Origin of the sequence: Saccharothrix sp. NRRL B-16348 (assembly GCF_001280085.1) — a bacterium.
Classification (GTDB): domain Bacteria; phylum Actinomycetota; class Actinomycetes; order Mycobacteriales; family Pseudonocardiaceae; genus Actinosynnema.
Map to the genome: position 1 here is coordinate 1 of NZ_LGED01000208.1, position 57,671 is coordinate 57,671.

51 protein-coding genes (1 of these 51 running past the window's edge) are annotated in these 57,671 nt (G+C 71.7%); 28 read left to right on the plus strand and 23 right to left on the minus strand.

Features of this window, described 5'->3' with window-relative positions:
• Positions 1–219: ArsR/SmtB family transcription factor (locus tag ADK67_RS25215; RefSeq protein ID WP_157620817.1), on the minus strand; the 219-nt coding region annotated here is incomplete at its 3' end.
• Positions 220–318: 99 nt separating this feature from the next.
• On the opposite strand from ADK67_RS25215, the gene ADK67_RS25220 reads away from it, so the two are divergent.
• The 4 genes from ADK67_RS25220 to ADK67_RS25235 all read left to right on the plus strand — a co-directional run bounded on the left by ADK67_RS25220 (position 319) and on the right by ADK67_RS25235 (position 3,603).
• Positions 319–1,683 carry an FAD-dependent oxidoreductase gene (locus tag ADK67_RS25220; RefSeq protein ID WP_053718983.1) on the plus strand — a complete coding sequence of 455 codons (1,365 nt, stop codon included), beginning with the start codon at positions 319–321 and terminating at the stop codon, positions 1,681–1,683.
• A 109-nt stretch (positions 1,684–1,792) separates the two neighbouring features.
• Positions 1,793–2,482, plus strand: coding sequence for an arsenate reductase/protein-tyrosine-phosphatase family protein (locus ADK67_RS25225; RefSeq protein WP_053718984.1), 690 nt, complete (start codon positions 1,793–1,795; stop codon positions 2,480–2,482).
• The gene (locus ADK67_RS25230; protein ID WP_053718985.1) at positions 2,483–3,193 is read left to right on the plus strand and encodes an MIP/aquaporin family protein; all 711 of its coding nucleotides are present in this window, start codon (positions 2,483–2,485) and stop codon (positions 3,191–3,193) included. It abuts the gene before it with no gap.
• Positions 3,190–3,603: an arsenate-mycothiol transferase ArsC gene (locus ADK67_RS25235; protein ID WP_082403747.1), complete on the plus strand. Its 414-nt coding sequence runs from the start codon at positions 3,190–3,192 to the stop codon at positions 3,601–3,603. Before ADK67_RS25230 ends, ADK67_RS25235 begins: the two co-directional genes overlap by 4 nt.
• Positions 3,604–3,650: 47 nt before the next feature.
• On the opposite strand, the gene ADK67_RS25240 is transcribed toward ADK67_RS25235, so the two are convergent.
• Both ADK67_RS25240 and ADK67_RS25245 read right to left on the minus strand, forming a co-directional pair.
• Positions 3,651–4,496, minus strand: a complete 846-nt coding sequence (locus tag ADK67_RS25240) for an SDR family oxidoreductase (RefSeq protein ID WP_053718986.1) — start codon at positions 4,494–4,496, stop codon at positions 3,651–3,653.
• Between the two features lie 159 nt (positions 4,497–4,655).
• Positions 4,656–5,243 carry a TetR/AcrR family transcriptional regulator gene (locus tag ADK67_RS25245; protein WP_053718987.1) on the minus strand — a complete coding sequence of 196 codons (588 nt, stop codon included), beginning with the start codon at positions 5,241–5,243 and terminating at the stop codon, positions 4,656–4,658.
• 103 nt (positions 5,244–5,346) lie between these two features.
• Between ADK67_RS25245 and ADK67_RS25250 the strand changes: the two genes are divergently transcribed.
• A complete protein-coding gene (locus tag ADK67_RS25250; protein ID WP_053718988.1) occupies positions 5,347–6,771 on the plus strand; it encodes an FAD-dependent monooxygenase in 1,425 nt (474 codons plus the stop codon).
• A 23-nt stretch (positions 6,772–6,794) separates the two neighbouring features.
• On the opposite strand, the gene ADK67_RS25255 is transcribed toward ADK67_RS25250, so the two are convergent.
• Positions 6,795–7,958, minus strand: a complete 1,164-nt coding sequence (locus ADK67_RS25255) for an acyl-CoA dehydrogenase family protein (RefSeq protein ID WP_053718989.1) — start codon at positions 7,956–7,958, stop codon at positions 6,795–6,797.
• Positions 7,959–8,104: 146 nt separating this feature from the next.
• Entirely contained in the window at positions 8,105–8,902 is a 798-nt protein-coding gene (locus ADK67_RS25260; RefSeq protein WP_053719118.1) for an SDR family oxidoreductase, read from the minus strand.
• A gap of 120 nt (positions 8,903–9,022) precedes the next feature.
• On the opposite strand from ADK67_RS25260, the gene ADK67_RS25265 reads away from it, so the two are divergent.
• Positions 9,023–9,988, plus strand: a complete 966-nt coding sequence (locus ADK67_RS25265; RefSeq protein ID WP_053718990.1) for a tripartite tricarboxylate transporter substrate-binding protein — start codon at positions 9,023–9,025, stop codon at positions 9,986–9,988.
• Positions 9,989–10,021: 33 nt separating this feature from the next.
• Here ADK67_RS25265 and ADK67_RS25270 read toward each other — a convergent pair whose 3' ends face one another.
• Positions 10,022–11,206 (minus strand): hypothetical protein, encoded by a 1,185-nt coding sequence (locus ADK67_RS25270; RefSeq protein ID WP_053718991.1) that lies wholly within the window; start codon positions 11,204–11,206, stop codon positions 10,022–10,024.
• Positions 11,207–11,417: 211 nt separating this feature from the next.
• Between ADK67_RS25270 and ADK67_RS25275 the strand changes: the two genes are divergently transcribed.
• The 4 genes from ADK67_RS25275 (at position 11,418) to ADK67_RS25290 (ending at position 15,675) form a co-directional block, all read left to right on the plus strand.
• Positions 11,418–11,918 carry a sigma-70 family RNA polymerase sigma factor gene (locus ADK67_RS25275; RefSeq protein ID WP_063797721.1) on the plus strand — a complete coding sequence of 167 codons (501 nt, stop codon included), beginning with the start codon at positions 11,418–11,420 and terminating at the stop codon, positions 11,916–11,918.
• Positions 11,918–12,823: a hypothetical protein gene (locus tag ADK67_RS25280; RefSeq protein ID WP_053718992.1), complete on the plus strand. Its 906-nt coding sequence runs from the start codon at positions 11,918–11,920 to the stop codon at positions 12,821–12,823. The genes ADK67_RS25275 and ADK67_RS25280 overlap by 1 nt, the downstream gene beginning before the upstream one ends.
• A gap of 116 nt (positions 12,824–12,939) precedes the next feature.
• Positions 12,940–14,370, plus strand: coding sequence for an FAD-dependent monooxygenase (locus ADK67_RS25285; RefSeq protein ID WP_053718993.1), 1,431 nt, complete (start codon positions 12,940–12,942; stop codon positions 14,368–14,370).
• A 48-nt stretch (positions 14,371–14,418) separates the two neighbouring features.
• Positions 14,419–15,675, plus strand: coding sequence for an SGNH/GDSL hydrolase family protein (locus ADK67_RS25290; RefSeq protein ID WP_063797722.1), 1,257 nt, complete (start codon positions 14,419–14,421; stop codon positions 15,673–15,675).
• Between the two features lie 3 nt (positions 15,676–15,678).
• Here the strand turns inward: ADK67_RS25290 and ADK67_RS25295 are convergent, their stop codons facing one another.
• From ADK67_RS25295 to ADK67_RS25310, 4 genes are all read right to left on the minus strand, one after another.
• Positions 15,679–18,879 (minus strand): BTAD domain-containing putative transcriptional regulator, encoded by a 3,201-nt coding sequence (locus tag ADK67_RS25295; protein ID WP_231648352.1) that lies wholly within the window; start codon positions 18,877–18,879, stop codon positions 15,679–15,681.
• A 62-nt stretch (positions 18,880–18,941) separates the two neighbouring features.
• Positions 18,942–20,111: a pentapeptide repeat-containing protein gene (locus ADK67_RS25300; protein WP_053718995.1), complete on the minus strand. Its 1,170-nt coding sequence runs from the start codon at positions 20,109–20,111 to the stop codon at positions 18,942–18,944.
• 68 nt (positions 20,112–20,179) lie between these two features.
• On the minus strand, positions 20,180–22,321 hold the full coding sequence (locus ADK67_RS25305; RefSeq protein ID WP_053718996.1) for a DEAD/DEAH box helicase: 2,142 nt from the start codon (positions 22,319–22,321) through the stop codon (positions 20,180–20,182).
• A gap of 161 nt (positions 22,322–22,482) precedes the next feature.
• The gene (locus ADK67_RS25310; protein ID WP_053718997.1) at positions 22,483–23,430 is read right to left on the minus strand and encodes a helix-turn-helix transcriptional regulator; all 948 of its coding nucleotides are present in this window, start codon (positions 23,428–23,430) and stop codon (positions 22,483–22,485) included.
• A 60-nt stretch (positions 23,431–23,490) separates the two neighbouring features.
• Between ADK67_RS25310 and ADK67_RS25315 the strand changes: the two genes are divergently transcribed.
• Positions 23,491–24,624, plus strand: a complete 1,134-nt coding sequence (locus ADK67_RS25315) for an epoxide hydrolase family protein (RefSeq protein ID WP_053718998.1) — start codon at positions 23,491–23,493, stop codon at positions 24,622–24,624.
• Between the two features lie 86 nt (positions 24,625–24,710).
• On the opposite strand, the gene ADK67_RS25320 is transcribed toward ADK67_RS25315, so the two are convergent.
• Positions 24,711–25,676 (minus strand): ketopantoate reductase family protein, encoded by a 966-nt coding sequence (locus tag ADK67_RS25320; RefSeq protein ID WP_053718999.1) that lies wholly within the window; start codon positions 25,674–25,676, stop codon positions 24,711–24,713.
• 89 nt (positions 25,677–25,765) lie between these two features.
• On the opposite strand from ADK67_RS25320, the gene ADK67_RS25325 reads away from it, so the two are divergent.
• A complete protein-coding gene (locus tag ADK67_RS25325) occupies positions 25,766–26,344 on the plus strand; it encodes a TetR/AcrR family transcriptional regulator (RefSeq protein WP_053719000.1) in 579 nt (192 codons plus the stop codon).
• A 65-nt stretch (positions 26,345–26,409) separates the two neighbouring features.
• Here the strand turns inward: ADK67_RS25325 and ADK67_RS25330 are convergent, their stop codons facing one another.
• Complete coding sequence (locus ADK67_RS25330; RefSeq protein ID WP_053719001.1) at positions 26,410–27,348, minus strand: SDR family NAD(P)-dependent oxidoreductase; 939 nt, start codon at positions 27,346–27,348, stop codon at positions 26,410–26,412.
• A 102-nt stretch (positions 27,349–27,450) separates the two neighbouring features.
• Here ADK67_RS25330 and ADK67_RS25335 point away from each other — a divergent pair, with 102 nt between their 5' ends.
• Positions 27,451–28,296, plus strand: coding sequence for a helix-turn-helix transcriptional regulator (locus ADK67_RS25335; protein ID WP_053719002.1), 846 nt, complete (start codon positions 27,451–27,453; stop codon positions 28,294–28,296).
• A 62-nt stretch (positions 28,297–28,358) separates the two neighbouring features.
• Here ADK67_RS25335 and ADK67_RS25340 read toward each other — a convergent pair whose 3' ends face one another.
• The gene (locus ADK67_RS25340; RefSeq protein ID WP_053719003.1) at positions 28,359–28,934 is read right to left on the minus strand and encodes a TetR family transcriptional regulator; all 576 of its coding nucleotides are present in this window, start codon (positions 28,932–28,934) and stop codon (positions 28,359–28,361) included.
• A 125-nt stretch (positions 28,935–29,059) separates the two neighbouring features.
• Here ADK67_RS25340 and ADK67_RS25345 point away from each other — a divergent pair, with 125 nt between their 5' ends.
• A complete protein-coding gene (locus ADK67_RS25345) occupies positions 29,060–30,028 on the plus strand; it encodes an SDR family oxidoreductase (RefSeq protein ID WP_053719004.1) in 969 nt (322 codons plus the stop codon).
• Between the two features lie 43 nt (positions 30,029–30,071).
• On the opposite strand, the gene ADK67_RS25350 is transcribed toward ADK67_RS25345, so the two are convergent.
• Both ADK67_RS25350 and ADK67_RS25355 read right to left on the minus strand, forming a co-directional pair.
• Positions 30,072–30,608, minus strand: coding sequence for an AAA family ATPase (locus ADK67_RS25350; RefSeq protein WP_053719005.1), 537 nt, complete (start codon positions 30,606–30,608; stop codon positions 30,072–30,074).
• A 46-nt stretch (positions 30,609–30,654) separates the two neighbouring features.
• On the minus strand, positions 30,655–31,014 hold the full coding sequence (locus ADK67_RS25355; RefSeq protein WP_197289602.1) for a hypothetical protein: 360 nt from the start codon (positions 31,012–31,014) through the stop codon (positions 30,655–30,657).
• Between the two features lie 215 nt (positions 31,015–31,229).
• Here ADK67_RS25355 and ADK67_RS49305 point away from each other — a divergent pair, with 215 nt between their 5' ends.
• The 4 genes from ADK67_RS49305 to ADK67_RS25370 all read left to right on the plus strand — a co-directional run bounded on the left by ADK67_RS49305 (position 31,230) and on the right by ADK67_RS25370 (position 34,498).
• Positions 31,230–31,382 (plus strand): CHAT domain-containing protein, encoded by a 153-nt coding sequence (locus tag ADK67_RS49305; protein ID WP_157620818.1) that lies wholly within the window; start codon positions 31,230–31,232, stop codon positions 31,380–31,382.
• A gap of 169 nt (positions 31,383–31,551) precedes the next feature.
• Positions 31,552–32,154 carry a hypothetical protein gene (locus ADK67_RS51165; protein ID WP_157620819.1) on the plus strand — a complete coding sequence of 201 codons (603 nt, stop codon included), beginning with the start codon at positions 31,552–31,554 and terminating at the stop codon, positions 32,152–32,154.
• Positions 32,155–32,256: 102 nt separating this feature from the next.
• Positions 32,257–33,369: a sensor histidine kinase gene (locus ADK67_RS25365; protein ID WP_053719007.1), complete on the plus strand. Its 1,113-nt coding sequence runs from the start codon at positions 32,257–32,259 to the stop codon at positions 33,367–33,369.
• Positions 33,362–34,498: a hypothetical protein gene (locus tag ADK67_RS25370; RefSeq protein ID WP_053719008.1), complete on the plus strand. Its 1,137-nt coding sequence runs from the start codon at positions 33,362–33,364 to the stop codon at positions 34,496–34,498. The genes ADK67_RS25365 and ADK67_RS25370 overlap by 8 nt, the downstream gene beginning before the upstream one ends.
• On the opposite strand, the gene ADK67_RS25375 is transcribed toward ADK67_RS25370, so the two are convergent.
• Complete coding sequence (locus tag ADK67_RS25375) at positions 34,476–35,129, minus strand: response regulator transcription factor (RefSeq protein WP_053719122.1); 654 nt, start codon at positions 35,127–35,129, stop codon at positions 34,476–34,478. The genes ADK67_RS25370 and ADK67_RS25375 overlap by 23 nt on opposite strands.
• A gap of 130 nt (positions 35,130–35,259) precedes the next feature.
• Here ADK67_RS25375 and ADK67_RS25380 point away from each other — a divergent pair, with 130 nt between their 5' ends.
• From ADK67_RS25380 to ADK67_RS25400, 5 genes are all read left to right on the plus strand, one after another.
• A complete protein-coding gene (locus ADK67_RS25380; RefSeq protein WP_053719009.1) occupies positions 35,260–35,547 on the plus strand; it encodes a DUF732 domain-containing protein in 288 nt (95 codons plus the stop codon).
• A 78-nt stretch (positions 35,548–35,625) separates the two neighbouring features.
• On the plus strand, positions 35,626–35,949 hold the full coding sequence (locus tag ADK67_RS25385; RefSeq protein WP_157620820.1) for a hypothetical protein: 324 nt from the start codon (positions 35,626–35,628) through the stop codon (positions 35,947–35,949).
• Positions 35,950–35,961: 12 nt separating this feature from the next.
• The gene (locus ADK67_RS25390; RefSeq protein WP_157620821.1) at positions 35,962–36,822 is read left to right on the plus strand and encodes a hypothetical protein; all 861 of its coding nucleotides are present in this window, start codon (positions 35,962–35,964) and stop codon (positions 36,820–36,822) included.
• Between the two features lie 60 nt (positions 36,823–36,882).
• Entirely contained in the window at positions 36,883–37,995 is a 1,113-nt protein-coding gene (locus ADK67_RS25395; RefSeq protein ID WP_157620822.1) for a cytochrome P450, read from the plus strand.
• A gap of 156 nt (positions 37,996–38,151) precedes the next feature.
• Positions 38,152–39,399: a cytochrome P450 gene (locus ADK67_RS25400; RefSeq protein WP_053719012.1), complete on the plus strand. Its 1,248-nt coding sequence runs from the start codon at positions 38,152–38,154 to the stop codon at positions 39,397–39,399.
• 45 nt (positions 39,400–39,444) lie between these two features.
• On the opposite strand, the gene ADK67_RS49310 is transcribed toward ADK67_RS25400, so the two are convergent.
• From ADK67_RS49310 to ADK67_RS25420, 4 genes are all read right to left on the minus strand, one after another.
• Complete coding sequence (locus tag ADK67_RS49310; RefSeq protein WP_197289603.1) at positions 39,445–42,324, minus strand: putative bifunctional diguanylate cyclase/phosphodiesterase; 2,880 nt, start codon at positions 42,322–42,324, stop codon at positions 39,445–39,447.
• Between the two features lie 50 nt (positions 42,325–42,374).
• Positions 42,375–45,542: a CHAT domain-containing protein gene (locus ADK67_RS25410; protein WP_197289604.1), complete on the minus strand. Its 3,168-nt coding sequence runs from the start codon at positions 45,540–45,542 to the stop codon at positions 42,375–42,377.
• 151 nt (positions 45,543–45,693) lie between these two features.
• On the minus strand, positions 45,694–46,065 hold the full coding sequence (locus tag ADK67_RS25415; protein WP_157620823.1) for a hypothetical protein: 372 nt from the start codon (positions 46,063–46,065) through the stop codon (positions 45,694–45,696).
• A gap of 179 nt (positions 46,066–46,244) precedes the next feature.
• Entirely contained in the window at positions 46,245–46,691 is a 447-nt protein-coding gene (locus ADK67_RS25420; RefSeq protein WP_053719015.1) for a MarR family winged helix-turn-helix transcriptional regulator, read from the minus strand.
• Positions 46,692–46,753: 62 nt separating this feature from the next.
• Between ADK67_RS25420 and ADK67_RS25425 the strand changes: the two genes are divergently transcribed.
• The gene (locus ADK67_RS25425; protein WP_053719016.1) at positions 46,754–47,128 is read left to right on the plus strand and encodes a VOC family protein; all 375 of its coding nucleotides are present in this window, start codon (positions 46,754–46,756) and stop codon (positions 47,126–47,128) included.
• Between the two features lie 57 nt (positions 47,129–47,185).
• Here the strand turns inward: ADK67_RS25425 and ADK67_RS25430 are convergent, their stop codons facing one another.
• Positions 47,186–47,995, minus strand: coding sequence for a phosphotransferase family protein (locus ADK67_RS25430; protein WP_053719017.1), 810 nt, complete (start codon positions 47,993–47,995; stop codon positions 47,186–47,188).
• 57 nt (positions 47,996–48,052) lie between these two features.
• The gene (locus ADK67_RS25435) at positions 48,053–48,832 is read right to left on the minus strand and encodes an NAD(P)H-dependent oxidoreductase (protein WP_053719018.1); all 780 of its coding nucleotides are present in this window, start codon (positions 48,830–48,832) and stop codon (positions 48,053–48,055) included.
• 137 nt (positions 48,833–48,969) lie between these two features.
• Between ADK67_RS25435 and ADK67_RS25440 the strand changes: the two genes are divergently transcribed.
• Both ADK67_RS25440 and ADK67_RS25445 read left to right on the plus strand, forming a co-directional pair.
• Positions 48,970–49,776, plus strand: coding sequence for a helix-turn-helix transcriptional regulator (locus tag ADK67_RS25440; RefSeq protein ID WP_053719019.1), 807 nt, complete (start codon positions 48,970–48,972; stop codon positions 49,774–49,776).
• Between the two features lie 103 nt (positions 49,777–49,879).
• Positions 49,880–50,353, plus strand: coding sequence for a hypothetical protein (locus tag ADK67_RS25445; RefSeq protein WP_157620824.1), 474 nt, complete (start codon positions 49,880–49,882; stop codon positions 50,351–50,353).
• 34 nt (positions 50,354–50,387) lie between these two features.
• Here ADK67_RS25445 and ADK67_RS25450 read toward each other — a convergent pair whose 3' ends face one another.
• A complete protein-coding gene (locus tag ADK67_RS25450) occupies positions 50,388–51,167 on the minus strand; it encodes a methyltransferase domain-containing protein (protein ID WP_157620825.1) in 780 nt (259 codons plus the stop codon).
• A gap of 188 nt (positions 51,168–51,355) precedes the next feature.
• On the opposite strand from ADK67_RS25450, the gene ADK67_RS25455 reads away from it, so the two are divergent.
• Together ADK67_RS25455 and ADK67_RS25460 are read left to right on the plus strand one after the other, a co-directional pair.
• Entirely contained in the window at positions 51,356–54,151 is a 2,796-nt protein-coding gene (locus ADK67_RS25455; RefSeq protein WP_331459338.1) for an AfsR/SARP family transcriptional regulator, read from the plus strand.
• Between the two features lie 476 nt (positions 54,152–54,627).
• Positions 54,628–57,671 carry the 5' portion of a tetratricopeptide repeat protein gene (locus tag ADK67_RS25460; protein WP_157620826.1) on the plus strand. 679 nt of this gene lie beyond the right edge of the window, so the window shows 3,044 of its 3,723 coding nt (coding positions 1–3,044); the start codon lies at positions 54,628–54,630; the stop codon falls past the right edge of the window.

Genomic DNA, 57,671 nt, shown 5'->3' on the forward strand with positions numbered 1-57,671 from the left:
GACGAAGCCCACGTCGGCGAGTTTGCGCAGGTGGTGCGAGCAGGTGGACTGGCTGACCCCGACGGCCTCGGTCAACGCGCCGACGGTGATCTCGCCGGGATGGGTGGCGACGGTGTGCAGCAGGCGCACGCGGGTCGGGTCGGCCAGGCAGGCGAACCACTCGGCGTAGGTCGAGGCGTCCTCGGGCGCGAGGCCCACCACGGGCAGCGTCGTCGTCATGCGAGCAGTCTATCGATTCAAGTCGATGGTTGCATCCATCGAGAAACTCGATACATTCCGCCCTGTTCGATCGAAGGATGACGATGAAAGGGGTGGCCCGTGAGCGAGCTTCCTGTGGTCGTGGTGGGGGCGGGACCGGTCGGCTTGGCGGCGGCGGCCCACTTGCTGGAACGTGGGCTGCGGCCGTTGGTGCTGGAAGCGGGCCCGCAGGCCGGCGCGGCGGTGGCCCAGTGGCACCACGTGCGGCTGTTCTCGCAGTGGTCCGAGCTCGTCGACCCGGCCGCGCGCCGACTGCTGGAGCCCACCGGCTGGACCGCGCCCCACGGCCAGGGCTACCCCACCGGAGCCGAGTGGGCGGCCCGGTACCTGGTGCCGCTGGCCGAGGCGTTGGGCGACCACGTCCGACTGAACGCCCGCGTGGTCGGCGTCGCCCGCCGCGGCCGGGACCGCGTCGTGGACTCCGGCCGCGACACCGAACCACTGACCGTCCACCTCGACAACGGCGAACGGATCACCGCGCAAGCCGTCATCGACGCCTCGGGCACCTGGGGTTCACCCAACCCGCTCGGCGGCGACGGGCTGCCGGCCGCCGGAGAGCGGGAGGCGGCCGACCGGATCACCTACCACGTGCCCGACCTGAACAACGAGGCCAAGCGGTACGCGGGCAAGAGGATCGCCGTGGCCGGTAGCGGGCACTCCGCGCTCACCGCCCTGATCGCACTGACGGACCTGGCGGACAAGCACCCCGGCACCCACGTGACCTGGCTGCTCCGCCGCGGCGCGGTCGGCAACGTGTTCGGCGGCGGCGACGCCGACCAGCTCCCCGCGCGGGGTGCGCTCGGGCTCAAGGCCAAGGAGGCCGCACGCGCCGGGCACGTGGAGGTCGTGACCGGCTTCCGCACCGCGTCCGTCGAGCGTGACGGCGAACGGCTGGTGCTGGAGTCGCAGGACGGCCACCGGTTGCGGCCGGTGGACGAGGTCGTGGTGCTGACCGGGTTCCGGCCCGACCACTCGTGGCTGTCGGAGGTGCGGCTGGACTTGGACCCCGTGCTGCAGGCGCCGGCGAGGCTCGCACCGCTGATCGACCCGAACGTGCACTCGTGCGGCTCGGTCGACCCGCACGGCGCGAACGTGCTGCGCCAGCCCGAGCCCGGCGTCTACCTGGCCGGCATGAAGAGCTACGGCCGTGCGCCGACGTTCCTCGCGCTGACCGGCTACGAGCAGGTCCGCAGCGTCGCCGCCGAGATCGCCGGCGACCACGAGTCCGCCGCCAAGGTCGAACTGACGCTGCCGAAGACCGGCGTGTGCGGCGGGTCCGGCGTGTTCGACGTCGAGCAGCCGGCGTCCTCCGGCGGGTGCTGCGGCCCGACGCAGGTCGTGGAGCAGCCGGTGGCCGCGGTCAGCTGCTGCGGCGGTCCGCAGGTGGCGGACCTGACCCTGACGGCACCGGGCACGCGCGTCTGAGCTTCACCGCGGCCCGGCACGATCGAGGGGCGTGCCGGGCCGCGTCGCGGAAGTCGACCCGTGCCGCCCGGGTTGACTCCGGTTCATCCGCTCAAGCATCATTGAGTCAATGACTACTGACTGGCCTTCGGACGTGACGGCGCGGGCGCGTGTGCACGCGGCTCTGGGCGAACCCGCCCGGCTCGCCGTGGTGGACCTGCTCGTGCTCGGCGACGCCTCACCGAGCGAGGTCGGCCGGCGACTGGGGCTGCCCAGCAACCTGCTCGCCCACCACGTGAAGCTGCTCGAACAGGCCGGGATCGTGGAGCGGTCGCGGTCGGAGGGCGACCATCGGCGCACTTACCTGCGGCTGCGCACCGCCGCGCTCACCGACCTCGTGCCCACCGGGCTGCGGCAGGCGCCACGGGTGGTGTTCGTGTGCAGCCACAACTCCGCCCGCTCCCAGCTGGCCGCCGCGCTGTGGAAGAAGCACAGCCCGGTGCCCACGGCGAGTGCGGGCACCCGACCGGCCGAGCGTGTGCACCCGCTGGCCGTCGCCACCGCCCGCACGCACGGACTGTCGCTGACCCGAGCCCGGCCCCATCACCTGGTGGACGTGCTGCGGCCCGACGACCTCGTGGTCGCGGTGTGCGACAACGCGCACGAAGAACTCACCGACCACGACGACCGGCTGCACTGGTCGGTGCCCGATCCGGCCGCGGTGGGCACGCCGGCCGCGTTCGACGCCGCCTACCGCGACCTCGCCGATCGGATCGACCGCCTCGTGCCCGCCGTCCGCCCCGCCCCCGAGGACTCCTGAATGCCCCGCCCGCTCCCCCACCGGCTGCTGGCCGAATTCCTCGGCAGCCTGCTGCTCGCCGCCCTGGTGATCGGCTCCGGCATCGCCGCCCAACGCCTCTCCCCCGGCGACGTCGGCCTGCAACTGCTGGAGAACGCCGCCGCCACCGCCGTCGGTCTCTACGCCGTCATCCTGATCTTCGGACCCGTCAGCGGCGGCCACTTCAACCCCGCCGTGTCGATCACCGATGCCGTGTTCGGCGGCTTGGCGTGGCGTGACGTGCCGTCGTACGCGCTCGCCCAAGTCCTCGGGTGTGTCACCGGAGCGGTGCTCGCCAACGTGATGTTCGAGGCGGCGCCGGTCAGCATCAGCACCACCGAACGCGCCACGGTCGCGCACGGCGTGTCGGAGATCGTGGCCACGGCCGGCCTGCTGCTGGTGATCTTCTCGCTGGTCCGGTCCGGGCGGGCCGCCCTCGCACCGTCCGCCGTCGGCGCCTACATCGGCGCGGCGTACTTCTTCACCAGCTCCACCAGCTTCGCCAACCCCGCCATCACGGTGGGCCGGGTGTTCAGCGACAGCTTCGCCGGCATCACGCCCCTTTCCGTGCCGGTCTACGTGCTGGCCCAACTCATCGGTGTCGCCGTGGCCATCCCGCTGCTGCACCTCCTGTACCCCACCCGGACCACCGCCGAGAACGCCGCACCCGTCACCGAAGGGCAAGTCCGTTGACCCGCACCAAGCCCGAAGTCCTGTTCGTCTGCGTCCACAACGCCGGCCGCTCCCAGATGGCCGCCGCGCTCCTCCAGCACTACGCGATGGGCCGCGTCACGGTCCGCTCCGCCGGCTCCGCCCCCGCCGACAAGGTCAACCCGGCCGCCGCCGAGGCGTTGGCCGAGCTGGGCCTGGACATCACCGCCGAAGTGCCGTCCAAGCTCACCACCGAGGACGTCGAAGCCTCCGACGTCGTCATCACCATGGGCTGCGGCGACACCTGCCCCGTCTTCCCCGGCAAGCGCTACCTCGACTGGGAGCTCGAAGACCCCGCCGGCCAAGGAGTCGACGCCGTCCGCCCCATCCGCGACGACATCGACCGCCGCGTCCGAGGACTGCTCGCCGAACTCCTCGACCCAGCCTCGTAGCCGCTCCGCCGCGTGCGAGTGCGAGTGCGAGTGCGAGTGCGATCAGATCACTGGAACACGAAGCTGTTGCGCTTCGCCCACTCCGCGTAGCTGAAAGGTGCACGCCCGAGGACCTTCTCCACGTCGGGGCTGACCGCGAGTTCTTCGTCGGTCGGCGTGCCCAGGATGTCGAGCGTGCCCTCGGCGACGGGTTCGGGCATGAACTCCAGCATCGTGCCGAGCGCCTGCTCGCGGGTGAGTTCGACGAACTTCAACTCCGCGCCGATGGCCTCACCGATCGCGGCCGCCTGCTCCCGCGGCGAGATCCGGGCGGGCCCGGTCAGCACGTAGGTGTTGCCCGCGTGGCTGGAATCCCGGAGCGCGACCGACGCGACCTCCGCGATGTCCGCCGGATCGATCAGCGGAAGGCCGACGTCGCCGAAAGGCGCGAAAACGGTCCGATCGGATTTGACGGTCGGCACGTACGCGTACGTGTTGGAGGCGAAACCTCCCGGGCGGAGAATCGTCGTGCTGACCCCGGATCCGATCAGCACGTTCTCGAATTCCCGCAACCGCGCGTGTGACATCGCCTGCGGCCTCGTCTGGGAAGCTTGCGACGACAGCAGCACGATCCGCTCGACACCGGCCGACTGCGCCGTCTTGACCAGGGCTTCCGGACTGCCGGCCGAGACCAGGAGCTCGCCGGAGGGGCACAGGAACAACGTGTCCGCGCCTTCGAGGACCGGGCGGAGGCTTTCCGCGTCGGCCAAGTCGACCGGGAAATGCCGCACACCTTCGGGCAGCCCGTATTCCGGAGACCGGCGGGAAACCGCCCTGACCTCTTCCCCGGCACCGGTGAGCGACTGCACCAGCGGTCGACCCACGTTACCGGTGGCTCCGGTTACCACGATCATGAATTCCCCCTCGTTGGTCCGGCTTGTCGTGTTCACAAGCACCTGATCGGAAACCTAACAGCGGCTTCCAATACGTACCTAGGGGAAAGTGGCTTTCGCGGCGCACACCTGGCACGAGAACTCCGCCCGGTTTGCTTGGGCGCGGCGAAGACCGCGCGGCTACTCCGCGCGTTCGCCGGCCAGGTAGCGCTGGATCGTCGGACCGAGCCACGCCACGACCGCCGCCCGGTCCAGTGCGACGACCGGCGGCAGGCACAGCACGTACCTGGTCAGCGCGAAACCCAGAGCCTGCGTGGCGATCAGCCCGGCCCGGACCGGCGCCTCGGCCGGGTCCGCGACCAGCGCCGTGACCACGGGCCCGAGCTGGGCCGCGAACAGCCGGCGCATGCGCTCGGCCGCGGCCTGGTTGGTGACCGCCGCCCGCAGCAGCGCCATGAGCGTGTCGTCGTGCTCCCAGCGGTCGACGAGGTGACCGGTCAGCCGGGCCCCGATCTCGTCGCGCGGCACCCCGGTCAGGTCCGGTAGGCGCAGGTCGAACTCCGCGGCGGCGGCGAACAGCTTCTCCTTGTTGCCGTAGTAGCGCATGACCATCGACGGGTCGATGTTCGCGTCGGCGGCGATGGCCCGGATCGTGGCCCGCTCGTAGCCGTCCGCCGCGAAGCGTTCCCGCGCGGCCGTGAGGATCGCCGCCCTGGTCGCGTCGGAGCGGCGCGCCTTGGCGGCCTCCGTGCTGCTCGCCTCCGTCATGCCAACAACTGTAGGCCAACACCTGTTGACATGTCGAATCGGGTCGGCCTACTGTTTTGCCAACAGGCGTTGGCAAACAAGTGTTGACCTGAAGGAGGCGGACATGTCCGAGGTGATCGTGGTCGGGGCGGGCCCCACCGGACTGCTACTGGCGGGCGACCTCGCCGAGGCCGGTGTCACGGTGACCGTGCTGGAGAAGCGGGACGGCGAGGTGTCGAACCTGTCGCGGGCGTTCGCCGTGCACGCCCGCACCCTGCAGGTGCTCGACGCCCGAGGGCTGGTCGAGGAGTTGGACCGCACCGGGGTCGGGCGCGTCACCGACATCCGGCTGTTCGACCGGGTGCACGTCGACCTCGGCAAGCTGCCGAGCCGGTTCCCGTACATGCTGGTCACCCCGCAGTACAACGTGGAACGGGTGCTGCTGGCGCGGGCGGTCAAGGCCGGGGTGGAGATCGTGCACGACGCGGCGGTGACCGCCGTGCGCCAGGACGCCACCTGCGCGGAGGTCGACACGACCGGCGGCACGTACCGCGCGGACTACGTGGTCGGCGCGGACGGCTTCCACAGCGCGGTGCGCCACGCGCTCGGCCAGCCGTTCCCGGGCAAGTCGGTGCTGAAGTCGATCATGCTGGCGGACGTGCGGCTGCGCGAGACGCCGCCGGACACGTTGACCGTCAACGGTTCCGGCTCGGAGTTCACGTTCATCGCCCCGTTCGGCGACGGCTGGTGGCGGGTCTTCGCGTGGGACCGGCGCGGCGACGTCACCGACGACACCCCGCTGGAGCTGGACGAGGTCCGCGCGATCACCAAGCGGGCGCTGGGCACCGACTTCGGCATGCACGAGGCCCGCTGGCTGTCCCGCTTCCACAGCGACGAACGGCAGGCGCCGCACTACCGCGTCGGCCGCGTGTTCCTGGCCGGCGACGCCGCGCACGTCCACTCCCCCGCCGGCGGCATGGGCATGAACACCGGCCTGCAGGACGCGGCGAACCTGGGCTGGAAGCTGGCGGCGGTGCTCCGCGGCGCCCCGGACGCGCTGCTCGACACCTACCAGGCGGAACGCCACCCGGTCGGCGAGGAGGTCCTGCGGATCAGCGGCACGATGATCCGGCTGGCGATGGCGCGGTCCCCCTTCGCCCGTGCGCTCCGCGGCCTGGTCGGCGGCACCGCGCTGCGCGTCCCGGCGATCCACCGCAGGCTCACCGGCCGCCTGTCCGCACTGGGTTTCCGCTACCCCGCCCCCGACGGCGAGCACCGGCTGACCGGCACCCGGATGCCCGACGTGGCCCTCGCCGACGGCACCCGGCTGTACGAGGCCTTGCGCGGCGGCCGTTTCGTGCTCGTGGGCACGGGCGACGTCACCGGCTGGGAAGACCGCGTGCGAGCCGCGGCCCCCGCCGAACCTGGTGCCGACGCGGTTCTCATCCGCCCCGACGGCTACGTGGCGAAGGTCTTCACCGGAACGCCCGACCCGACCACGCTGCGGAACGCCCTCGCGGCACTGGCGGGCACGTCAGTCGCCAAGTAGGCGCCACTCCGAGGACGCACGGGTCAGAGGATCGGCGTCCCCGCGTCCAAACCGACGAGCACGCGGCCGTGCACCTCCAGGTTCGTGGTCAGCAGGAGCAAGCCGTGCAAGGAGAAGGCGCGCAGGTCGCGTTGGAACCGCTGCAGCGGGACGGTGCGCCCGATCACCGAGGCGCCGCTGGCGTCGTACAGCTGTTCCACGGCTTCCTTGGCCAGCTGGACGGCGTACGCCCCGTGCGCGCGGGCCTCGGCCTTCTCCGCCGGGGTGAGCGGGCGGTTCGCGTCGGCCGCGTCCTGGATGCGCCGCGCCCACGTGTCGACCAACGCCTGCGCCGCGGCGATGCGTGCGTCCGCGCCGGCGACCTGGATCTGGGTCAACGGGGTCTCGCCCTGCTCGGACCACCGCGTGTAGACGATGCCCCGGCCCGGCAGCCGGTCCAGGTACAGCTCGAACGCGCCCTTGGCCATGCCGACCGCCGCCGCCGCGCACTGCGTGACGGCGAGGCTGATCAGGCCGTAGTCGCGGCCCGGCGCGTCTTCGCGGCCGGGCACCGCCGTGGTCAGCGCGTCCCCGAACCCGATCACGCGGTGGGCGGGCACGAACACGTCGTCGGCCACCGTCGAGCAGCTCCCGGTGCCGGCCGCCGCCGTGGTGTCCCAGTCGTCCATGATCGTCAGGTCGGTCAGCGGCACGGCCGCGACCAGCACGTCCGCCGTGCCGTCGAGCATCGCGACCACGACGTTCCAGTGCGCGGCGCGGCAACCGGAGTTGAACCGCCACCGGCCGGTCAGCCGGTAGCCGCCGTCGGTGGGGGTCAGCGTGCCGGTCGGCGAGTACACGCCGGTCACCCGCACGGAACCGCTGGTGAAGATCTCCTGCTGCACCCGCTCCGGGAACAGCGTGGCCGCGAAGGTGTTCGACAGGTACACCATCGAGGTCCAGCCGGTGGACGGGCACGCCCGCGACACCTCGGTGATGACCCGGCACTGGTCGGGCGCGGACAGGTCCAGCCCGCCGAAGCGGCCCGGCACGCTCACGCCGAACACGCCCGCCTTCTCCATCAGCTCGATGCTCTCGTCCGGCAGCCACCCGCGCTGCTCGGCCTCCAGCCCGTTCTCCCGCAGCCGCGGCGAGAACTCGCGGAGCGCGTCGAGCACCGGGTCCACCGCGCTCACGTTCGTTGGCATCCATCCCCCTCAGCGGCACCTTGCGGGGCCCAGCCTTCCGCGTGTCCGACACCCACTGGTCACTCCGCCGACCGAACGGCGCGTTACCCGCCGATTACCAACGGCCGGTTACCTTTCAAGGTGTTCGTCCGGGCCGACGCACTCGGCTACGCGAGACCGCCGTTGCTCTTGAGCAGCTGGCCGTTGATCCATCCGCCTTCCGCCGAGCAGAGGAACGTCACCAGGTTCGCGCAGTCCTGCGGCACACCGAGCCGTCCCAGGGGCGTGAAGGCGGTCCCGTCCGCCCTGTTCTCGTCGGTCATCCAGCCGGTGTCGATCGGCCCGGGGTTGATCACGTTGCAGCTCACTCCCAGCTGGGCCAGCTCACGGGCGGCGGCCAGCGTGATCCGGTCCATCGCACCCTTGCTCGCCCCGTAGGGCAGGTTCCCGGCGGTGTGATCGCTGGTCAGGCTGACGATCCGGCCGCTGCCGTGCCGGCCGCGGAACCGAAGCCCGTACTCCCGGATCAGCAGCCACGTCGCCCGCGTGTTGACCGCGAAGTGCCGGTCGAAGCTCTCCACCGTGGTGTCCAGCAGACCGGAGGCGACCGACTCGCAATGGCAGACCACCAGCGCGGTGACGTTCCCCAGTTCGCCCTCGACGCGTTCGAACAGCCGGGCAGGCGCGGCCGGGTCGCTCAGGTCCGCCTCGACCGCAAGTGCTCGTGCTCCAAGGGACGTCACCTTCTGCCGCAACTCCCCAGGCGCCCCCTCCTCCACGCCCCACGCCTTCCGCGCGTCATAAGGGGTCCAGTACGTGAAGGCCACGTCCCAGCCGGCCCGGGCCAGGTCCAGTACCACGGACGCCGCGATCCCCGTCGAACGTCCCGCCCCCGTGACCAAGGCGAGCGGGCGACCCGCCTCTTCCACGTCCTGCAGACTTCCCGCACGCGCCTCGCCGCTCATGATCCTCATCATGGTGGCCCGTTCCTCGCACAGCACGCGATTTCCCGGCAGCCCCGTAGACTGGCGGCCGGTCCGGGCCGATGGGGGAATCGCGTGAGGCTTCGACGGCTGGTGCTTGTGATGAGTGCGGTCGCCCTGACCGCGGGCTGCGGTCAAACGCCGGACAGCCGGCCGTACCCCGACGGTGACATCACCCTGATCGTGCCCGCCGAGGCCGGCGAGACCACGGACACGGTCGCCCGCGCCGTCGCGCCCTGCCTGGCCGGGAAGCTCGGGGGCACCGTGGCCGTGCGGAACCAGCCAGGCCAGGACGGCGTCCTCGGCAACCGCGCCCTCCTCGACGCGGAGCCGGACGGGCGCACGCTCATGATCAGCTCGGTCGGCTCCACGGTGGTGACGCCGTTGCTGCCTCCCAAGAAGGACTACGGCTACGACGACTTCCGGTTCCTCGGTGTCGTCCACTCCGCACCCGTGGTCCTGTTCACCGCGGCGAACAGCCCCGTCGACTCCGCCGGGACACTGCTGAGGACGGCGAAGGCCGACGGTCCACCGGTCACCGTCGCCAACCGCGGGGACAAGACGGTCGAGGGATTCACGTTGTGGCACCTCAACTCGCTGGCGAAGACCCGGCTCGAACCCGCACCGGTCGACTCGGACGCGGAGATCCTCCGCACTGTCGTCGCCGGCAGCCACACGGCCGGCCTGGCCACCCTCACCCCGGAACTCCTGGCCGCCATCACCTCCGGGCAGGTCCGGCTGCTCGCCTCCGGAGGCCACCGGCGGCCGGAGTACCTGCCGGAGGTGCCGACCCTCTACGAAGCCGTCGGCCGGAAGTTCTCCGACGCCGTGCCGGACCTCGTCGTCGACACCGCCTTCAGCGCGCGGAGCGACATCGGTGACGCCAAGTCCTCGACGCTGTCGTCCACGCTCTCGCAGTGCTTGAGCACCGACGACGTCAAGCGCGGTATCGGCGCCGAGTTCGTGCCGGCAGGCCAGGGCGAACCGTCGACGCAGCGAGAGCGCTACCGCAAGCTCCAGAGCGCCGTCCTGCTGGGACTGGACATGGCCGAGATCGAAGGCCGCTGACCGGGCTCTTAAGGGCAGCCGCTGTTCCTGCTCTCACTTGCGGTGGCGGCGGAGCGGGGACGTGTCCCGGGTGGCTTCGTCGGCGACTTGTCGGCGTTCCCGCGCGCGGTAGCCGTAGGTCGCCTCGCGGACGGCGAGGTCGTCCTCCAGGCCGGACCCGACCGCGCCGGCGATCGTGCCGAGCACGGTGGCCATCAGCGCGATGGCCAGGTAGTCCGGCACGCCGACCGGATGCCCGAGCGTGGTCGCCAGGTAGTGCGGCGGGATGACCAGCGCGACCGCGGCGAGTGCGACGACGAACATCGCCAGGAAGAACGCGACGGTGCCCGCGGCGACCGTCACGACCGTGCTGGCGTTGCGCAGGCGGACGTCGGGATCGGGACTGCCACCGGTCCGCGGCCGGCGTTCCCACAGCTCGTGGTCCACGATGATCCAGACGGTCATCGCGGTGACGGCGGCCACGGTCACCCCGGCCAGGCGCAGTGGGCTGAGCGCGGTCCCGAGGGTCCAGATGCTGGAGTACAGCACGCCGAACGCGATGCCGGTCATCGCACCGGCCAGGGCCGTGGACAACCCGCGGAGCAGCCGCCACGGCCGGTTGACCCGCACCATGCCGACCAGCAGGTACGGCAGCGCTCGTCGGCGGGGGCGGATGACGTGCAGGTTGGGCGAGCCGGACTCCTCCGGCTCCAGCACGCGGGTGGTCCGGGCCGGCAGCCGGCGCCGCAACTCGGTGAGCGCGACCGCCTGCCGCGGTTCGTCGGACCGGGTGACGAGGCAGGCGACGATCGCCACCACGACGGCGTCCAGCCGGTGGCCCAGGCGCCAGCCGCCCAGGGCGGGCAGGGACACCACCGCGACCCGGTCGGCCGTGTGGATGTCGGCCAGGAAGACCCCCGACCCATCCTGCATCGGCTGGTCGGTGATGCAGACGACCAGGTCCCACACGGTGCCGCGGACGTGCTCGCGCGCCTTCTCCACCAGCGGTTCGCCGTCCGGGTACATCGCCTCGAACGGGTCGTGCACGGTGTCGACCGTCCAGGTGACCTCGTCGCTCACGCCGGCGCGGAGGCGCTCGGGCAGCGCCTCGCCGAGCCGGTCGGCGAGGATCGCGGGCAGACCGGGGTCGGCCAGCAGACCGACCGCGACCTCGTGCGGCGGCACGTCACCGGGTCTCCGGCCGTCGTCGGGCCCGGTGTGGTGGTCAGGGTCGGTCATCGGTCTCGTGCTGGGTCATGGGCGTTCCTCCGGCAGGCGTCGTCTCCGTGACCTACCCCCTCGCGCGGGGCGGAAACAGGCGCGGAAGGCGCCCAGGCGGGCATCCGCGGTCCGAACAGGTTCCACGATCGATTTCCTCCCATCGGGCAACCTCGCCGCGCGCGGGGCGCGTTCCTAGTCGGGTAGAGGCACGACGCAGGAGGTCATCGAGGTGAAACGGTCCGAGGAGAGCGCGTACCGCGAGTACGTGACGGCTCGGATGGAGATGATGCGGCGCACCGCGTACCTCCTGTGCCGGGACTGGCACACCGCGGACGACGTCGTGTCGATCACCATCGGCAAGCTGTACCGGCACTGGCCCAGGGTCGGCGCGACGGCCGGCATCGACCCGTACGTTCGCAAGGCGCTGCTGCGCACCTGGCTGGACGAGAAGCGCAGGCCGTGGCGCCGCGAGGAGGCCGTCGACGAGCTGCCCGAGCTGCCGACCGCGGCCGAGTTCGCCGTGGTCGACCAGGCACAGCTGCTCGACCTGCTCGACGGGCTGCCGCCGAGACGGCGGGCCGCCGTCGTGCTGCGCCTCTACCTCGATCTCTCGGTGGAGGAGACCGCCGAGATCCTCGGCTGCTCCGTGGACACCGTGAAGAGCCAGACCGCGCGGGGGCTCGACACGTTGCGCGCCACCGCGGCGCGGGCGACCAGGGAGGGGTACTGATGGACAAGCACCTGTTCGACGAGGCGATCGGGGAAGTGCCGCCGTCCACGGTCGACGTGGACGCGGTCATCGCCCGCGGCCGCCGCGGGGTCCGGCTTCGCCGGGTGGCGAACCCGGCGGTCGCCGCCGGGATGGCCGTCGTGGTGCTGACCGGCGCCGTCGCCTACACGCTGGCCGACGGTCGGGGCACGCCGGTCGGCGGGCCGCCGGGCACCACGTCCGCGGTGTCGCCGTCCTCGACCGCACGGGAACAGCCGCCCGGCTCGAAGGTGGACGCGCCGTCGGTCGTCGTCGTGGACGACAAGGTGCCACCGCCCGAATGCGAGGGCAGGCTGGAGCCCGCGGCCGAAGCCGCCGCGCGGCTGACCCTGGCGACGACGGACGCGGTCAAGGCGCAGCGGCCCGACCTGGGGCTGTCGGCCAACCCCGCGGGCGACTACCCGGCGGGCACGCCGCACGGGCCGCTCGACTACCACCAGGTGAGCGCGGCAGACCCGGGTGTCGAGCTGTCCATCTGCGACCCCAAGGCCACCTTCGAGGCGATGGCGACCACGACCACGGCGGACGGGAGCGGGAACATCTTCGTCCTCGTGGAGCCGACCTGGCGCGACGGCCTGGGCCCCGTGTGCGCCTTTCCCGGCCTCGGGACCCGGACGTCCTGCGTGGCGGAGACCGGCACCCGGGGTGAGGAGATCGTCAAGCAGACGGCGGACATGGGGGGCGGCATCACCCTGAACCAGGTGCTGGTCCACCGTGAGGACGGCACGCGGATCCTCGTCCAGGCCGAGAACATCGCCACCTCCGGCAAGACCGGTGGCGCGCCGACCTCGTCGGAGCCGCCGCTGACCCTCGACCAGCTGGTCGCGATCGGTGTCGACCCGGCACTGACGATGTTCCCCGGCTAGCACGTCGCAGCAGGGGCGTGCCGGCGGCATGTGCGGGCCATGCCGGCGGGCCGTTGCAGGCTGCACGTCGAGGGCGGGAGCCGACACGGCCCGGCCCGAGACGGAGGGACAGCGGTATGAGGGATCTTGAGGTGCACGACGTCGTCATCGTCGGCGCCGGACCGGTCGGGCTCTTGCTGGCGATCGAGCTCGGGACGGCGGGGGTGAAGCCGCTCGTGCTGGAGCGGCTCGTGGAGCCCGACCGCGGGATCAAGGCCGCCGCGATCGGCGCGGTGGGCGTCGAGGCGCTGGAACGGCGCGGATTCGGGCGAGCGCTCGACGAAGAGCAGGTGACGATGCCGACGGCGAAGGCGGCACGTGCCGGAACCGGGCCGGTGAGGAAGCCGGGAGGCCACTTCTCCGCATTGTTCGTGATCGACCAGGACCTCCAGCGCGACCCGGAGCGCCACAGCCGCATGGTGCCGCAGGAGGCGCTGGAGAGGGTCCTGACCGCGCGGGCGGGTGAGCTCGGGATCGAACTCCGCCGTGGCGTCGAGGTGGAAGGGTTCGAGCAGGACGACGACGGCGTGACCGTGCGGACGAGCACGGGTCCGCTGCGCACGTCGTACCTGGTCGGCTGCGATGGTGGCCGGAGCCGCGTCCGCAAGGTCGCCGGCTTCGAGTTCCCCGGCACGGATCCGACCGTCACCGGCTATCAGGCCCTGGTCGAGTTCGACGCGCCCGAGAAGCTCGCGAAGGGGTGGCGGCGAACGCCGCGCGGCCTCATCACGTCGATCCCGGGTCGCGTGTTCACCGCGGAGTTCGACGGCCCGCCGCCGGATCGGGACGCGCCGATCACGCGGGCCGAGGTCGAAGCGGCGATCCAGCGCGTGAGCGGCACCGACGTCACGATCCGGTCGATGTCGAAGGCGACGCGCTGGTCCGACCACGCGCGGCAGGCGACGACCTACCGCCGGGGCCGCGTCCTTCTCGCGGGCGACGCCGCGCACGTCCACTCGCCGTTCGGCGGCCAGGGCTTGAACCTCGGGCTGGTCGACGCCGCGAACCTCGGTTGGAAGCTCGCCGCGGCGGTGCGGGGGCGTGACCAGCTCCTCGACTCCTACACCGCCGAACGCCACCCCGTCGGTGCGCGCGTCCTGGAGAACACCCGCGCGCAAGTCGCGCTGGCACGTCCTGACCCGCTCACGAGCGCGCTGCGCACCATCGTGAGCGACCTGATCACGCTGCCCGAAGGCAATCGCCACATCAGCGAGATGCTCTCGGGTGTCGGCGTCCGCTACGACCTCGGCGACGACGACCCGCTCGTCGGCACGCTCGTGAAGGACCAGCTCCTCACGCTCGCCGACGGCGGCGAAGAACGGCTCTACGCGCTGGCGGAGCAGGGCGGTGGCCTGTACGTCTCGCCTTCGGAACGGTCGCTCCCGCACGACGTGCGCCACGTGCACACCAAGGAGGGCCCGTCGATGCTCGTCCGTCCGGACGGCTGCGTCGCGTGGACAGAGGCTTCGTCCCAGTCGCTCGACCACGCGCTCGCGCGCTGGTTCTGACCAAGCGACATGACCACGAAAGCCATTCCACCTCCGGAGTCGGGATCCATGAACGAGTTCAGCGACAGCACGACGACAAGCCCGGCGAGTCGGGGAACCTGGATCGCCACCTGGGGCACGGCGCAGCAACTGGCGCGACCTGCCGAGACCGGCGGAGGGCCGCAGCTGCCGGACGACGACGTAGCGGCCTTGGCGGACGAACCGCTTGGCGCGCCGACGAAAATCGGTGCGCAGACCGTGCGCATGGTGGCGCGCGCGACGGTGGGCGGCACGGCGGTGCGCGTCGCGCTGTCCAACTCCTTCGGTCACGCGCCGGTGCGCATCGATGCCGCGTGGATCGCGCGGCACGATCGCGGCGCGGCGATCCACCCGGGCAGCGCGCGTGAACTGACCTTCGGCGGGCGCGCCGCGGTGGTGTTGCCGACGGGCGCGCACATCTACAGCGATCCCGTCGAGCACGACGTGCCGGCGCAGACCGATCTGGTCGTCTCGCTGCACGTCCCCGACCAGGACGTCGTTCCCACGACGCACGAAGTCGGGTTGCGCACGGCGTGGCTCGCACCCGGCAACCAGACCGCCGCGCAGGACCTGGGCAACGCCACCGCGTTCCGGTCGTACCTGTGGCTCGCCGGTATCGACGTGCTGGCGCAGCCCACGGCGGCCGCCATCGTCGCCTTCGGCGATTCCGTCGTGGACGGCATGGAGACCACGCCTGACGCGGACGCGCCGTGGCCGTCGTCGCTGGCGCGCAGGCTGGCCGCGCGGGAAGACATGCCACCGCGCGCGGTGATCAACATGGGGATCGCGGGCAACCGCGTCCTGCGCGAGACCGAGGGCATGGGCGCCGGGGCGCTGGCGCGCTTCGACCGCGACGTGCTGGCCCGACCCGGCGTGCGCTGGGTGGTGTTGTCCATGGGGCTCAACGACATGTTCTTCGGCTCCATGCCGGGCATGCCGGAGAGCGAGCGGGCGACGGCGGAGGACATCATCGTCGGCTACCGCATGTTGATCGGCCGCGCGCACTCGCACGGCCTGCGGGTCGTCGGCTGCACGCTGTTCCCCATCGGCGGCGCGTTCCTCTTCACCGCGGAGCTCGAACGCACACGCCAGGAGGTGAACCGCTGGATCCGCGGCAGCGGCGAGTTCGACGCGGTGGTCGACCTGGAGGCGGCCACCCGTGACCCGGACCCGGCCCTACCGCTGAAGATGCGCGCCGGGTTCGTGTCCGACGACGGCATCCACCCGAACGACGCGGGCCAGCGGGCCATCGCCGAGGCCTTCGACCTGGAGCTGTTCCGGGAGTAGGGCTCACGCCGGTGCGACCTGGAGCGAGGCCGTCTTCCCGTCCAGCCGCCACCCGTCCTGGTAGGCCGCGGCGAAGACGTCCTCCCCCAGCGCCGTGCGACCGCTCGTGACCAACGCCCGGATCCGCCGGTCGGTGCGGTCGTGGGCGCCGCGCAGCCGTGCCGCCGCGCCGAGCAGCCGGGCCACGTCCCGGTGCCGCCCCCGCAGTTCGGCCAGCTCGGCCCCGGCCACCGCGACCAGCGCCATGATCGGCAGGTCTCGGCTCTTCAGAGCCGCGGCGTACGCACGGGCCAGCGCCACGTCGGCGCCCTCGGCGTCACCCCGCCGCACGCACAGCGAGGCTCGCGTCGAACTGACGATCGCCTGGCCGTGGTCGCCGCCGATCGACGGCTCACCTGCCAGCCGCGCCTCGGCCGCCTCGATGCGGGCCTGCGCGCGGTCCGGGTCGCCGAGCCGCAGCCACGTGCCGGCTTCGAGAGCGGTGACGATGACGACCAGCTCCGGCGACGCCGATCGCTCCGCCCGCTCGCGGACCGCGTCGAGCGCCGCCCTCACCAGGGCGTCCTCGCCGCGGCGCAGGTGCAGCTCGATCCGGCGCACGTCGAGGAAGGTCTCGTCGGCCAGGCTCAGCGAACCGAATTCCCGGGCCTGCGCCTTGGCCTCGCGCAGGTCCGCCAACGCCCCGTCGAGGTCACCGTCGTACTGCCGCAGCAGCGCGCGCAGCGGCAGCGCGGAAGCCACACCCCAGCGGTCGCCGGTGCGGCCGAACGCGTCGAGCGCGGCGGCCACGTCGACGCGCACCTGGTCGAGGTCGCCCTCGTTCTCGGCGAACGACGCCCGGAACAGGCGGGCCAGCCCGGACAGCCAGACGTCGGGGCCGTCGACGATGCGGTCGACCAGGGCGAGCGACGCCTCGTGCTCCCGCAGGAAGTGCAGCGTGATCGCGGCCAGCACGCCGGTCACCCCGGGCAGGGACGGGTGGGCGAGCAGGCGATCGGCCAGCGCCCGCAGCGCGGATTCGTGCTCGTGCAAGCCCTCGACGGTCAATGAGGAGCGGGCGTTGATGCGGTTGAGCAGGAGCATCGCCTCGGCGGAATCGCGGTCCAGCGTGTGCCCCGCGGCGGGCAACGCCAGCGCCTCCCCCTGCCAGTACGCGGCGTCGGCGTGCCTGCCGAGCATCTGCCAGTACCAGGAGAGGTCCCGGGCGAGCGCGACGGCCGCGGTGGCGTCGCCGGTGTCGCACAGGTGGCGCAGGGCGGCGAGCGCGTTGTCGTACTCGGTGCTGATCACGCGCAACGCGGCGAGCTGGTCGGGGCCGCGCAGCAGCGGCTCCGCGCGGGCGATCACGGCGGCCAGGCAGCGGGCGGCGAGGTCCCGGACGGCACCGAGCGCGCCCCGCTCGGCGAGCCGCTCGATCCCGTACTCGCGCAGCGTTTCGAGCATCCGGTAGCGGCCCGCGTCCGGTGCCAGGTGCAGCAACGACTTGTCGACCAGGGCGGCGAGCAGCTCGGGGAGCTCGTCAGGGAGCACCACCGTGCCCGCGCAGACCGCGGCGGCCGACTCCGACGTGACGCCACCGGGCAGGACCGAGACCCGCTCGGCCACCGTGCGCTCGTCGTCGTCGAGCAGGTCCCAGCTCCAGGCGATGACCGCGCGCAGCGTGCGGTGCCGCGGCGACGCCGCCCGGCTGCCCGTGGTGAGCAGCCGGAACCGGTCGGACAGCCCGGTGGCGAGCTCGGCCAGCGACAGGGTCCGCAGCCGGGCCGCGGCCAGCTCCAGCGCCAGCGGCAGGCCGTCGAGGCCTCGCACCAGCCGGACCACGTCCGCTTGTGTGCGTTCGTCGACGTCGAAGCCGGGGCGCACCGCCGCGGCACGTTCGGTGAACAGGCGCACCGACGCGCTGCGGCGGACGTCATCGAGGTCGTCGCCGGGGCCCGGCAGCGCCAGCGGGCCGAGCGGCACCAGCGCCTCGCCGTCGATCGCGAGCGGCTCGCGGCTCGTCGCCAGCACCCGCAGCCCCGCGCAGCGCGGCAGCAACGCCGCGATCAGGTGCGCGACGGCGTCGACCAGGTGCTCGCAGTTGTCCACCACGAGCAGGCTCTCCCGGCCGTTGAGCTGGTCGGCGAGCACGTCCAGGTCGCCGGCCCCGGCTCGCGTCCGACCGGCCTCGTAGAGGGCGGCGCCGCGCAGCCCGATCGCGGCCAGCACCGCCGCGCCCGCCTTGGCCGGCTCCGTCACCGCGGCCAGGTCGACCAGCCACGTGCCGTCGCGGTACTCGTGGCGGCGGGCAGCCTCGACCGCGAGCCGGGTCTTGCCGGCCCCGCCCGGCCCGACCACCGTGACCAGGCGACCGCGGGTGAGCAGGGCGTCGATCCGGGCGAGGTCGTCGGCACGCCCGATGAAGCTGGTCAGGGCGGCGGGCAGGGTGGTCGCGGGCTCGGGTGCGGGTGCGGGTGCGGGTGCGGGTGATCGCAGCAGGCGCAGGTGCCGCTCGCGCAGGGCGGCTCCGGGGTCGGCGCCGAGCCGGTCGGCGAGGGTCTCGCGCACCCGTTCGTACAGGTCGAGGGCTTCGGCCTGGCGGCCCAGGGCGGCCAGCGCGTCCATCAGCAGCGCGGCCACCCGCTCGTCCGCCGGGTGCTCGGCGAGCAGGGCGCTCAGCCGGGTGGCGGCGTCGTCGGCGCGGCCCAGCACCAGCTCCGCCTCGGCCAGGTTCGCGCCCGCCTCGACCGCGGCGCGGACCAGCCGCGTCGCGACCGCTGGGGCGACCTCGGCGATCACCGACGGTTCGCCGCCCAGCGCGACCGACTCACCCAGCAACTCGGCCGCCGCCCGGGGATCACCGGCCCGGAGCCGGTCACGGCCGAGCGCGGCGAGCCGCTCGAACCGCAGCGCGTCGACGTCGTCCTCCGTGACGTCGAGGCGGTAGCCGCCCTCGGACTGGGTGACGGCGCCGGCGTCTCCGAGCACCCGGCGCAGGCGGGAAACCAGCGACTGCAACGCGTTCACCGGGTCGGTCGGCAGCTCCCGCGGCCACAGCGCGCCGACCAGCACACCCGGTTCGACCGGCCGACCGCCGGCGAGCGCCAGCCGTGCGACCAGGCCGCGCAGCCGGGTGCCGGGCACGGCCACCACGGCATCGCCGCGGCGCACCTCCAGAGCGCCGAGCAACGTCACCCTCAGGCGCGTCTCCTCGGTCCCGTGCACCGCCCGATCCTCCCGCGTGCGGCCCGCAAGCCCCAAACCCGCCATCCGCTTCTGCCGATGGTTCATCCCTCCTGGGGTGTCGTGGCCTGCGGTGGCGGTAATCGCAGCCCGGCGGGGGTCGGGGTGCCGGACGGCCACAGCTCGGGCGTCGTGGGTGGTTGTGCCGGATCGATCCTCGACAGGTCGACGACGCCCCCGCTGAACCTGGCGCCGTTGAGTGCGATGCCGCCCTCCACGAACCGGGCGCCGTCGAACGAGACGGTGCCGCCGGCGAACGTCGCACCGGCGAACGACAACTGCCCGATGATCGTGGCCTCGGTGAAGGTGACGATGCCCGCGCCGGCGAACGTCGCACCGGCGAAGTCGCCGCCGTCGAAAACGGCGCCGGTGAAGTCGAAGTCGTGGCCGCGCCAGGTGCGCGGGTCGTGGTCGGGCAGGTGGAGGTTGTCCCGGATGAGCCGGACGACGGCGAGCCGGACTTGCCGCTCCTGGCCCGGGTCCCGGCTCACGGTCGCCGGGTCGCCCCTGTCGGGGAGCAGATCGTGCATCGCGGGCGCGTAGGGCTGTCGCAGGTAGGCGCACAGCACGTCGATGCAGCCCTGGCGTCCCTCGGGCGCGTCATTGGCCAGGGCCGCGAGCGCGTAGACGCCGGCGGTGCGGACCGCGGCGTCGGGCGCTCCGAGCAGCTCGGCGGCCTTCCCGAAGCGATCGAGCAGCACCTTGGCGTCCTCGCGGTAGGCCTCCACCTCGTTGAGGCGTTGCCGCCGGTAGGCGACGGCCAACGCCACCACCGCCCCGACACCGCCCACGACCGCCAGCACGACCTTCACCGCGTCCAGCCGGTCCCGGACACTCCACCCCGACGCGCCGGGCGGCCCTCCCAGCACGCCCCACAACAGCAGACCCACGACACCGGTCACCACCACAGCCGCCCCCAGCAGCAGCGCCACGTGGAACGACAGCGGAATCCGAGGTGCACGCGGTCGACGCCCGAGCGTCATCGTCACCGTCCGACGTCGGCCACCCACGACCAGCGCCACGGCCACCAGCGTCAGCACCACCGCCGGCCAGAACCGACCGGCAGACCGTGCCGCCGACACCGCCACCTGCACCCACCAACCCGGCGCCACACTCACCGCGGCAGCGACCAACAGCACCACCGCCGACCACCGCCGCACCCGCGACGCCCGCGGAGACCCGACCACCGCACGACTCACCTGCAACGAGTTCATGCCCGCCATCGTCGACCACCGACGCCAACGCTGACGCAACTCGGCGGCGTTCGGCAGGTGTCCAGACCCTAGAGACCAAGGCGCTGCTTCTCGGCCTGCACCACCCGTTGCTCCACCGACACCGCCGAGTCCAGTGCGCTCGCGTGCGAGTGCTTCGTGTCGCTCTCACGCGCGTAGTGGTCGAACAGCAGGGTCTTGTGGTCGCGGATCTCCTGCACCCGCGCGTCCACGCTGTCCTTCACCAGCAACCGGTGCACGTGGACCTTGCGGACCTGGCCCATCCGGTGACAACGGGCGATCGCCTGGTCCTCCGTGCTCGGCTTCCACTGCGGCTCGGCGATGATCACCACGGACGCGGCCTGGATGTTGAGGCCCACGCCGCCCGCCTCGATCTGGGCCACCAGCACCGCGTGGTCCTCGCACGCCGTGAACGCGTCCACCAGTTGTTGACGGCCCTGCGCCGACGTCGCGCCGGTCAGGGGACCGAAGACTTCGAGGTGGTCGGCGACCGCGTCCAGCACGTCGTGGAAGTACGAGAACACCACGACCTTCCAGCCGTTGTCCCTCGACTCCTCGATGATCTCCAGCAGCCGCTCCAGCTTCGCCGAACCGCGGGGCGTGCCCGGCGCGTAGGCGGCACGGCGCATCGCCATCAGGTTGCCCTCGCGCACCGCGTCGAGGTACGCACCCCGGTCCTGCTTGCCGAACTCGACCCAGTCCTCCACCTCCAGCAGCTCCGGCAACTCCCCCAGCACGTCCTCCTGGTTGCGCCGCAGGTACACCGGTGCGACAACGCGGCGGAAGGCCTTGGCCCCCACCACGGCGTCAGTGGCGCCCGTGCGGGCCGCGACGCTCGGCTGGAGGTAGGAGACCAGGTTGCGGAACTCCTCGACGCGGTTCTCCATCGGCGTGCCGGTGAGGAGCACTGCCCGCTCCGCGCGCTGCACGATCGTGTTGACCGCCTGTGAGCGCTGCGTGTCCGGGTTCTTCACGTAGTGCGCCTCGTCGACCACGACCAGCGCCGGGCGGAACCTCTTCGGCAGCACGAGTTTCGGCAACGTGCCGAACGTCGTCACGCCGACGCCGCCCTGCGCCAACCACTTGTCGACCGCGCCGTCACGGCCCGCACCGTGCATCCGGTGGGGCACGAGGTCGCTGTGCCTGGCGATCTCGTTGACCCAGTTGACGACGACGCTCGCCGGGCAGACCACCAGGAATCCACGCCGTCCACCGGCGGCGAGGGCGGCCATCACCGCGATGGCCTCGATCGTCTTGCCCAGTCCCATCTCGTCGCCGATGATGACGCGCTTGCGGGCCAGCGCGAACTTGGCGCCGAACACCTGGTAGCCGCGCAGCGACACCTTCAGCAGGCTGGTGTCCAGTGTGGTCGCGTCGACCTCGTGCTCGATGTCTGCTGGGACGAAACCCTTGGCGGCACTGCGGTCCGGCATCGCGTCCGCACCGGCGAGGTCGGCGAGGAGCGTGTTGTAGGCGGCCGCGTCGAGCTCGTAGTCGCGCCACAGCGCGCGGTGATCCAGGTCCGGCACGCGCAGCTGCGTGCTCACCGCGTGCAACGCGGCCACGTCACGACTGGCCAGCAGGGACTCGAGCCGGTCGAGCGACTCGATGGCGGCCTGCCGGTTCTTCCGCGACGAGAAGAACATCCGCACCCGGCTCCAGGCACGGGACGCGGCGCGCACGTCGGCGTCGACCCTGGCCAGCACGTCTCCGAGCGGCTCGCGCAGCGGACCGACGAGCTGGTTCGCCCTGCGCAGCTTGGACATCAGCTGCAGCAGCTCGGTCTGGGCGCGGTCGGCGCGGTCGGGGTTCAGCCGGACAGTCGTGTCGCGCGCGACACCGTCGACGACGGCGCGGGCGACCCGCACGATCTGCTCGGCGGACTGCCTGCCGACCCCGGGCACGCCGTCGAGCTGTTCCGGGCGCGCCTCGGCGACGTCGGCCACGGTCCGGTACCCGGCCGCCTTCAGCTTGCTCAGCCGCAGGTTCGCCTTCGTGTCCCGGAGCTTGTCCACCGGCATGGCGCGGAGCTGGTCGGCCACCAGCGAGTCCCGGACCTCCTGGTACTTCGCGGCGCCGAGCGCCAGCAACCGATCCGGTTCCGCGCGCACCCCGGCCGCCTCGGCGCGGAACGCCTTCGCTGCGGCCAGCACCGCGCGAGCGGGCCTACCGACCTTCGACGAGTCGTCCACCCGTGTCCTTCCGTCAGGCGGTCCGAGAGTACCGAACCAGGAGCGGGCGTTCCGGCTGCGGCTGTCGGCCGACGTGCGGCGGACGACATGGCGATGAGGTCATGCCAATGGCCGTACCAGTACGGGTACGACGTGAAGACCTCCCGGGGTGGTTGCGGTGATCAGGCGCGGGCGTAGCGTTCGGCGAGGGTGCGCAGCAGTGGCCTGAGTTCGCTGGGCGACTCGACGGTGAAGTCCATGCCCAGCATGCCGATGTAGGCGGCGATCGTGTCGAGTGAGTCGGCGCCGGTGACGAGGACCGAGGTGGTGTCGGTGACCGTCTCGACCACGCCGACGGCCGGGTGGATCCGGTCGAGGACGGCCTGGGCCGGTGCGTCGACCCGCAGGCGTGCGTGCACCTGCCAGCCGCTGGACGCGACCCGGCGCATGGTGAAGCTCGTGTAGTCGTCGTCGGGGAGGGCGGTGGGGGCGAACCGGCGGTGGGTGCGCATGCGTGGCGTGATCCAGTCCGCCCGGTAGACGTCCCACTCGCCGCTGGACGGGTCGCGGGCCACGAGGTACCAGCGCCGCTTCCAGGCGAGCAGGCGGTAGGGCTCGACGAGGAGCGAGGTGTCGCGGTAGTCGAAGCGGAACCACTCGACGTCGTGGATCGCGGTCGCGATGGTGCGCAGCACGGCGGGGTCGACCTCGGGGTCCGGTGCGTCGGTGTCGGTGTTCTCCGGCGCGTGGTCGACGACCGAGGCCAGCGCCTCCACCGTCGGCCGCAGGCGTGGCGGCAGGACCTGTTCGAGCTTGGCCAGCGCGCGGGCGCTGGAGGTCTCGAGCCCGGCGATGCCGCGGCCGGCGCGCAACCCGATCGCCACGGCCACCGCCTCCTCGTCGTCCAGGAGCAGCGGGGGGAGCTTGCCGCCCGCTCCGAGCCGGTAGCCGCCCGTCGCGCCGCGGGTGGCCTCGACGGGGTAGTCGAGCGTGCGGAGGCGCTCCACGTCGTTGCGGATGGTGCGCGTCGTGACGCCCAGTCGGTCGGCGAGTTCGGTGCCGCTCCACGACGGGCGCGACTGGAACAACCCCAGGAGCGCGAGGAGTCGCGCCGATGTGTCCGCGGTCACTGCGACCACCTCCGTCTTATAGGAACGATCCTTTCCTATAGGCACTCTAACGTCTGTGTCATGACGAACACGGAGATCCACCCCTTCCGCATCGAGGTCACGCAGGCCGAGCTGGACGACCTGACCGGTCGCCTCGACCGCACCCGCCTGCCGCAGCCGGCGCCGGGCGACACCTGGGAGCACGGCACCCCCAACCACTACCTGCGGGAGGCCGTGACGGCGTGGCGCGCGTTCGACTGGCGCGCCGCCGAGGAGCGCGTCAACGCCCACCCGCACTTCATCACCGAGATCGACAACCAGCCGATCCACTTCATCCACGTCGAGTCGCCGCACGAGGGCGCGACGCCGCTGCTGCTCGCGCACACCTACCCCGGCTCGTCGGTCGACTACCTCGACCTGATCGGCAGGCTCACCGACCCCGTCGCCCACGGCGGCCGCGCCGAGGACGCGTTCCACGTCGTCGTGCCGGACGCACCCGGCTTCGGCTTCTCCAACCCGGTCACCGAACCGGGCTGGACCACCGCCCGCGTGGCCCGCGCCTACGACACCCTCATGCGCAGGCTCGGTTACCAGCGCTACGGCGTCCACGGCTCCGACCACGGCGCGATGGTCGCCCGCGAACTCGGCGTCCTCGCCCCGGAGGGTTTCCTCGGGTTGCACGTGCTGCAACTGTTCTCCTTCCCGTCGGGCGACCCCGCGGAGTTCGAACGGCTCGAACCGCAGGACTACGCCGGCCTGGAGCACATGCAGTGGTTCCAGAAGGTCGGTGGCTACAACACCATGAACGCCAGCAGGCCGCAGACGGTCGCGGCCGGGCTCAGCGACTCACCGATCGGGATGCTCGCCTACAGCGAGCTGTTCAACTCCTTCGGCAACGGCACGTCCCTGGTGCCGCTGGAGACCATCCTCACCGAGGTGTCCGTCAACTGGTTCGCCAACGCCGCCGCGGGCATGGCCCGGTCCTACTTCGACAACGCGGCCGCCCCCGCCGACGAGCCCGCCCCGGTGAACGCCGCCCCGACCGGCGTGGCCGTGTTCGCCGACGACTTCCAGACCATCAAGGTGTTCGCGGAACGGGACAACTCCAACATCGTGCACTGGAGCCGTTTCGAGAAGGGCGGCCACTTCGCCGCGCTCGAGGTCCCGGAGATCGTGGTGGACGACATCCGGACGTTCTTCACCGCACTGCGGTGACCTCCCGACAACGGCCACCCCCGGTCCGCGACAGGCGGAGCGGGGGTGGCCGCGACGGACCATCGGGACCGACGACATCGGTGAATTCAGACTCGACCAGTCCCCTCACGGGCGAAGTGCGGTTCCGCCGCTTCCAGGCGTGGTACCGATATGCCCAGCCGTCGTGCTTCGGCCAGGACGTCCCTGCAGACCTCGCGCGGCTCTTCGGCGTCGGGGTCGTCGTGCGCCGCGAGACTCACACGCGCGACCGGGACATGAGCGGTCAGCCAGGCGAGCGCGGGGGCCGTCAGCCAGGTGGGCGCCCGGAACGGCAGCACACCGCCCCGGTGACGTCGCAGGTCGATGCCGCGTGCCTGGAGGAGCGGCAGCAGCTCCCGGCCGGTCAGCAGCCCTTCGCGCAGGTCGCCCCGCGCCCCGACCAGCTTGGACAGGGAACCCAGCCGCAGGCCCTGGGAGAGCACGCCGGCGTCCGACACGAAATGGACCCACAGCCAGCCGCGGAAGTCAGGCCTCTCCTTGATCCGGAGCCCGGCCTCGCGAAACGCCTCGCGCACGGCCCGCTCCCGGTCGGTTGGGGGCCGGCCGAGGGTGCCGAAGATGACCGACGGCAGCAGCGCCCCGTGGAGCACGCCGTCCGCGCCGAAACCGCCACCGGCCTGGGGAAAGCCCCAGGCGATCCGGTCGAGCGGGAGGTCGCCGATCGCGGCCTGCGGCTCGGCCCAGACGTTGCCGAAGACCAGCACCGTGGCCTGGCCGACCCGCGAGGTCAGGAAGGCCGTCGCCTCCGCGAGGCGGTGGTGCGACACGCTGAGCACGATCAGGTCGAAGTCGTGGCCCGGCTCCAGCGCCTCGCGATAACGCACCGGCCACTTCTCGACGACGTGCTGCCCCCACACCCGCCGCCGCGTGTCGAACAGGTCGAGGTCCACCGCGTCCCCGTACGTCGCCGCGCGGCCGGGCCGGACGTAGAACTCGACGTCGTGCCCGGCCCGTTCCAGGGCCCAGCCGTAGATGGTGGCGATCACGCCCCGGCCGAACATCAGGATCTTCACGTGGCACCTCGTGGGATAGGATCGATGTGGAGATCATCTCCACTTTCAAAATATGGAGACCATCTCCATTTGTCAACGCGAGGGAGCGCATGACCGCCGACAAGCCATTGCGTGCCGACGCCCGGCGCAAGCGCGAGGCCCTGCTCGCCACCGCCAGGGAAGTCTTCGACGCCGGCGACTTCTTCGACCTGCGCTTCGATGACTTCGCCCGCCTGGCCGGGGTGGGCACCGGCACGCTGTACCGCCACTTCCCCACCCGGGAGGCCTTGGCCGAGGCGGTCTACCACGGAGAAGTCGCCACGCTGTGCGACCGCGCCCGCCAACTCCAGGCCACGCTGCCAGCAGCGGAGGCCTTGGCGACCTTCCTACGCGACATGGTCGACCACATAGCCGCCCACCAGGGCCTGGCCCGGACGCTGGCCACGCTCATGGCCACCCGCTCGGGTGCCCTCGCCGAGGGCAGCCGGGCGCTGGAGCAAGCTGTCACCGACCTGGTGGCCGCCGCCGTGCAGGACGGCACCGTGCGCGACGACGTGGACGCCGGTGCCGTGATGATGGCCCTGCACGGCATCGGCGCGGCCCACGACCGCCCCAACTGGCGGGCCGAGGCCGACGCCGTCATCACCCTCGTACTGGACGGGCTACACAGCCCGCACGCAGACCGATAGCCGCACGATGCACGCCTTGCAGTCGGTGCAGCAGCGGTACTCGGGGTTGACCGAGGCGGTGCGCACTAGTGCGACGCGTCCGCGCGTTCCATCAGTTCAGCGGTCGCGTCCCACAGGCGTCGCTCGCGGTCGAGGTCGTGGGCGAGCGGCTGGACCTCGGTCGGCTTGGTCTTCAGCACGAAGGCGCCGTCGCGCAGGTGTGCCCACTTCTCGTCGAGGGCCATCGCGGCCAGCAGCGGTCCCGAGCGTTGCGGTGTCGACACGCCCGGGATCCGGCCCAGGACGCGGCCGATCGCCTGGAACGCCACGGGAGCGCCACGGCCGAGTGCGGTGCCGGGCATCCAGCCCGGTTCGAACACCGACACGTTGATCCCGGCGTCGGCTCGGCGCTGCAATTCGTGGGCGTAGTACAGGATCGCCAGCTTGGCGTTGGAGTAGGCGACGCCGGAGGCGGTCATGCCCGGGGCCTGCTCACCGGTGGCCGGGCGGGCAAGCTCGACGGGGTCGGCCCACCTGGCCTCGGCCACGCCCAGCAGCTTGCGCCAGAAGTTGGCGTGATAGGTGTTCGAGCCGAGCAGCACGACCCGTGCCGGGGCGGTGAACGAGCCGAGCAGATCGCCGATGAGCCGGGCGTGGGCGAGGTAGTTGACGGCGAAGGTCAGCTCGTAGCCGTCGTGCGAGGCCCGCCGGGTGTCGGGCGACATGGTGCCGGCGTTGGCGACCAGCGCGCGCAGCGGCCGGACGGCGCCCGCGGCGAGCAGACCGCGCACCGTGGCCGCGGCGGCACGGACGTCGGTCAGGCTCGCCAGGTCGCAGCCGATCTCGTGGACGCGCGCCCCGCGGGCACGGGCCTGGTCGCCGACCGCCGTCAAGTCTCGCCCGGCGCGGCCGACCAGCAGCAGGGTGGGTCGCTGCCCGTGCGGGCGGGCGGCCATGGCCAGCGCGGCGTGGCGGCCCAGGTTGCGGGTCGGGCCGGTGATCAGCACGGTTCCGGGTTCGGTCATGACCGCAGCCTGCGAGAACCGCCGGGCCGCAACCAGTCGTCCGGTTTTCGTGGGACCGCCAGGGCCAGGACAACCGGTGCGGGCCCGCGCACACTGGAGCCCGTGGAAGCGTGGGAATTCGGCCGGACGCTACGCCGCTGGCGCGACCGGGTGGCACCCGAGGCCGTCGGCGTGCCGGTGGGCCGTCGACGCCGGGCCGGCGGGTTGCGTCGCGAGGAGCTGGCCGCACTCGCCGGCATCTCGGCCGACTACCTGACCCGCCTGGAGCAGGGACGCGCGACCGCGCCGTCCGCGCAGGTCGTGGAGTCACTGACCCGGGCACTGCGCGTGGCCGACACCGAACGCGACCTGCTCTACCGGCTGGCCGGGCACGCCGCCCCCGGCCCGGACCTGGTGCCGTCCCGCATCACCCCGAGCGTGCAACGGCTGCTCGACCGGCTCTCCCACACCCCGGTGGTCGTCTACGACGCCGGCTGGACACTCCTGCTGGCCAACACGCCCTACGACGCGCTCATGGGCGACACGACCACCTGGCGCGGCCTGGACCGCAACGCCGTGTGGCGCAACGTCACCCGCCTGCCCTCACGGGTCGTGCACACCCCACAGGAGCAAGCCGAGCACGAGGCCCGGCTCGTGGCCGACCTGCGCCTGACCGCCTCGCGCTACCCGGCCGACCGTGCGCTGCGGCGCTTGATCGCCGACCTGACCTCCGGCAGCCCGCGCTTCGCCGAGCTCTGGGACGCGGAGGCACCGCCGCCCCTGGCCGACCCGTCCCGACGCAAGACCATCGACCACCCGGCGGTCGGCCCGATCACCCTTGACTGCGACACGCTGCTCGTCACCCTGGACGACCTGCGCATCAGCGTCTACACCGCCGAGCCCCACACCGAAGACGCCGACCGCCTGGAGCTCGCCGTCGTCCTGGGCACCCAGTCGCTACAGCCCTGAGCATTCCGTAATGCCGGTGACGCTCCGTCGGGTGCCCGTCCGGGTTTCTACCTGACGTCCGCTCATTTCGCCGGCAGGGCGGTCGTGGCGAGGGCGCGTAGGTCGCCGAAGGCTCGCAGCAGGTGCGCGTCCAGGCTCTGCGAGGGGTCGTCGATCCAGGCTTGGACCGCGTGCTGGAAGGCGGCCCAGCCGGTCCTGGCGGCCAGGCCGGCCAACCCGTGACCGAGACCCCGCCTCCGCAGCGCCACCGCCACCGCGTCCGTGAGCCACGCGTGCTTGGCCAACTCTCGTTCGCGCAGCGCTGGCGTCACCGCGATCACTTCCCACCGCGGTTGGGAGAACGCACGGTTGTCCTCCAGGTTCCGCCCGGACTCCCGGAAGGCGCACAGCAGCACCTCGAACGGCTCCAGCCCGTCAGGGGCGTCGATCACCGCCTGCGTCAGAGCGGCGCGCAGGTCGCCTTCGCCGTCGAAGAGCACCTCTCGCTTGTCCGGGAAGTGCCGGAAGAACGTGCGCTCGTTGACCCCGGCCCGGGCGGCGATCTCCGCCGCGGTGGTCTGGTCGAATCCCCGTTCCCGGTACAGCTCCAAGGCCGCCTGCTGAAGGCGGCGGCGCGCCTCTGCTCCGCTTCGTGGCACCCGCCGAGCGTACCGCGTCGCGTCAGCGACTGACACCACGTTGCGCCAGTCACTGGCACAACGTGTAGTGTCAGTGACTGGCGTTATCTAGCGCCAGTCACTGGCGTTAACGAGGAGGGTGTTTCATGCGCGTCTTCGTCACCGGTGGTTCCGGACAGACCGGTCCCACCGTCGTCGCCGAACTCGTCGCGGCCGGTCACACCGTCACGGGCCTGGCGCGCTCGGACACCGCCGCCGCCCGGCTGGAGTCGCTGGGCGCCACGCCGCATCGCGGCTCCCTGGACGACCTCGACAGCCTGCGCCGCGGCGCCGAGAACGCCGACGGCGTCCTGCACATGGCCTACGGCGGCGACTTCGCCGATCCGGACGACCTCATCCGCCGCGACTGCGCCGCGATCGAGGCGCTCGGTCAGGCGCTGGTCGGGTCCGGCAAACCGTTCGTCAGCACGTCGGGCACGTTGGTGATGCCGACCGGCCGGGTCTGCACCGAGCAGGACGCGCCGGATCCCGATTCGGTCGCCGCCTTCCGCATCCCGGGCGAGCAGGCCTGCCTGCGCTTCGCCGATCGGGAGGTCCGGGCCGCCGTCGTGCGACTCGCGCCGACCGTGCACGGCCCGGGCGACTACGGGTTCATCCCGGCTCTCATCGCCGCGGCGCGCAGGGCGGGCGTCTCCGCCTACATCGGTGACGGCGTCAACCGGTGGCCGGCCATCCACCGCGCCGACGCCGCCCGCCTCTTCCGATTGGCACTGGAGGGAGCTCCTTCCGGCAGCGTGCTGCACGGTGTCGGCGAAAGCGCCGTCACGATCAAGAGCATCGCCGAGCAGATCGCGCAGGTGCTCGACATCCCCACCATCTCGCTGACCCTCGACCAGGCCGCCGAACATCTCGGCAACCCGTTCCTGGCCGGATTCTTCTCCCTCGACGTGCCCGTCTCCAGCCGGCACACCCAGGCGCTGCTGGGCTGGGCACCGGAGTACGCAACGCTGCTGGAGAACCTCAGGACCGGCGACTACTTCACCGCGCAGGCAAGCATCCGCGCCGAGGAGATCTGGTTGCCGCACCACAACCCACACCAGTGCAGCCAGCACTGACGCGCACTTTGGAACGTCCGCTTCTGCCGATGAGCGGTAGCGGTCAGGAGACCGTCGGCGGCCAGCGATGTCCGCGCCACTCGTCCCAGGAGGCGAATCCAGTCGGTGGGTCGTCGATCGGTTCGCTGCCGTCGAGTTCGCCTGGCGTCGGGATCTGGATGAGGTCGGCCCACTCGGCGACTTCCTGGTCGGACACGGGCCACGTGGTGTCCGGTTCGGCGGCTTGGCGCTGGTCGAGTCGTCTCCGCTGCTCGGCCGGGGACACCTCGAAGTAGTGCATCTCGACACGTGCGCGGCGGTCCGCCGCTGCCTGCCTCAGCGCGGAGCGCTCGTCCCGACTCCAGAGTCCGTAGTCGATCACCACGTCGTTGCCGAGTTCGAGGGCGCGCAGCCCGATCTCGTTGAGCCGTCCTTCGATCACGTCGGAGGCCGACGGCGGGTTCTCATGCCCGTAGAGGGCCTTGACCCATTCGTCCTTCGTCAGGCGAAGCGCGTTGCGCTCGACCTCTATGCGCCGCGCAGCGCTGGTCTTTCCGGTGGCCGGCAGCCCGACCATCAGGAAGAGCGTCGGTTGCCTCATCCCATCCCCTGGCTCAGCGACCGCTCCGTCGTCTCTGCCCGGCCCGTCACGCGGGCTGGATGTCGTCGAGCAGGTCGGCCACCGGGAACTCGCTGGGATCCGTCTCCCCCACGCCCATCCACTCGATGCCGCCGAGAACCTCGCCCCGCTCCGCGTCCTCGACCGTGTAGAGGAACAAGCCGTCATCGGAGCCCGAGACGGCAGCGTTGACCCGAATGGCCATCCCGAGACCGCCACCACGCCGGAAGTCGACGGACGGGCACCCGCAACCGCACATCCCGACGACGACCACGTCACGCGCCTCGCGACGCAACTTCTCGACACCCTGGAAGTCGACGCCCAGCAGCACATCGAGCACCGCGCGCTCCCTCTCGGTCAACGGTCGTGGTTCCACGGCGACGATCATCCCACCCACCGTCCGCGATCGCCGCTGCTCATGCCTACCAACGCCCGTACGGTGTCAGCCGCGCTTGAACCTGGTCTCGATACGTGGTTCGGCGACCTGCCGGGTACCGCGGTCGAGTCCGCGGCGCTGCACTCGGCCCAGCCGGATCTGCCCCTGTTGCGCAACGCCGAGGCTACCGCCGACGAAGTGCTCACCCAACTGGAGGTGAGCGCCTGGTGCCACTTCGCCCTGCCATGGCCGAGAAGTCCATCAACCTCGCCTCGGCGTTCCACTTGGCCGGGTTCAAGCACGTGATCGCCAGTCTCTGGCCCCTCAACGACGCCGTCGCCGCCGATGCGGCCAGGCACTTCTACCGAGAGCTACCATGAATCGCCGGAACCACTCTCGCCCTTGCGCGGACCAGCATTTGGGGATCGCATTCCAACCGGCTCCAGCACCTTCCACTGCTCGTCACCCGGATGCGCGCCGATGGTATCTTGCGCTATGCCGTTAGTCACCGTTGTGGTCCTGTTAGCAGTCCTGGGCCTAATAGGAGGAGTGCTCGGCAATTGGATTCCGCGACCCCACTGGATGCCGACTGGCGCCGTCATCGCCGCCGCGGCAGTGGTGGTCGTCGCCATATCGGCACTGACCTTTTACAAAGAAGGTCCGGACGCCGCGGTGGCAGGCGGCACGGCAAGTCGAACCCCGGACGCCACGTCGATCAGTTCCCCGCGTGAAGTCCCGTCGACGCCCGCCCATTCCGGCCCGCGCATCGTGTCGCCGTCGCGGGACGGTGTCGTCCTGGGGCGATCAGTCCGGGTGAGCGGGGTCAACGGAGCCCCGGACGGCAAGGTGCTCCGCGTCGGAGCCCGCCCCAAGGGGACTGATCGGAACTTCCTGGGTCGAGCGGTCCAGCCCGACACCGGGCAGACGAATGGCTGGACGGTCGTGGACTCCGTGATCGCCGGCGAGGCCGACGACTACTGCTTCGAGTTCGAAGTCGTTCTCTACGTGCTCCCCAGGGATCAGGCGGCTTTCTTCGACCGGGCCAACGCCGACCACCGATCGCACTCGAAAGCGGCTTTGCTCGAGAAGGGAGTCGAAGAGGCGGACGTCGTGCCTGTCACACGGGCACCCGCCTCCGGAGATTCCTGTTGATCGCTCCGCCCTAATTTCACCCGTTCAGGTGTAGTGCCGCGCCAGGGAGTAACGCCCCCGCCTCGGTGTCGAAATGGACAGTGACGTTGATGGGCGGTCGGCATGCTTGACGGCGAGTTCCAGCGGAGGCTCTCGCGCCTCGGGCACCGGTACGCCGTGCTCGGGAAGGCAGCCTTCGTCCTCGTCGCCGCGGGGTTCGGTCTGCCGGTGGCGCCTGTTCCCGGCGCGCTGCTGGCCGGCGTCGCGGGCATCGTGCTGCTGAACGCGATCCTGCTCCGATGGCCGCGGGCGCGATGGCCGTCGGCCGTCGAGGTCCTGGTAGCGGCTCTGGCTTGCCTGACCCAGCAGTGGACGGTGCCGGTCGAGGCGTTGACGAACGGTCACAGCTGGGCGCTGGTGTTCGCCTCGTTCGTCGCGGTCGCGTTCCAGTGGACGTCACGTCCCGTCGCCGGAATGGCGGTCGCGGTGGTCTTGTCGGCGGCGCACGTCATCGGAGCCGCGGTCCTCGGGCCAGCGGCCGTCACCTCCGCGCTTCCCCTCGCCGTCTGGATCTGCGTCGAGGCCGCGTTGTCCCGACTGCTCTGGTCGCTCGTGAACCGGAGTGCCGCCCAGGCCGACCACGCCGCGGCACGGGCCGAGCAGGAGCGAACGGAGTCCGTGGTCGCCCAGGCTGTCCGTGCCGACGAACGCCAGGAGGCCGCGCTGCTCCATGACACGGCTGCCACTACGTTGCTGATGGTCGCACTCAACCAGGTCGGCCGGGACGACGAGTGGCTGCGACCTCAGCTGCGCGCCGACCTCGATGCCATCGGCGAACAACCTCCGGACGCGGACGGGGTCGTGGAACTGGGCGACGTCCTGTGCCAGGCCGGATCGGCGTCCAGGCTCCACGTCGAGTTCCACGTCGACCCCGGCCTGGCGGTGTCCGCGGCGTTGGGGGTGACGTTCGCCCACTGCGTCCGCGAGGCGTTGACCAACGTGTCCCGGCACTCCGGGGCGCCTTCCGCCACCGTGCTGGCACACCGGCGGGGAACGGCGGTGACCGTCGAGGTGATCGACCACGGGCGTGGTTTCGACCCGGCGGCGGTCCCGGCGTCGCGCCGGGGCATCACGAGCTCGATCATCGGTCGGATGCGGGACGCGGACGGCCAGGCGTCAGTCACCTCGCACCCCGGCCACGGGTCGGTCGTGCGGTTGGTCCACGACCGTGGTTGACCTCCGCTCCCCCGCGGCGGCACACGAGGTCCAGGACGAGTTCCTCCGCAAGCTGCGGCTGTCGACCGCGGCGATCGCCGGCGCCGTCCTGCTGCTGCTCGACGGGCCGTCGCTGCTCCTCGCCCTGCGGGACTTCGCCGCCCCTGCCGTCCAGATCACGGCCTACCTGTACTTGTGCCTTCTCGTCGTCGTCGAATGGCTGCTGATGCGGTGGGGGCGTTCGTGGGGCAAGGCCGGCCGGCCGGCCGCCGTCACCATCGTCATCGCGCACGTCGCCGCGACCGCGAGCCTCGCACCGGGACAGGTGCTCGAACAAGCCGACTGGAGCACCGGGGTGGTCGGTTGGGTCACGCTGTGCGTGCTGTTCGGCCACCCCCTGTCCACGCTGCTCCCGGTCCTGCTCCTCGAACTCGGCATCAGCGCCGCGAGCCTGGTCGCCGTGGCTCACGCCGACGAGGAAAGGCTCTTCGGCGGTTTGGTCGCGCTCACGGCGATCCTCGCCTTCCAGGTCTGCGTCGGCGGGACGGCCGCAGCCCTGGTCCGCCTCGCCGCGGCCGCCGACGCCGCCCACAGGGCGGTTGAGGAGACGACCACCACCCACCGCGTGGCCATCGGCCTCCACGAGGCGCGGAAGGCCCGGTACGCGGAGTTGTCCACTTCAGCGCTGCCCCTGCTCGAAGGGCTGCTGAGCGGCGCCCTCGATCCCGCCGACCCCGACGTGCGACGACGGTGCGGGATCGAGGCAGCCCGGATGCGGCGGCTGTTCGCGGAGGCCGACGACGCCGAAGACCCGTTGCTGCACGAGCTGGACGCGTGCATCGACGTGGCGGAACGACGGGGCATCGAGGTCCACCTGGAGGTCAACGGACCGATACCGCCGTTGCCGCGTCCCGTGCGCCACCTGTTGACCGAGGCGCCGCTCGTCGTCGTCACCACGGCACGCTCCAGCGTCCGCCTGGTGGTGCTGGGGACGCCGGACGCCGTGTCCGTCAGCGCTGTGGGCGACTGCCCTCCCATCGCACCTCAGGAGATCGGCGATCCACGCGTCGTCGTGACGCAGCTGACGACGGCAGGACTGCGCTGGGTGCGCGCGGAGCACAAACTCGTCACGGCAGGTCGTCGAAGCTGACCAGCCCGTCCTCCAGCGCCCGCTTCACCAGGGCCTGCTTGGTCGCCGCGGGACGACCCAGCTCGGCGTACTTGGCCCGCACCCGCTCGACGTAGGTCTCCACCGTCTTGCGTGTGATGTGCAGCCTGGCCGCGACGAGGTCCTTGGAGGCGCACTCGAACCACGCGGTGAGGACTTCGACCTCCCTCGGTGTGAGCCGTGCGCGACCGTCCGGCACCGCGCACAAGGCGCCGCTCAGTGATGGCGAGAGGTAGTGGACGCCCTCCGCCGCCGCTCGGAGAGCGGGAACGAGGTGCTCCGGTCCTTCGGCCTTCGTCAGATAGGCCAGGGCGCCGAGGTCGAGGCAGCGCATCACGGTGGTCGGCGCCAAGTGCTGCGAGTAGACGACCACGTGCCGCCCCGCCTTCACCAGCGCCTCCAACTCGGCGAACGCCGGGGGCTTGCCACCCAGCTGCAGGTCGAACACCACCACATCGGCCTCGGCGCCGTGCCCGGTCCACACCAGCGGCAGGTGGTCGCTCGCGTCCACGACGTCGATCGGCGGGTCGGCGGCTCCGCACCACACCGTCACACCCACCACCACGGCGGGGTGGTCGTCCAACACGACCACCGTCACGCGTCTCGTGTCCATCACGTAGTCCTCCCATGAGGCCACCACACCCAGTGTGTCGATCCGGACGAGCCGAACGTGTCGGGTGAACGACCCACGCGCCACCCACGACGCCTTCCGCACCATCGAGGAACGACAAGGGAGGCGCACGATGAAGACGACATTGGCCGTCGTGGCGCTCGTGCTCGCCGCGGCCTGCGCCCCCGCGAACAGCGCAACGTCGAAGTTCCACGACTTGCTCACCCAGAAGAACATCGCACCCCACGACATGGCCGAAGCGGAAACCCTGGCCAAGTCCCTGTGCGCCAAGCTCGACCAGGGGTACGGACTCGGGGACCTCATGGCCATGTACGGCGACTTCGGCAACAACATCAACGCCAAACGAGCGTTCCTGACCATCTCGGTCACCGCGTTCTGCCCGGAGTACGGCGCCCGATAGCGTCCAGGCATCGGACATCTCCACCTGCCAGACGACTACAGGAGTCCTTTCCGACTCCATTCCACGAAGGAGTTCGCCATGCAAGCACGACGAGCCGCCGTAATGGCGGCAGGCGCGTTGCTCGGCATCACCGGCGCCGTTGCGTCGACATCACCGGCGTCTGCGGCCACGGGTTCCGTGAGCATGCAGGCAGCTTGCGACAACCAATACCCCGGCCAGGGCCGGGTGGCGAGGATCAGGACCTGGAACGCCTTCGGCTGGAAATGCGTGACAGGCGTCGTCCCGGTCGCGGATGGCCCCATCGACGTGTCGAGGCAATGCCGCACGCAGTACCGCAACCCGTCCGCCTACAGCGCCTACCGGAATTACAGCGATCCGTACAGCTGGTACTGCGTCTTCTGACGTGCCGGTCCGTTGATCGGGCTGGTCGAGGACCTGGCGGAACCCGCTACCGCATTGCCGGACCGCGCCGAGTCGGCGTCCCGCCTGACTGACGCCATCCGCGGCTCTCGTTCCCAGGAGCGGCGCCGCACTCATCCCGTGGAGGTTGCCGTGAACCTTTCCAAACCCGTCCCGCGCTTCGCCCTGTTCGATCGACCTCCAGGGGCCGGACCTCACAGGGTCCCAGGTCTGGCTGTCGCGCTGGACGACCTGCCGCGGCCGCGCGGCGCACACCTGGCCCCGATGGCGGTTGACGACGAGGTCGAGGTCGGGCGATTCGTCATCGGATACCTGCGCATCCTGTCCACCTGTGATGCGCAGGGCCGTCCGGTTGCCGGCGACGCCACCTCCGGCGATCTCCGCGAGGTGTGCGAGGGTGGCGGCGAGGTGCTGGTCACCGACCGGCGAGTGGTGGTCGAGGTCATGGTCGGCACGACCTGCCACGGCCCGGTCGACGCCAACCGGGGACATGTGCTGGTGGCCGACTTCCCCTTCGAAGCCGTCAACAGCGTCGAACGCCGTCGCAAGAAGAAGCTCCTGGGCGGGGTCAAGGAACAAGCGGTGCGGCTGAGTGCCCTGTCGTTCCCGGTGACCGTCGTCGAACTCGAACCCCTGGCTGTCCTGGACACCGCCACCGGGGATTCGGCCGGCGTGGACGTCCCGCTGTTCGCCGAGGTGATCGTCGCCATGGCGTGCGATGTCCACCTTGCGTCGGCGGGCCTCGAAAGCGCCGAACGCGACCGGCTGACCGCCGTACGGGCCGGCAGGTGGCAACCCGACGGGCTCGACCTCGTGGCCGTAATGTCGGCCCGGCCATTCGGCGGCTTGCCCTGACAGCACGTGCAGCGCGAAGCTGCTGTGGTCCGCGAAAAACCGGCCGGGCGGGGCGAACGAGTGGACGAACTCGAGCAGCTCGACGATCTTCGCGCCCGTCACGGGCCGATCTTCCGACGCCGGCCTGGCGTGCTCTACGTGGGCGAACCGGTCGAGGCGAAGGCCGTTCTCGCCAACACCGGGTCGCGTTACCGGGAGCATTCGGACTTCTTCCAGACCAGCAAGGGAGTCCTCGGGCCGCGTTCGGCGCAGCAGGAGATCGGCCGGGTGGCGCGGAACCTGCTGCGCGATCACTGGACTGCCCGGTCGGACCGGCTGGCAGCGACCGTCGAGCGGGAGATCGGGCTGGTCAGCCGGTGGCCGGACGCGGGAAACCTGTTGCTGTACAAGTGCTTCCGCGACGTGCTGGCGCCGGAGGGCGAGTTGCGCCGGCTCGTCGACCAAGTGGTCCGGCACGCGGTGCTGGCCGGCGCGCGAGACCGGCGGTCGGTGCTGTCGCGGGCCGTGCTGCGGCGCAGCATCCGCCGCGCGCTGGTCGCCGAGCTGTCCCTCCGGCGCGCCCGGGGCGTGCGGGCGCCGCGCGACCTGCTGGACGTCCTCGCCGCCGCAGTACCGGAGGGCTCCTCACGCACGGCGCCGGCGCAGTTGGCGGAGGTGTTCCTGTCCTTCCTGTTCGCGGTCACGGGCTCGACGGGGTTCCTGCTGGGCTGGTCGGTGTACCTGATGGGCACCGAACCCGAAGCGGGGGGCGACCTGGCCGGTGTGGTGCGCGAGGCGTTGCGGCTCTGGCCGGTGGCCTGGAACTTCGGCCGCTTCCCCGCCGAACCCCATCGGCTGGCCGGCACCGAGGTCACGACGTCCGACGAGGTGGTGGTGTGCAGCTACCTCGTGCACCGGGACAGCCGCTTCTGGCCCGACCCCGACGAGTTCCGGCCGGAGCGGTGGTCGTCCGGCGTGCCGCGGGGCGGGGCGGAGGCGTTCATCCCGTTCGGCTGGGGCGCCCACGCCTGCGTGGCGGCGGGCTTCGCCGTGCACGTGGTCGAGGACATCCTGCGAGTGCTGCCGCCGGCCGAGCGGTGGCGGGTCGAGGCACACCGGCACCGGCCACACGTCGCGGCGGCGCTCGCCCCACCGGACTTCACCCTGCGCACGAACGGCGCGCGCACGCGTTGAGGGAGGTGAACATGGCCAAGATCATCCACGCCGCACTGGTGGCACTCAACATCCGCAAGAGTGATGCCGAATACCGCTGGTACGTCTACCACCACATCTGATCGACGCGGGCGGGGAGCGTGGCGACGCGCTCCCCACCTTTGGGGGAGGCACCTGATGACCGGTCGCGACGACCCGGACCTGCTGGCGAACCTGCGTGCCCCCAACGCCGAGCACGACGGGGTGTTCTGGCACGGCGACCGGCGGCTGATGGTGTTCGACGCCGACGCGGCCAACCAGGCCAACGCCGAGAACTTCGCCGACCTGACGCTGCCCGACCGGTTCGTCGACCGGATCCGCGGCCGCCGCAGCCCGGCCGTGTCGTGGCGGCAGGTGCGTTCGCTGTGGCTGTCCCAGCTGCGGGTGCTCAGCGGGGAGGACCGGCTGCGCGCATTGACCGACCGCATGGCCGCGGCACTGGACAGTCGCCGCGACCAGCACGTGGACTTCGCGTGGCTGTCACACGAGGTGATGTTCCGCGCGCTGGTACCCGTAGTGCTCGACGGACTGTCCACTTCGGATCAGGCTTGGCTCGCTCGCGACGCGATCGCGAAGCTGACCCGACTGGACGCGGGCCCCGGCGGTCAGACCCGCCGGCAGCAGTGGCAGGCCATCGTCGCCCAGCTGCACACCGGTCGGGTCGTGCGCAAGGAGATCCGCCGCCGCGCACGTGGCCGGCACAGCCGCGTCGACCTCACGCAGCCCATCGTGGACCGGTTGCTGCCCTCGCTGGGCCCGGACCGGGCGTTGGAGGCGGTGACCACGGTCCTGACCGCGATCGCCGGGCCACCGGGCGCGGTCGCCGGCTGTCTGATGTACGAACTGGCGAAACGCCCCGAATGGGCGGCCACCCTGACCGCGGAGTTCGCGGCCGGTTCCGCCGAGCAGCTCTACCGCACCGGCACCAGGTCCGCGCCGACCGCGCACCAGTTCGTGAAAGAGGTCCTGCGGATGTGGTCGGCGCCGCTGCTGATGACCCGCAGCGCCCGCGTTCCCCTGACGGTTCGCGCCAACCGGCTCGAGGTGGGCCGGCACTACCTGGTGAGCCCGTACCTGGTCAACCACGATGAGCGGCACTGGTCCGACCCCGACACGTTCGACCCGCACCGGTGGTCGGCCGAAGCCGCCCACCGCCCACCCGGCGGGCACTACTACGTGCCGTTCGGCTGGGCGCCCACCACGTGCATCGGCGCCGGACTGGGGAGCATCCAACTGGTGCTGTTGACGTACCTGCTGTGCACCCGATTCCGGCTGGAGCTACGTGCGCCCGATGCCGCTCGGGTCTCCCTGGGGGCTGTGCCACGGCCTCTGGACTTCGACGGATGGGTCCGCCTTCGCCAACTTCCCGTGACCGACGCCACGTAACGCAGAAGTCCCTACCGGTCGATCCCGGAACAGTCCCCGCCGCGGTCAGTCGAGGGCAGGGACGGGTAACGGGCTCGTGGCCAGCACAGCCCGGATCTCCTCGGCCGGCACCGGGGGCGAGAACAGCCAGCCCTGGTAGGCGTCCACGCCCAGGTCTCGCAGCGCGGTGAACTGGGCCACGGTCTCGACCGCTTCAGCCACGCACTTGCGGCCCATCGCCCGAGTCATTGCCACGACCGCCCGTGCCACCGCGAAGTCCGAGGAGTCGTTGCCCACGTCGGAGACGAACCACCGGTCCACCTTGATGATCTGCGCCGGCAGGTCCCGCAGTCGCGCCAGCGACGAGTAGCCCGTGCCGAAGTCGTCCACCGCGAAACGGATGCCCCGGTCGACCAACTCGCCCATCGACTGCCGCACCCGCGAGGGCAAGCCGACCAGCGCCGTCTCCACCAGTTCGAGCACGACCCTGTCCCACGGGATGCCGGCCTCGTCGATGGCGTCCGCCACGATGTCCACGAACTCCGGGTCGCCGGGCACCAGCCCGGCGAGGTTCACCGCCACCGACACCGGCTGGTCGTTCGGCGCGGGCCACGTGACGGCTTCCTTCAACGCCCGGCGGAGCACCCACCGGTCCAGCTCGCGCAGCAGGTCGCCCTGCTCCGCGACGGGCAGGAAGACGTCCGGCGACAGCAGGCCGCGGTCCGGGTGAGGCCAACGCACGAAGGCTTCGGCGGCCTGCACGGAGCCGTCCACGCCGACCACGGGCTGGAAGTGCAGCGCCAGGCCGTCGTGGGCCAGCGCCTCGCGCAGCTGGCCTTCCAGGTGCACCTGCCGGTCGGCGGAGGCGATCAGTCCCGCCGACGCCAGCGAGACCCGTCCCGCGCCGAACCGCTTCGCCTCGAACATCGCCGCGTCCGCGAAGCGCAGCAGGTCGTTGCCCGTCACCTGCGAGTCGTGAGGTACCGCGGCGCCGATCGACGCCGACACCCGGACCAGTTGCCCGTGCACGGGAACGGCCGTCCGCAGCACGCCCGCGACCCGGGCGGCGAGCGCGTCGACGCCGCCGACCTCGTCGATGTCCGAGCAGATGATCACGTACTCGTCACCCGACAACCGAGCCGCGGTGCAGCCCTCCGGCAGAGCGGCCTCCAGCCGCCGGGCCAGCGCGACCAGCAGCTCGTCACCGGCGTCGTGCCCCAGGGAGTCGTTGACGCGCTTGAAGTTGTCGACGTCGCAGAACAGCACCGCCACTCGCGAGCGGTCCTCGGAATCCAGCAGGGTCGTCAACATCTCCTTGACCAGCGCACGGTTCGGCAGCCCGGTCAGCTCGTCGTGCGTGGCCTGGTGGCGCAGCGCCTCGGCGGTGCGGCGACGCTCGGTGACGTCCTGGAAGGCGACCAACCAGGTCGGCCCGCCGTCGCGTTCCCGGGAGAGCGTGATTCGCAACTCGCAGTACACGATCCCGCCATCCGACCGCACCAGGATCCGTTGCGGGACCTCGTGCGCGGGATCCCCGGTCTCGCGGGCCGCCCTCAACCACCGGCCGTCGTCGTCGGGATGGGTCAACTGCTCAGCGGTCATGCCTCGCAACTGCTCCAGTTCCAGGCCGAGCAGATCGCACAGCGCGTCGTTGGCGTCCACCAACCGGTCCGCCTCGTCGAACAGGCCCATGCCCACCGGGGAAAGGGAGAGCACGTCGGTCATGAGACGGGCCGGGTCGTCCATGCGGTGAGGGGTGAAGACCACCCACTGGTTCGGCCCCCTGCGCTTCGCCGCGTCCAAAGCCGCTCTGGCGTCACGCAGCAGCTCGCTGACAATGCTCCGCGCGGTCTCACGCATGACGATGCCCGCTGCGGCGGGCAGCGTCAGCACGACCTCGTCGACCGGGATCGGTGCAGCCACCTCCGCCAGCAGCCGGCGCGTCAGCTCGATCAACTCGACGTCGTCGCGCGGCTCCGCAACCGCGATGACGAAACCGGTGCCCAGGACGGTGAGGAAGCCTGAGTCGGGTAGCACACGCGCGAGGCGGGCACGCGCGACCGCCAACACCTGGTATTCCCTCTCGCCGAGGGTGTCGTTGAAGGCGACTGGTCCGTCGAGTTCCAGGTGGCACAACCCGACGCGGGTCACGGAGCCGGTCAGGACCCCCGCCAACCGGTCGAGGAACCAGTCGAGATCGAGCACGCGACTCGACAGCACGACGCCGGCTCCGCCGGCCTCCAGATCGGCGAGTTCGCGTTCCTGTTCGTCCAAGAACCGCTGCACGCGGTCCAGGCCGGCCGCCGTGTCACCGAGGACGTCGTCGTGGGAGGGGATCGCGCTGTCCGGTTCCGCCCCAACTGTGGGCAGGCCTGGATCGTGCAGGCCGACCCGACGCAGCGAGTTCTCCAACTCGAGGATCTTCGCTTGGGCGCCTTCGGCCAGGGCGGTCGCGCGACGCCGTTCCTCCTGCGCCTGGCCGAGTTGTCCCTCTGCCCGCCCACGTTCCTGTTCGGCCGTCGACAGCCGCCTGCGGGTGGCCGTCAACTCGGTGCGGTGGTCGGCGATCTCCGCCAGGTAGCGGTCGCGTTCTCCGGTGAGCTGCGAGATCAGGGCGGACAACCGGATCAGCACCACGCGCAGGACCAGGATCACTTGGGAAGCGCGGTGCTCCACCTGGGCACTCTCCAGCATCATTCTGCGCGCGTCGTTGAGTTCCTCCATCACGGCGATGAGCTGACGTTGCGCCTGAATGGTCTCCGCCTGCGCCTGCACCAGCCGGACCTGCCCGTCAGGGAGCACGAGGTCGTGGGTGAGGCTGATGGTCGCGTCACGAGCGGCTTGCACGATGATGGCCGGGGATGACGCCTGAGCGCGCTGCCCGACGCCGCCGTTGTCGGCGAGTGGGGGCTCGCCGTCGTCTGTGGGCGGGACACCGTCATGCATCGGTCGATTGTGCCGCATCCGCACCGAGGTGCTGAGCCATGACCGCGACGTCAGTCGCCCGAACCGATGCACAGGAACGGCCGGTGCAGTGGATCGGCTGCCACGATCCGGGCGAGTGCCCTGCTGGGCGCCTCACCCGCGGCCAGGGCTGTGTGCAGCTCGGTCATGACGGTGAACGTGGTCCGCTCGGTCACCTTCGTCACCGCGACGACGACGGTCCGCACCCCGGCGACGAGCAGTCCGTTGGCGAACCCGAGCGCGTCCTCCGCCGACACGCGTTCGCCCGTGCCCTGGAGCACGACCAGGGCGGGCGGTTCCTCCAGCTCGCCGAACTCGTGCGCGAGCAGCGCGCCGTCGGCGAGCACGACCTTGGAGAAGGCGAAGTTCTCCGGTTCGTGCTCCCGCTGCGCCACCACGTGCACGAAACGCGCTCCGTCGGCGCGTTCCAGCACCGTGCGAACCTCCGGGGCGACGATTTCGGCGCGCGCGTGCAGCCCCGCCAGCTCGACGATGTCGGCACGGTCCGTCCGCGCACCCGGCCCGATCACGAACAGGCCCCGGTCCGACCGCGGCGGCTCGACCCGACGTCGGGCGGCCGACCACGCGGTGACCGACGGCGCCACGACCAGCGGCCGGCCGCGCAACGACGGCAGCGCCGACCACGCGACACCCGCCAACGGCTCGGCGGGGACGACCACCAGCTCGCGGTCCCCGATCAGCTCCAGCAACGGCATGACGACGTGCCGGTCCAGGTTTCCCGCGGACCGTCCGGCCTGCGCGGAGGTCAGCCCCGCCACCCGGCCGGACCGGCCGTCCTCCGGCGCGGCGAAACGCAGGTCCGCCCGTAACAGCCTGACGTGCTCGACCACGTCGCCCAGGACCAGGTCCACGACGTGTGCGCGGCCTCCCGCGACCACGGTCGCGATCAGTTGGCGCTCGGTCGCCGCGAACCCGATCAGGGCACGCTCACCGAGCTGCTCCACGACCGCGTCGAGTCCCGTGACTTGCTCGCTGCCGAGGAACCCCTGCCGTTGCGGCCGGAACTGCTCGGAAAGCTCGAACACCCTGCGGGGGTCGTCGTCGCGCAGGGCGATGCGCAGCGCCAACGCCCGCAGGGCGCGTCCGTACATGGTGCTCGCGGGCGCGGCGCCGATGCCGGCCGTGCGGCCGTCGGACTGGCCGACCGCCACGTACCCCTCCGCGGCGAGCGCGACCGCCACCTCGGGTTCGCCGAACCGCTCCAGCAACTCGGCCTCGCACAGCACGTGCAGCAGCCGCTGGTCGGCCGGCGTGCCCACGCTCGGCGCCGCGACTTCGTTGAACAGCTCTTCGGCGCGGGCAAGCTTCCCGGCCGCCACCGCCACCCGGACCCCGAGCAGCCGTGCGTAGTCGGCCTCTTCGAGCATCTCCAGCTCGTCCAGGTCCGACGCCGTCGACAGCGCCTTGTCGATCGTCCAGTTGGGCGAGGTGTTCGAGGTGTCGAGCGCACTGGTGCACAGCGCGGCCAGGGAGGTCAACGAGCAGACAGCCGCGGCCTTGGCGTCCTTGAGCTTGTCGAACGCCGCCTGCGCCGAACGCGCCAGCCGGATCGCCCGTGACGGGTCGCCGCACGCCATCGCGGCGACCGCGGTGAGCCGGTGCACCTCGGCCAGCTCCCAGGTCATGCCGGCGAGCCGCAACTGGTCCCCGAGCAGCGACAGCGACTGCAACGCCCTCGCGTGCAGCCCGGCCGCGACCTTCGCCTCCTCCTCGTCCAGCCTGATCCGGTACCAGTAGCGCCGCCGGCCCTCCTTGAACACCGGCGCCGCGGCCACGAAGTGCCGCAGCGCCACGGGCAGGTCCCCGGCGGCACGGGTCAGCACACCCAGGTCGTGGGCGAGGTAGCCGACCTCGTCCGGCGCGATCCCGTGGCGGCGCGCGTGATCGAGGACGGCCTCCAGGTTGAGGCGCTCGGTGGCGAACCAGCCCCGGTGCGGCGTGACGCCGCCGGTCGGCGCGGCTGTCGCACGCCGATGGCTCTGCCTGCCACCGGTCACCTGCTTCACGGCGTGGGCGGTCAGCCGGCGGTAGTGGCCGAACAGCCGGGAGAACGACCGCTCCGCCGCGGCGGCGGTGAAGTGCTCGGCGGCCAGGTCGTGCGCGTACGCGGCGAGCAGGTCGTGGGTGCGCAGCCGCCCGTCGGCGACCACCTCCACCAGGTGCACCCGCACCAGGTCGTCGACCGTCCGCTGGACCTCGTCCACGGGCAGGTCGGCCAGCGCGGCGATCGCGGGCACGTCGTACTCGCGCCCCGGGTGCAGGCCCAGGAACCGGAACACCAGGCCGCACCGCTCGTCCAGCGCCTTGAGCGACCACGAGAACACCGTGCGGATGCTGTGGTCGTCGTCCGCCATGCCGAGCAGGCGGCGTTCGTCGGCCAACTCCTCCGCGATGTCGGCCAACGGCGTCCGCGACCGCACCGCCGCGATCTCGGCCGTGATCCCCAGCGCGAGGGGCAGGTTCGAGCAGCTGCGCACCAACGCCTTGGCCGCGGCCCCGTCCTCGTCCACCCTGGGCCCGATCGTCACCCGCAGCAGCCGCAACGCGTCCTCGAGCGGCAGCAGGTCCAGGTCCACGCCGTGCGCGCCGTAACGGACCCGCAGGGTCGACATGCGGTCACGGCTCGTGACGACGACGAAGCACGACGCGCTGCCGGGCAGGAGCGGCAACACCTGGTCGACCCGGCCCGCGTTGTCCAGCACCACCAGGATCCGCCGGTCGGCCACCAGCGTGCGGTAGCGTGCGGCGCGCTCGTCGCCGTCACTGGGGATGTCCGTGACACCCAGCGCCCGCAGGAAACCGGCCAGCACGTCGTGCGGGGACAACGGCGGCTCGCGGTCGTAGCCGCGCAAGTCGACGTAGAGCTGCCCGTCGGGGAACTGGTCTTCCACCCGGTGCGCCCAGTGCACGGCCAACGCCGTCTTGCCGACCCCGGCGGTGCCGGACACGGCGGAGATCACCACCCCGGAGGTACCGCCGCGCAACCGCGCGTCCAGCTCCCCCAACTCGGGCTCGCGCCCGGTGAAGTTGCCGGTCGCCAACGGCAGCTGCCGCGGCTGCCGCACGGGCACGGCGGTGGTGATGTGCACACCGCCCGGGATGTCCCGTGCCTGCACGACGTTCCCGCTGGGACCGGAGACCGAGTTCGAGTGCCCGGTCACATCGTCCCCACCGACCACCACGACCTCCGTCTGCTCACCGAAGGCCGCCCACGGTAGCCGCACCCGCCGTCCGACCACTACGCGACCGGACTCCGGCGGGACCCTCTCGCGGAGAGAGGCGGGTCGGGCGAACCGGTGAGGTTGGTCGGCGACTCTAGGACGGTGCGGGCTAGATGCGGAGGATCCATTGTTCGCATCGTGCTTGGTCACCGAGGCTGGTGTCGACCAGGTCGGGCAGGCGACGGGCGCTCAGTCGGTAATCGCCGGGCGCGGGCAGGTCGACGGTGATGTCGGCCGGGCTTCCGGTCGAGGCGGCCAGGAGAAGATTACCGGAATCAGTGCGGAATCCGCCGGTGTAAGAGTGGTCCTCGGCGTTGTCCGGTCCGGGGTCGGTGTCGTGGAGGTTCACGACCACGTCGGCTTCGAGGTTGCGGTCCGTGGCGTGGAACATGGCTCCGCCGGCACCGCTGACCGCGATCCAGCGCGAGTCCGTCGTACCGAGACCCGCCGCCGAGGAGTGTCCGGAGACGTCGAACAGCACGAAGTGCCCGAACTCCACGGGCAGGCGTGCCCGCCACGTGCGTCGCACCGCGGGTCGCTGTTCGGTCATCGTGTCCACTACTCGCCGGTCGTATCGGTTACCCACTGCAGCGTGAGCGCAGGTCGAGCTAGCGCTCGATCGCCCGGTGGGATCGTGCTCGTTGGCGGTCGGCAGCGCCGTCAGTGCTCGGCTGGGGTGAGGGCGTTCGCGCAGGCGGCGAGGTCTTGGCGCAGGCGGTCGGGATGGCCGGTCGGCAGGGCGGCGAGCATTCGGCGTTCGACGTCGGCCACGGCGTGGCTGGCTTGGGCGAGCAGGTGGGCGCCGCGATCGGTCAGTTGGGTGGGAAGTGCCCGTCCTTGGGGTGCGGTGGACGGGCGGGTGAGCAGGCCGCGGTCTTGGAGGCCTTGGAGGACGGTGTGCATGGACTGGCGGGTGACGAAGGCGCCGCGGGCCAGTTCGGCGGCGGAGAGGCCTTGACGTTGGCCGAGCAGTTCGAGGCAGGCGTACTGCGGCACGCTCAGCTCCAGCGGTCGCAGGGCCGCGTCCATCGCGTTGCGCAGGGCGGCAGCGGCTTGTTTGAGGACGTAGCCGACCGACGAGTCCAAGTTCACTCGCTCTTGCGTCATGTCAGGAGTCTGACATAGCGTTCGGGATGTCAGGAACCTGACATCGAAGAGAGGGCAACCCCATGGCCACGGTGACCGGACCCGACTTCATCGCACTGCAGGTGCGCGACGTGGACGCGGCAGCCACGTTCTACGAAAGGCATCTCGGGCTGCGCCGTGCCCCGGCGAGCCCGCCGGGCGCGGTCGTGTTCACCACTGCCCCGGTACCTTTCGCGGTACGGACACCACTGCCGGGTGTCGATCTGGACGCCGTCGCGCCGCGACCAGGAGCGGGCGTGGCGTTGTGGTTGCACGCCGACGACGCCCAACAACTGCACGACCACCTGGCCGACGCCGGAGTGCCGATCCTGACCCCGCCCGCCGACGGCCCGTTCGGGCGGACCTTCACGTTCGCCGACCCGGACGGGTACGCCGTCACCATCCACGACCGCGCCTGACAACAGGACGCCGCAATCGGTCGCACCAGGTCAGTCCACTGTGTACTCCAGGCCAGGTCAAGAAGAGATCCGCGTCCTGGCCACCTGCGCCAACAGGCGGGCGGTGCGGGCGGGGTCGCCGTGCTGGTGTTCCCAGTTGGCTGCCGCGAGCCGGCGCAGCAGCACGTAGAACGGAATCAGCTCGTCGAAAGCGGCCGCTTCCGCCCTCGTCGGCGCGTAGCCCTCCAGCACCGCGGGCAGCAGGTCTTCGTCGGCGACCGCGAACACCGCCAGGTCCATCGCGGGGTCGCCGGCGCTGACGTCCTCCAGGTCGATCAGGCCGGCGATCCGGCCGTCACGCACGACGAAGTGGTCGGGGCGGCCGTCCAACAGCGTCAGCGTGCCGCGGCCGGTCATCAGCGGCTGGAGGCGCCGGCACCAGTCCTGGATCTCGGCGCACCGCTGCGCCGGCACCCCGGCGAAGTCGGCCAGCCAGTCCAGGACCCAGGTGGTCCAGTCCGTCATCCACTCGCCGATCGTGTCCGGTCTGCTCTCGGGCACGGCGTGCACCCGGCGCAGCAGCCGGCCCGCCTCGCGCAGCGCCGACGGCGGGCCGGCCGCCGTCAGCGGCTCACCCTCGATCCACCGCAGCACCAGGTGGGACGGGGTGTCATCGCGACTGCCGTGGACCTCCGACACCGGCAGGCCCGCCGAGCCGAGCCGGGCGGTCGCCGCCCGTTCCCGCACGAACGCCCCCGGCCGCTCGTCGGCCTTCACCACGAAGCCGCCGACCCGCGCGACCAGCCGGCCGGGCCGATCGACGTGGAGGGTCACCGGCCCGGTCGGCAGACCGTGGTCGGCCACGACGGCGTCCGGGGCGACGAGCACACGGCCGATTCTGGGTGAACGATCAAGCCTGCGCCAGCGAATTCCGCCCGCCGGCGGTCAGCCGCGCACGTGCAGCCCGAACCCCGTCCGGCCGGCGGGCTCCAGTCCCTCCTTCAGCTGGAGCGACGGGATCTCGTAGTCACCGAAGTTCTGCCGCCGGTACGCGATCGGCTCGGTCGACTCCAGGGTGAGCAGGCGGTGCTCCCACGCCTTGGCGACGTCGGGGTAGTCCTCGACGGTCATCCGGTCGGTGCCGTACAGCACGAACGGCGGCAGCACCTCGATGCCCGGGTAGTAGAGGATGCCGTGCTGGATCGGGAACAGCAGGTCGTCCATGGGGCCGTTGATGCCACGAGCGGCGTAGTGCGACTCCGGACCGCCGGCGGTCACCGACAGCACCGCCTTCCTGCCCGCGAGGGTGCCTTCGCCGAAGCGCTCGCCGTACTTGGTGTCGCTGTGCTCGCCGACGCCGTACGCGAAGTGGTAGGTGAACACCCGGTCCACCCAGCCTTTGAGGATCGCGGGCATGGCGTACCACCACAGCGGGAACTGGAAGATGATCGTGTCGGCCCACAGCAGCTTCTCCTGCTCGGCGAGGACGTCCGGGGTGAGCGTCCCGGCGTCGAAGGCACGACCCGATTCCCAGGCGACTTTCAACGGGCTGGAGACGTCGGGACCGTAGTCCGCGGAGTCCACGACCGCCTTCCAGTTCATCGCGTACAGATCGCTCACCCGCACCTCGTGCCCGGCGGCCTCCAAGGTCGACACCGCGAGGTCCTTCAGCGAGGCGTTCAGCGACTTCGGCTCCGGGTGGGCGTAGACGATCAGCGTCTTCATGGAACTCCTTCGGATGAGGTGCCTCCGATTCTGGGAGCCGCGGCGCCCGGCGTTCAGGGGTGCTTCTTCCATCGGTCCGGACTTCCTGGTAATGGCAGGACCACCTTCACCGGCGCCACCGAGGCCATACTGGGGACGTGGACGATCTCGCGGGCTTCCTGCGGACCCGGCGTGCCCGGGTCGACCCGGCGGCCGTCGGCATCCCGACCGACAGCCGCCGTCGGGTCGAAGGGCTGCGCCGTGAAGAGGTCGCGCACTTGTCCGGCGTCAGCGTCGACTACTACGTGCGCCTGGAGCAGGGCCGCGCGACCCAGCCCTCCGAGCAGGTCCTCGACGCGCTCACCGGCGTCCTCGGCCTCGACGAGACCGAACGCGGGCACCTCTACCGGCTCGCCCGGCAGCGCCGCCGCCGCGCGAAGGCGCCGGGCGGGCGGGTCCGGCCGGAGCTGCTGCGCGTCCTCGGCCTGGTCACCGACGCACCGGCGCTGATCATGGACCACCGCTTGGACGTGCTCGCCGGGAACCGCCTCGCCGGGCTCCTCTACGGCAGGCCGATACCGGGCCTGAACGCCGCCCGGCACCTCTTCCTCGAGGAGACCGAGCACGGCCTCTACGCGGACTGGGAGAAGTGCACCCGCGACGTGGTCGGGCACCTGCGCCTGGCCGCCGGCAAGTACCCGGACGACCCGCGCCTGGCCTCGCTCATCGGCGAGCTGGCGATGAGCGGCGAACGCTTCCGCCGGCTCTGGGCCCGCGCGGACGTGCGCGCTCGCGCACATGGGCGCAAGGCGTACCGGCACCCACTGGTCGGGCTGCTCGACCTGCACCAGGAGAACTTCGCGCTGCCGGACGAGCCGGGCATGGAGCTGCTGGTGCTGTCCGCGGCCCCGGGCAGCCCTTCCGAGGACGGGCTGCGCCTGCTCGCGGGCCTGGGCGCGGGCTGAGCAGGGGGAGGTCGGACAGGCGACCGCGCCCAATAGACTCCGGTCTCATGGGGATCTTGACGACGGCGATCCGCGCCGGCCGCGTTGTCGGCTGTGCGCCGTGGTGACCGCGCGGCGTGTGGCGTTGGTGCTCGTCCCGGTTGTCCCGGTCGTCGCGGTCATGGTGGCGGCGGGTTTGTGGATCGCCGAGGTCGGTCGCCTCGAGGGTCCGGGTGACGCGGCCAGTCTCCGCGCCGAGCTGTCGGTCGAGGGGTTCGACCGGGTGGCGATGCTGCCGGACGCGGACGTCTTCGCCGGTCCGGCCGGGACTGCCGTGACTACCGTGACTGTCTCCGGTCCCGGTGCTCCCTGGCGGGAGGGTGGGACGACGGTGGACCTGCCGGAGGAGCTGCAGCGCGGGTTGGACGTCGTGGTGTCGGGGCGGGCCGGCAGCGATTGCCTCGCTCAGGTCGCGAGGGTTCGCCGTGACGCGCTGCCACGCGAAGCGCTGCGATCGGTTCCGCAGTCCGAGGTGGACGGTGCGGCGGCCGGAGATCGTGACCTGCTCTACGCGTGGGTCACCTGCGGGGGCGGTTGACCCGGTAGTCGTCCCTTCGCCTCCTGTCACACCGTCATGTGCTCGAGCCCGCTTCCCAGACCGACACGTGCTTGGTGCTCTCGGCCGTGAACTCCGAGCGGTCCCAGTCGGCCCAGCGGTGCTTCAGGCTCATCCCGGCGATGCGCGCCATGAGGTCCAGCTCGGCAGGCCAGGCGTAGCGGAAGGGAATGCGGCGGAACCGGCCCGTCCCGTCCGGTGACACGGTGACGTGGTTCGACGTGAACTCCTGCGTGACGACGTCGTACTGGTCGAACCCGACGTAGCCGCCACCGTCGACGCCTGGCGCCACCGTGAACGGGACGGTGTCCTGCCCGGGCGGCAGGCGACGCAGGTCCGGCAAGCCCACCTCGACGAGGAACAGCCCGCCCGGTCGCAGGTGCGCGGCCGCGTTGCGGAACACGTCGACCTGCCCGTCCTGGGTGGTCACGTTGTCGATCGTGTTGAACACCAGGTAGACCAGCGAGAACCGACCGGCCACCCGCGTGGTCGTCATGTCGCCGATCGTGACGTCGACCGCGTCGCCACCCGGCTTGTCCGCGATCCGGGCCGCCATCGCCCGACTCAGCTCGATGCCGCTCACCGGCACGCCGCGAGCGGCCAGCGGCGCGGCGACCCGACCGGTCCCGACCGCGAACTCCAGCACCGGGCCGTCGGCCAAGTCCTCGAGCACGTCCACCGCGGCCGTCACCGCCTCGGGCGCGTTCGCGCCGCCCGGGGTGTCGTAACGCGCGGCCACGCTCTCGGGGAACCAGCCGTCCGCCGGGTCGTCTCCCGCATCCGCCTCACCGATCACGGTCACCGACGCTACGCCCGCGGCCGTCCGCCGCTCACCCCATTTTCGACGCCCGGTCACCCGTTGAGGACGAGCGCACGCCGTGTGCCGCCAATCGTGTGAATCCGCCTCGAAATCCCGCAGCCGCTGGTCAGCGCCGGTATCCATGCCTTCGCGCGAGCTGTCGCGAGTGCGGGGGTGGCGGCGAGGTGGTGGAGGTCCGACTGCTGGGCGAGGTGGCCGTGCTCGTGGACGGCCGCGGGCTCGACCTGGGTCCGGCACGGCAGCGGTGCGTGCTGGCCGCGTTGGCAGTGGACGTGGGCCGGGTGGTCTCGGTGGACGTCCTGACCGAACGGGTCTGGGGTGAGCGCCCGCCGCGGCGGGCGCGGGCGACGCTGGTGAGCTACCTGTCCCGGCTCCGCCAGGTGCTGGCCGCGGTGGGTGCGGCGCACGTCGTTCGTGCGGCGGGCGGTTACTCGCTGGAGGCCGGGCGGTCCGCGGTGGACCTCCACGTGTTCCACGACCTGTGTGCGCGTGCCCGTGCCGGCGACGACCGGCAGAGGGTGGCGCTGCTGGAGGAAGCACTGGGGTTGTGGCGCGGGGAGGCGTTGTCCGGGCTCGACGGCGACTGGTCCGCGACCGAACGCGACCGGCTGCACCAGCTGCGCCTGAACGCCGAGCACGACCTCGCCGACGCCCTGCTGCGGCTGGGGCACGGCGAGGATCTCCTGGCCGGGTTGTCCGCGAGCGTCGCCGACCACCCGTTGGACGAGCGGGTGGCCGGCCAGTACCTGCTCGCCCTGTACCGCGCCGGCCGTGCGGCCGACGCGTTGGAGCACTACCGGCGGGTCCGGGAACGGCTGGTGGAGGAGCTGGGCACCGACCCCGGCAGAGCACTGCAGGAGCTGCACCGGCGGATCCTCACCGCCGACCCCGCCCTCACCGCCGCGCCGGCGGACACCACGCCCGTCACCGTGGCATCCGAGTCGGTGGTGCCCAGGCAACTGCCTGCGGCTCCCACACCGTTCGTCGGCCGCGGCGGCGAGCTGGACCGGCTCGACGCAGCCCTGCGGACCGCCTCGGACGCGTCGACCACGGTCGTCATCTCCGCGATCGCCGGCGCGGGCGGGATCGGCAAGACCTCGCTGGCGCTGCATTGGGCCCACCGGCACGCCGACCGGTTCCCCGACGGGCAGCTGTTCGTGAACCTGCGCGGGTTCAGCCCCGACGGCGAGCCGATGGACCCGGCGGTGGCGCTGCGCGGACTCCTCGACGCCCTCGGCGTCGAACCCGGCCGCATCCCCGCCGACCTCCACGCGCGGGCCGCCCTGTTCCGCAGCCTCCTGGCGGACAGGCGGATGCTGCTGGTCCTGGACAACGCCGCCGACACCACCCAGGTCGCCCCACTACTGCCCGGCGACCGGTCGTGCACCGTCGTGGTGACCAGCCGCAACCGGCTGTCGGGCCTGATCACCGGACACGGAGCCCGCAACCTGTCCGTCGACACCCTCACCGACACCGAAGCCCGCGCCCTGTTGACCGACCGACTCGGCACGGCACGGGTCGGCGCGGAGCCGGCGGCGGTGGAGGAGCTGATCAGGCTGTGCGGCGGCTTCCCGCTGGCGTTGAGCATCATGGCCGGCCGCGCCCACACCCACCCGCACTTGACCCTCGCCGCCCTCGCCGCCGAGCTGCGCGACAGCGCGATCGACACGCTCGACGACACCGACCCGACCGCGAGCCTGCCCGCCGTGCTCTCCTCCTCCCACCGCGCGCTGACCGGGGAACAGGCCCAAGCGTTCGGACTGCTCGCCATCGCACCCGGACCCGACATCGGCCTGCCCGCCGCCGCCAACCTCACCGGTCTCACGTCGGCCCGGACCAGGACCGTGCTGCGCGCGCTGGAACAGGCGTCACTGATCATCCAAGACGCCGACGGCCGCTACCGCATGCACGACCTCGTTCGCGCCTACGCCACCACCACTGCTCACAGCGACCTGTCGGACGACATGCGAAAGGCGGCGCTGGAGCGGGTGGTGGACTTCTATCTCCGCACCGCCCAGGCCGCCGACCACCTACTGGACCCCAGCCGCGATCCGATCCGGCTCGACCCCGGTGCCCACCCCCAGCCGCTGCCCGACCACCCGTCCGCGCTGGCCTGGCTGGACATCCACCACCCCCACCTACTCGCTGCCCAACACGCCGCCACCGCCCACCACAGCCACCAGGCCGTGTGGCACCTGGCCTGGACCCTGCACACCTTCCACCGGCGGCGCGGGCACCGTCACGACGAGCTCGCCGTGTGGCAGGCCGCCGCCGACGCCGCCACCCACCTGCCCGACCCCGCCACCCGCATCCGTGCCCACCGGTTCCTCGGCCACGCCCACGCCGAGTTGAAACGGCACGAGCAGGCCATCAGGCACCTGCACCAAGCCCTCGCCCTGGCCGAACACCACCACAACCCAACCCAGCAGGCCCACACCCACCGCGCCCTCGCACAGGCGTGGGTGCGGCAGGGGGACGACCGGCAGGCCATGGAGCACGCCCGCCACGCCCTGCACCTCGACCGCACCCTCGACCAACCGGTGCGGGAAGCCGACGCGCTCAACTCGGTGGGCTGGTTGGCCGCGCGCCTGGGCGACTACGACACCGCCCGCACCCACTGCCAGGCCGCCCTCACCCTGTACCGACAGCACCACGACCCCGAAGGCGAGACGAACGCCCTGGACAGCCTGGGCTTCATCGCCCACCACACCGGTCACCACGACCAAGCCCTCCACCACTACCAGCGGGCCCTCACCCTGCGCCGCGCTCTCGGCAACACCACCGCGGCCGCCGACACCCTCGACAACCTCGGCCACCCACACTCCGCCCTCGGCCACCATGACCAAGCCCGCTCGGCCTGGCAGGAAGCCCTTGAGCTGTACCGGCGACAAGGGCGCGACGACGACGCTGAACGCGCACTGCGGCAACTCGACGCCCTCGACCAACCCGACGGCGGATAACCCGTGAATTGCGGTGTCCGCAGACCTTTCGTGTGACGAACCTTTGCCGTCCGCTAAATAGTGGATTCCTCGTGGTGCGTGAACCGGCCCGTGGCCGTGCCGCGACGACGCGGTCACGGGCCGGTGGTCACCAATAGAGGTAAGGCGTACTGGCAATTCATCCGGGTGGCGACCTGTCAGTCCGGGTCGTCGGCGGCACCGACGGCGTCGTCGACGTCGGTCTCGCCCTGGGTGCGCACGTGCCCGTGCTCCGGCGGTGGGGGTTCTGGCGGGTTCTCCGGTTGTTCGCTCATGCCCCCAGTCTCGACCGGTGACTTCCGCTCCGCACGACGAAGCGAGGACGCGAGCAGGTGCCGTTGCCGGCGCGTCTTTGTCGAATTCGATTTGACCGACGGTGACTCCTCCTTCCGATAGTGTGGTGAGTCGAAGGCTCGGAGTCGCGAAGGGCTGGGTGGTCCCGGGTGGCGGATCGGGTTGTGGTTGATCTTGACGCCACTGCGCTGAATCTGCCGTTGGGCGGCGCCGAGCTGGAGGACCTGCGCTGGTACCTGGAGGACTACCTGCGGGCGCCGTACGGCGTCTACGAGACCAGGGGTCCGCGGATCGCCGAGCTGCTCCCCACGTGGGGACGGGCCATGTTCGCCGCCCTGCTCGGGTCCGGTCCGGCGCGGGAGGCGTACGTCGGGTTCCGGACCCGGGCCACGACCGACCTGGAGATCGTGCTGTCCTCGGCGCTGCCGGAGCGGTTGGGGATGCCGTGGGAGTTGCTGCGCGACCCGCACCTGCCCAAGCCACTGGCGCTGGACGGGGTCGGGTTCAGCCGCACGTTGCCGGGTCGGCACCGTGACGACCCGGTCGCGGTGCAGGGGCAGAAGCTGCGGGTGCTGATGGTGATCGCCCGTCCGCGCGGCGCGTCGGACGTGGGCTACCAGGTGATCGCGCGCCCGTTGCTGCGCCGGCTGGAGGCGGTGCGCGGCCCGGTGGAGTTGGAGGTGCTGCGCCCGCCCACGCTGGAGGCGTTGGACTCGGCGTTACAGGCCGCACGTCAGGCGGGCAGACCGTTCCAGATCGTGCACTTCGACGGGCACGGCGCGCTGACGGGCGGGACGGGGGTGCTGCACTTCGAACGGCGCGGCGAGCCGGCCCACCGCGTCGCCGAAGTGCTGAACAGGGCGCAGGTGCCGGTCGTGGTGCTCAACGCCTGCCAGTCGGGGGCGCTCGGCAAGCACCTGGAGGCGGCCGTGGCCACCCAGCTGCTCGCCGGCGGCGCGCTGGCCGTGGTCGCCATGGCCTACAACGTGTACGCGGTGGCCGCGGCCGAGTTCATGACGGCCTTCTACGAGCGGCTGTTCGCCGGTGACACGGTCGGCGGCGCCGTGCGCGCGGGGCGGGCGCGCCTGGCCCAACGACCGGGACGACCCAGCCCGAAGGGCGAGCTGCCGCTGGAGGACTGGGCCGTCCCGGTGCACTACGCGCGCTGCGAGGTCCGCTTCCCGCAACTCCACGCGGCGCCCGGCGCCACCGTGCCGGACGCCGTCGACCGCCCCGGCACGGAGCACCCCGAACCGCAGGACGACCCGCTGGAGCCGACCGAGGAGTTCGTCGGCCGCGACGGCCTGGTGCATACCTTGGAGACCGCCGCCGGCACGAGCCGGGTGATCCTGCTGCACGGCCCGGCGGGCACCGGGAAGACCGAGCTGGCCAAGGCGTTCGGGCGCTGGTGGCGTGACACCGGTGGCGTCGACCAGCCGGAACGGGTGCTCTGGCACGCGTTCGAACCCGGTCTCGCGTCGTTCGGCCTGCCCGGCGTGATCTCGGCGATCGGGCTGCGCGTCTTCGGTGCGGACTTCGCCAGGAACGACCCGGACCGCCGCCGCGAGCTGGTCCAGGACGAGCTGCGCACCCACCGGTGCCTGCTGATCTGGGACAACTTCGAGTCCGTCGCGTCCATGCCCGACCCCGCCACGCCCGTGGACGACGCCGGGCGCGCCGAGCTGAAGAACTTCCTGGACCAGGTCGCCGACGGCCGGAGCACGGTCCTGATCACCAGCCGGACCGGGGAACGCTGGCTCGGCGACGTGCACCGGGTCGCCGTCGGCGGCCTGACCGGTGACGAGGCCATCGACTACGCCGACCACCTGCTGGCGCCGTTGCCCGCCGCCACGCCCCGGCGCGCCGACCGCGCGTTCGGCGACCTGCTGGAGTGGCTGCACGGCCACCCGCTGAGCATGCGGGTGATCCTGCCCCACCTGGAGACCACCGACGCCGCGACGCTGCTGTCCGGCCTGCGCGGCGCCGTCCCCCTCCCCGAAACGCCCGGCGGCGATCCCGACGACCGGTTGCCGGCCGGCCTCGCCTACTCGCTCGGCCACCTCGACGCCGCCGACCGCCGTCTGCTGGTCGCGGTCGGGCTGTTCGACGGGCTGGTCGTCGCGAGCATGCTCGCCGCGTTCTCCAAGATCAAGACGACCCCGCGGCGGTTCCGGGACGTCGACGCCGATCGGTGGAAAGCGGTGCTGGACCGGGCGGCCCACGTGGGGTTGCTCACCACGCTCGGTGTCGGCGCATACGGCGTCCACCCGGCGTTGCCCGCCCATCTCGCCGGCCGATGGCGTGCCGAGGACCCCGATGACTTCCCGGCACAACGCGCTGCCGCGGAGCACGCGTTGCTCGTCGCCTACACCGCGTTCTGCGCGCTGATGGGCAAGGAGGTCATGGCTGGTGCGACCGGCGACACCTACCGGGTCATCGGCCTGCACCGCAGGATGCTGAGCCACCTGCTCGGCCACGCCGTGGAGCACCGCTTGTGGGCGCAGGCGGGGACCCTCTTCTCCACGCTCAGGGAGTTCTGGAACCGCCGTGGTCTGACCGCGGAGACCCGTACCTGGATCGGTCGCATGATGGCGGCGCTGAGTTCGCCGGACGACGGCCCGCCGCCGTTCGGCGAACTCTCCGGCAAGCTCTGGCTGTTCCTGGTCGACGCCCTGGCCGACGACCTGACCCGCACCGGCCAACTCGACGCCGCCACCACCGTCTGCGAGGAGGCGCTCGTCCAGCTCGCCGACCAGCCCGGGGGCGCGCTGGAACGGGACACCCGTGCCGGCCTCTGCTACCGGCTCGGTCAGGTGGCACAGCAGCGCGGGCAGCGCGAGGACGCGGAGCGGTGGCACCGCGAAGCCCTCACCATCCACGAAGAGCTGGACAACCGGCACGGCATCGCCACCGCGCTCACCGAACTCGGCAGCGTGGCCAGGAAGTGGGCCCGGTGGGACGAGGCCGAGCGCCACCTCGACAGGTCCCTCGCCTTGCGGAGGGAGCTGGGCGATCGGCGCGGCACGGCCATCACCCTCGACCAGCTCGGCGACGTGGCACAGGCCCGCGGGCGGTGGGACGACGCGGAAGAGCGGTATCGCGAGTCCCTCGACCTCATGGCGGAGCTGGGCGACCTGGACGGCAGGGGCCGCGCGTACCACGAGCTCGGCATGGTCTCGATCCGGCGATATCGGTTCGACGCCGCCGC

Bases quoted from the DNA above. Each gene is read 5' to 3' on its own strand.
- ADK67_RS25435 (WP_053719018.1), bottom strand. From the start codon at position 48,832: ATGAAGACGCTGATCGTCTACGCCCACCCGGAGCCGAAGTCGCTGAAC.
- ADK67_RS25400 (WP_053719012.1), top strand. From the start codon at position 38,152: ATGACCGGTCGCGACGACCCGGACCTGCTGGCGAACCTGCGTGCCCCC.
- ADK67_RS25290 (WP_063797722.1), top strand. From the start codon at position 14,419: ATGAACGAGTTCAGCGACAGCACGACGACAAGCCCGGCGAGTCGGGGA.
- ADK67_RS25345 (WP_053719004.1), top strand. From the start codon at position 29,060: ATGCGCGTCTTCGTCACCGGTGGTTCCGGACAGACCGGTCCCACCGTC.
- ADK67_RS25365 (WP_053719007.1), top strand. From the start codon at position 32,257: ATGCTTGACGGCGAGTTCCAGCGGAGGCTCTCGCGCCTCGGGCACCGG.
- ADK67_RS25230 (WP_053718985.1), top strand. From the start codon at position 2,483: ATGCCCCGCCCGCTCCCCCACCGGCTGCTGGCCGAATTCCTCGGCAGC.
- ADK67_RS49310 (WP_197289603.1), bottom strand. From the start codon at position 42,324: ATGCATGACGGTGTCCCGCCCACAGACGACGGCGAGCCCCCACTCGCC.
- ADK67_RS25420 (WP_053719015.1), bottom strand. From the start codon at position 46,691: ATGACGCAAGAGCGAGTGAACTTGGACTCGTCGGTCGGCTACGTCCTC.
- ADK67_RS25280 (WP_053718992.1), top strand. From the start codon at position 11,918: ATGGACAAGCACCTGTTCGACGAGGCGATCGGGGAAGTGCCGCCGTCC.
- ADK67_RS25375 (WP_053719122.1), bottom strand. From the start codon at position 35,129: ATGGACACGAGACGCGTGACGGTGGTCGTGTTGGACGACCACCCCGCC.
- ADK67_RS25265 (WP_053718990.1), top strand. From the start codon at position 9,023: ATGAGTGCGGTCGCCCTGACCGCGGGCTGCGGTCAAACGCCGGACAGC.
- ADK67_RS25425 (WP_053719016.1), top strand. From the start codon at position 46,754: ATGGCCACGGTGACCGGACCCGACTTCATCGCACTGCAGGTGCGCGAC.
- ADK67_RS25260 (WP_053719118.1), bottom strand. From the start codon at position 8,902: ATGAGCGGCGAGGCGCGTGCGGGAAGTCTGCAGGACGTGGAAGAGGCG.
- ADK67_RS25380 (WP_053719009.1), top strand. From the start codon at position 35,260: ATGAAGACGACATTGGCCGTCGTGGCGCTCGTGCTCGCCGCGGCCTGC.
- ADK67_RS25250 (WP_053718988.1), top strand. From the start codon at position 5,347: ATGTCCGAGGTGATCGTGGTCGGGGCGGGCCCCACCGGACTGCTACTG.
- ADK67_RS25300 (WP_053718995.1), bottom strand. From the start codon at position 20,111: ATGAACTCGTTGCAGGTGAGTCGTGCGGTGGTCGGGTCTCCGCGGGCG.
- ADK67_RS25255 (WP_053718989.1), bottom strand. From the start codon at position 7,958: ATGCCAACGAACGTGAGCGCGGTGGACCCGGTGCTCGACGCGCTCCGC.
- ADK67_RS25350 (WP_053719005.1), bottom strand. From the start codon at position 30,608: ATGAGGCAACCGACGCTCTTCCTGATGGTCGGGCTGCCGGCCACCGGA.
- ADK67_RS25330 (WP_053719001.1), bottom strand. From the start codon at position 27,348: ATGACCGAACCCGGAACCGTGCTGATCACCGGCCCGACCCGCAACCTG.
- ADK67_RS25385 (WP_157620820.1), top strand. From the start codon at position 35,626: ATGCAAGCACGACGAGCCGCCGTAATGGCGGCAGGCGCGTTGCTCGGC.
- ADK67_RS25270 (WP_053718991.1), bottom strand. From the start codon at position 11,206: ATGACCGACCCTGACCACCACACCGGGCCCGACGACGGCCGGAGACCC.
- ADK67_RS25325 (WP_053719000.1), top strand. From the start codon at position 25,766: ATGACCGCCGACAAGCCATTGCGTGCCGACGCCCGGCGCAAGCGCGAG.
- ADK67_RS25240 (WP_053718986.1), bottom strand. From the start codon at position 4,496: ATGATCGTGGTAACCGGAGCCACCGGTAACGTGGGTCGACCGCTGGTG.
- ADK67_RS25285 (WP_053718993.1), top strand. From the start codon at position 12,940: ATGAGGGATCTTGAGGTGCACGACGTCGTCATCGTCGGCGCCGGACCG.
- ADK67_RS25355 (WP_197289602.1), bottom strand. From the start codon at position 31,014: ATGATCGTCGCCGTGGAACCACGACCGTTGACCGAGAGGGAGCGCGCG.
- ADK67_RS25225 (WP_053718984.1), top strand. From the start codon at position 1,793: ATGACTACTGACTGGCCTTCGGACGTGACGGCGCGGGCGCGTGTGCAC.
- ADK67_RS25245 (WP_053718987.1), bottom strand. From the start codon at position 5,243: ATGACGGAGGCGAGCAGCACGGAGGCCGCCAAGGCGCGCCGCTCCGAC.
- ADK67_RS25315 (WP_053718998.1), top strand. From the start codon at position 23,491: ATGACGAACACGGAGATCCACCCCTTCCGCATCGAGGTCACGCAGGCC.